We start from the raw sequence: 57671 nt of genomic DNA, 5'->3' as shown, positions 1-57671 counted from the left end.
GCGAACCCGCCGAGGCTGGTCACGAACCCCTGCGCACCGGCCAGGCGTACGTGCTGTTCGACCACGTCGTCGGCCGCCTGGGCGTGGTCGCCGTCGGCGCGTCCGAGGTGGCGTTCGGCGACCGCCCGTGCGCCGGGGAACCGGCCGCGGCCGTCGATGGCTGCGTCCAGGACGTTGCGGAACAGTCCCGCCGCGGCGCGAGGTGTCACCTGGCGGGCCATCGGCCCCAGGCCACGCGCCACCATCTTTCCTACGGCCATGGTCCACCTGTCCATTCGACGAGAGATCTGTAGCAGATCTGTACGGATCCGATCGACGGGAGCGCGGGCGGGGGTCCCCTGGCCCGGCTCCGTCCTGGACGAGCGATCTGACGAAACGATACGTCGTGATGCCGGGTTCCGCGCGGCTGGCCGGATCTCGCCCCTTTCCGTCCCCCGGGGGCGACGGGTGGCGTCGGCCGGGCGATGGACGGCGTCGGCCGGGCGGGGAGCCGTCGGCTTGGGCAGGATGGGGTCGTGCCCACCGAACTGCCGCCCTCCCGCTGGGAGTTCCCCACGCCCGACCTCGCCGGTGACGAGGACCTCGTGGGTCAGGGTGCCGACCTGGATCCGGCGACGATCCTCGCGGCGTACCGCAAGGGGATCTTCCCGATGCCGGTCCGGCGGTCGGCGCCGACCGCGTGGTGGTCACCGGCCCAGCGGGGCATCCTCCCGGTGACCGCCCTGCGGGTGTCGCGGTCGCTGCGGCAGGCGTGCGCGCGGTTCACCGTCCGGGTGGACACGGTGTTTCCCGACGTCATCGAGGCGTGCGCCGACCCCGGCCGGCCGGGCGGCTGGATCACCCCGGAGGTCATCTCCGCGTACCTCCGGCTGCACGAGCTCGGCTGGGCCCACTCGGTGGAGGCGTGGACTCCCGAAGGTCAGCTCGCCGGCGGGTTGTACGGCATGGTGATCGGCGGGTTGTTCGCGGGCGAGTCGATGTTCCACCGGGCCCGGGACGCCTCGAAGGTCGCCCTAGTCGGGCTGGTCGACATCCTCGCCAAGGAGCCGGACGCCGAGCGGCGCCTGCTCGACCTGCAGTGGCGGACGCCGCACCTGGCGTCGCTGGGCGCGATCGAGATTCCCCGCGCGGAGTACCTCGCCCGGCTCGATCAGGCGCTGCGGCTGCCCAGCCCGCCGGCGTTCGGCGGGCGGACCGAGGACCCGCGATGGGTGGGGTACGCCCGCGACAGGTAGGGCGCGTCGTGCCGCCCGCGGTCGGCGGATCCGACCCGCACGATCGTCTGGGTGTCGGCGTCGTCGGCGTCATCGGTGTCGGTGTCATCGGCGTTGCCGTGGCTGCCGTACGAAAGGGACCGCGCACCGCCGGCGAGGATGTCGGACAGCAGGTGCGCGTCGTGCGGCCGCAGCCGGAACGACCCGACGCAGGTGTCGTCCCGCCACAGCGACAGGACGACCAGCCCGTCGGCTCCTACCTGCGGGTGCCGGTTGACCCGGAGGGTGCGGTCGTCTCCGCGTACGTCGAGGAAGACCTCGCCGTGAACCGGCAGCGGCGTGACGTCGGACATGCGTCGATCATGCCGCGAATTCTCCGCGTCGCCTACCCCGGGACGGTCCCGGCCGGCGGTGTCGTGGCGGTGGCGTGGCGGTGTCGTGCGGTGTCGCGGCGGTGGCGTGGAGTGTCGTGGCACGGATCGACTGGTCCGGAGCCGGTGCCCCGGGGCAGGATGTGGGCATGCCCGAGTTGCCCGAGGTGGAGGCGCTGGCCGAGTTCCTGCGCGAGGAGGCCGTCGGCCGCACGGTGACGCGCGTGGACGCGGTGGCGATCAACGCGCTCAAGACGTTCCAGCCGCCCATCACCGACCTCGCCGGGCGGACGATCGCGGCGGTCGGCAGGTACGGCAAGTTCCTCGACCTCACCATGCGCGCACAGGGGAACACCCAGGAGAACGCGCAGGAGAACGCCGAGGGCGCCGGCGACCTGCACCTGATCGTCCATCTGGCCCGGGCCGGCTGGCTGCGGTGGAGCACCTCGCTGGCGGACAAGCCGCCGCGACCGGGCAAGGGCCCGCTGGCGGTACGCGTCCACCTCGGCGACGGCGTGGGGTTCGACCTCACCGAGGCGGGCACCCAGAAGCGGCTGGCGACCTACGTCGTCACCGACCCCGCACTCGTACCCGGCGTCTCCCGCCTCGGTCCGGACCCGCTGGCCGACGAGTTCACCGAACAGGCGCTGGCCGACGTCCTCAAGGCCGCCGGCCGGGCCCAGCTCAAGGGCATCCTGACCGACCAGGCGCGCATCGCCGGCATCGGCAACGCCTACTCCGACGAGATCCTGCACGCCGCGCGGATGTCGCCCTTCAAGCCGGCGAACGGGCTGTCCGAGAGTGAGACTGGCGCGCTGTACGCCGCGATCCGTTCGGTGCTCACCGACGCCGCGGTCCGCGCGCGGGGGCTGGCCGCCAAGGACCTCAAGTCGGAGAAGAAGACCAACCTCGCGGTGCACGGCCGCACCGGACAGGCGTGCCCGGTGTGTGGCGACACGGTGCGCGAGGTGTCGTTCGCCGACTCCAGCCTGCAGTACTGCCCCACCTGCCAGACCGGCGGCAAACCGCTCGCGGACCGAAGGCTGTCCCGCCTGCTCAAGTAGCCGCGCGGCGGTGGGCGCCACGTGGCCGGGACGTCGTGGCCGGGATGTCGTGATCGCGGCGCCGAGGTCGGTGCCGGGCGCGTCGGCGCCGGTGACCGCTTCGGCACGTGTCCGAGCCGTCCGCGAAACCGTACGGACGGCGTCGCCGCGGGACCCGTCGGGAGCGGTACACACGCAGGCCGCCTAGGGTGACCGCGGCAGACGAGGCCGCCGGGCAGGCTACCGGTCGACGTGATCGAGTTGATCGACGCAGTCGGCTAGGTGATGTAGTACTTGCGGTCTCTCACCCCATCACACACTTCGGAGGACGAGCGGTGCGCCACGCCGCACCCCAGCGGGGGAACCTGGGTTCGGCCATGGTCGCGCTGACGGCTGCCCGGCTCGCGTCCGTGGTCGCGCAGTTCCTGGCCGGCGTGGTCGCGGCCAGGCTGCTCGACCCGGCGGTGCTCGGCGTCTCCGGGGTCGGCCTCACCCTCGGCTGGGCGATCGCGATCGTCGCCAACGGCGGCCTGAACATCTCCGCCGTCTACTTCCTCGGCCGCCGTCCCGGCGAGCAGCGCGCCGTCGTCGGTGCCGTCCTCGGGCTCACCCTGGGGGCGCTCGCGGCCGGTGCGGTGCTCACCGCCGCGGCCGGGCTCGTCGTCGGCCCGCTCGTGGTGGGCCGGCAGGTCCCGCTGCTGATCGGCGCCGCCGCGGTGATCGCGCTGGCGACGGTGGGGTACGAGGTGGTCGGTGCGCTGCTGCTCGGTCTGCACCGCCGGGGGGCGTACGTCCTCGCCGACGTCGTCCGTAGCGCCGCGACGTTCGGATGCACGGTGCTCGTCCTCGCCGTGGTCAGCCGGACGGCGGAGGGCTACGTCCTCGCGACCGGGCTCGGCATCGCCGTACCCGCCCTCCTCGCCCTGATCGCGTTGCGCCGCGCGGCCGGGACGATCCGGCCGAGGTTCGACCGGGCGTTCTCCCGGGACGCGATGCGGCTCGGCCTGGCCGGACAGCTCGGCAACGTGCTGACGTTCCTCAACCTGCGGCTGGACCTGCTGCTGGTGCCTGCGCTGCTCCGGCTCGACCTCGCCGGGGTCTACTTCGTCGCCACCAGGGTCGCGGAGGTGGTCGGCCAGCCGTCGACGGCCGCGTCGTCGATGTTGTTCCCCCACGTCTCCGCCCAGACCGACCCGCACGACACCTCCACCACCGAACGCACCTCGCGGCTCACCCTGCTGACCACGCTGATGGCCGCCGCCGTGCTCGCCGCGGTGTCGCCGCTGGTGCTCGGGTTGTTCTTCGGCCCGGTCTACCGCCGGGGCACCACGGCACTGCTCCTCCTGCTCGCCTCGATGCTCCCGCTCGCGCTGGCCCGGATCCTCGCCGCAGACCTGAAGGGACGCGGCCGTCCTGGCCTGGTGTCGGTGGGTACCGGCGTGGGCGCGCTCCTCACGGTGGCCGCCGACGTGGCGCTGATCCCGCTGCTCGGCATCGAGGGCGCGGCGCTGGCGTCGGTGATCGCGTACGCCGGGACCGCCGCGGTCCTGCTCGGCTGCTACCGCCGGATCACCGGTGGCCGGCTGCTCACCCTGATGCCCCGGCCCTCCGACGTCGGCGACGTGGCGCGACTGGTCCGCGGACGGCTGCGCCGGTCCGGTGGCGCGCCGGATCCCGCTCACTCACCGGACGGGGCTCCCGAACCGGCGTACACGCCGAGGCACGCGGCCGGGCCCACGCCGGGACCGACGTCGGACGCCGTACCGCACGAGATGCCCCCGGCGGACATGGCCGAGGAGGCACGCCGGTCCGGCGCCGACCGGGATCCGGTACGAGGTTCCCCGTGAAACCAGCCCGGGTCGCGCTCGGCTGCCTGCTTGCTGTGGCGCTGGTGCTGCCCGTGCTGGGGACGCGGATGCTGGCCGAGCACCGCTCGAACGCGGTGAACGTCGCCGTCGTCGACTCCTCCGTGGGCAACTGGACCGACGGCCGGAGCACCACCGGGACGGCCGACGTGCTGCAACGGGTTCGCGGGAGTGGAGTCGGGTCGCTGGTGGTCGGCATGCGGTCGGTGCGCGACTACGTCGAGACCGGCGACCTCACGCCGGTCGACGTACGCCGGGCCGGTCGGGACGAGGTCCCGGCCGCGCTGGCCCGGCCCGGCCAGGCCGTCGTCATCCGGGGTCGGCCGTACGACCCGGACGGGACGTTCGCGCGGACCGTCGACGCACTCACCACCCGCTTCGGCGCCCGGCTGAGTACGGCGACCACGCCGGGCATGGTGCCCTACCTCCGGGTCGCCGGAGCGCGCGACCTGGACAACTTCCCGGTCGGCTACGACCAGGCCCGGCTGCGGATGCTGTGGGAGGCCGGGTTCCACGTGGTGCTCGCCCTGCCCGCCCGGGTGACGTCCGGCCGGACCTGGCTGGAGTCCGAACTCGACCAGGCGGCGTCGATGGCCGGGTCCCGATCCGTGCTCGCGCTCGGTCCGCTGCCCTTCGCCGAAGGCGGCACCGCCGACCTGGAGCCGTTCATCGAGTTCATGCGCTCCCGGAACTTCGACCTCGCGCTCCCCGACATGTACTCACCGGCCGGCGACGTGGCCTACGCGAGCCGGCTGCCGGGCCAAGTGATCCGCACGCACGTCATCCCCGTTCCGGCGGGCTACGACCGGCACGCCGTCGTCGTGCGCGCGCACCGTGCGGAGAAGGAACGCGGCGTCCGGTTCGTCGTCCTGCGCGCGTCGAGTACCGATCCGCGGGCGCGGCTGCCGCTGAGTTCCGTCCTCGATCTCGCCCCGCCACTGACCCACGACCTTCCCGTCGGCCTGAGCCTCGGCACGCCCGAGGCGGTGCCCGCCGTGGAACCCGCGCTGTGGGCGCGGGCGCTGGTGCTCGCCGGTGGGCTGGTACTGCTCGCGATGGCCGGGTTCTGGTGGCTCGGGTCGATGGCGCGGCGCCGGGTGGCCGCCACGGTCACCGGCATCGGGGTCGCGCTGACCGGCGCCGCCGGTCTCGCGGCGCTGGCCACCCACAGGTTGCTGCCCTGGCAGCTGGTGACGTTCGTGGTGGGATCCGCCGGCGCGGTCCTGTCCGTCCTGGCGGCGATGAGGTCGGCGGCCGGTCCGGTCCGGCTGGTGGAGTTGACAGGGCTGGCGGGGTGGGGGGAGTCGCCGAAAGGGGTCCGGCGTGGGGGCTGGGGCCGGGCGCTCTCGGCGTACGCCCTCGGGCTGTGGGTCGCGGTGACCACCGGCGCCGTGGTCGCCGCCTTCGGCGCCCGGAGCCTCGCCATGGTCGGCCTGGCGCCGTTCGTCGGGGTGAAGGCGTTGCTGGTGGGCCCGCCGCTGCTGGTCGCGGTGTACGCGCTGCTGCTGTACGCCCGTAGGCGCCGAGCCTCTCCGCACGGTGCCGGCGCGGGCGCACCGGCACCGCCACGGGGAAGGCGGCTGACCCGGATGGTCCGGGCGGTGCGGCCGCGGCACATCCTCGCCACCGCGGTGGCGCTTGCGCTGGTCGGCTACCTGCTGTTGCGTTCGGGCAATTCCGGCGCCGCGCCCGGCTTCGAACTCTCGCTCCGTGACACCCTCGACGAGGCGCTGTACATCCGGCCGCGGTTCAAGGAGGCGTTCCTCGGGTTGCCCGCGCTGGTGGTGGCGCTGTTGCTGACGGCACGTGGCGGCAGGTTCGGCCTCGGCTGGGTCGCGGCGGTGGTCGCCGCGGTCGGTACGGCCAGCACGGTGGACACGTTCGGGCACTTCCACACGCCGGTGGCGGCGGCCCTGCTGCGCACGGCGTACGCCGGTGTCTGCGGGCTCGTGCTCGGCGCCGTCGCGGCGGCGGTGCTCGCCTGGCTGACCGCACGGCCGACGTCGGGCGGGCGCCGGGCGACGTCGTCGCGGTCGGGGTCGCGGTCGGGGTCGCGGTCAGGGTCGCGGGCGAGGCGGAGAGGGAAGTCGGGGCAGGCGGGCGCACCCGTTGCGCACACGAGGCAGGAGGACGTACCCGGATGAAGATCGCACTGCTCGGTTACTTCGGGTTCGGCAACGCCGGGGACGAGGCGATCCTCGCGGCCGAGATCGCGGCGCTGCGGGCGGCGTTCGCGGCGGAGGTCCCGGCGGGAGGCTCGCCGGGAGCCTCGGCCAACCAGGCGGAGCCCACGTTCGTGGTGATCTCCGGCGACCCCGACCACACCCGGCGCACGCACGGGGTGGACGCCGTGTCGCGGACCGACGTGCGGGCCGTACTCGCCGTGCTGCGCGAAAGCGCCGCGCTGGTCGCGGGCGGCGGCAGCCTGCTGCAGGACGTCACCAGCGCCCGTCCGGTCGCCTTCTACGCCGGCACCATGCTGGCCGCGCGGGCGGTGGGTACTCCGGTCTTCGTGTACGCACAGGGCCTGGGTCCGGTGCGGCGTCCGGTCAACCGCGCCCTGACCGGGGCCGCGCTCCGTGCGTCGCGGTACGTCGCGCTGCGGGACGCCGACTCCGTGGCCCTGGCCGAACGGCTCGGCGTCCGGCACGTCGACCTCGTACCCGACCCGGTTCTCGGTCTCGACCTGTCGGCCGGGCGCCCGCCGTCGCTCGGCGGCGAGCGGCCCCGGCTGGCGGTCGCGCTCCGGCCGTGGGCGGGCTCGGAGGACTGGCTGCCCGCGGTGCGTTCGGCGCTGGCCGACCTCGCGCCCGAGGCCGACGTCGTCCTCGTGCCGTTCCACGCCGGCCAGGACGCCGACCTGGCCCGCGAACTCGCCGCCGACCTCGGCTCCGGCGCCGAGGTGGTCGACGTCGGGGCGGCGGGCCGCGCCGGGCACCGGGCCGCGCTGGACGCGGTGGCCGGCGCCACCGCCGTACTCGGCATGCGGCTGCACGCGCTGATCGCCGCCGCCGGCGCCGGCCGGCCGTTCGTCGCGTTGTCGTACGACCCGAAGGTGACGGCCTTCGCCGACCGGGTGGGCCAGCCCGTGGCCGCCACCCTGCCGGGTCCCTCCGGCAGCACCGTGGACCGGGCCGAGTTGCGCGAGAACGTGGTGGCGGCCGTGCGCAAGGCGCTCCAGGGGCCGGACCAGTCCTACCTCGACCGGCTCGCCGCCCTGCGCGCCGACGCCGCCCGCCCGGCGACCACGATCGCCCGCTCCCTCCTCGCCCACTGACACTGGCGCCCTCGACGGCAGGATGGCGGGTCTCCCGCATGGTGGAGAAACCTTCGAACGCCCGATAACGGATGACCCGCGTTCGGACATCACAGTCCACACCGGGAGGCATTAGGGGGCCATGGACGCCTATCGTGACTACTACGGGCAAGTAGCCGAGAACAGTAGGGTCATGACAGAACCGAACGAACCGACCACACCGCTGGCGCGGATGCGGTTCTCCTGGCAGCGGGGGACCGACGTCTCCGACGCGCCCGAGGCGGCCGACGACGACGCGCCGGTCGACGACGCTCCCTCCGACGAGGACGCCGCCGAACGGGATGTCGCCGAACGGGATGTCGCCGAGCCGGACGCCGACGATCTTCGTGCTCCGGATACTTCGGCCTCCGCGCCGCGGCCCGAGCCGGCCGGCGCCGAGGATGCCGGCGAGGCCGACGAGCCGCGTGCATCCGCTGCGGCGGAGTCGGTCCACGAGTCCCGACCTGCCCCGGACCTGCCGTCGACCTCCGCGGCTCCCCCGGCCGGTTCGTCCGCGGTGCCGCCGACCGCGTCGGCCACCCCGACCGCATCGGCCACGTCGGCCACGTCGGCCACGCCGACCGCACCGGCCACGCCGAGCACGCCGACAAACGGCCACGCCGTCACCGAGTCCGGCCCTGCCGCCCCCAGCCGCCGGGTGAGCGAGGAGGCTCGCAACCGGCAGGACGAGTCGCGGGCGGACGCGCCGGCCGGACAACCCGAACCCGACGTCGACGACCCGGCCTGGGCCGCCACCGACCTCGGCGAACTCGACGACGAGGCACCCGAAGAGACCGAGAGCAGGCGCAAGCGCAAGCGCCGCGAACGCCAGGAGCGCAAGAGTCAGGCCGCGCAGAAGAGTGCCGCGCAGAAGAGTGCCCAGCGGAGCGCCCGGAAGCCGGCCGCTCGGCAGGCGGCGGCGACCGAGGCCGCTGCGGCCCAGGCGGCCGGTGCCGGACACGCGGCGGTCGACGAGACGGCCCGGCCGGCCTCGCGTACCGTCGCCCGTACGAACGTCGCGGGCACCTCCGGCACGACCACCGCAACGACCGCAACGACCCGGCCCGCCACCCGGCCCAGCGCGCGACCGGTCGCACCGGCACCCACCGCGCCCTCCGCGAAGCGAAGCCGCCGGGACCGCGGCGACTTCGACGTGCCGGCCCCCGGACGCCGCTTCTCCGGTGGCCGGGCCGCGCACGCCGGGCTGCGGGTGGCGCTCGTCGTCACCGCCTGCCTGATGGCGCTCGGCGTCGTCGCCTACGCCGCGTTCGCGCTCGGTATGTCCACCGGACGGGACAACTCCCCTCACCTGAGCGCGGCCGACCTCGCGCGTTACCGGCTCACCGCGTTCCCGACGGCCGAGGCCGGCCAGTTCGCCGCCGACTACGCGCGGCTCTGTTTCACCCACGACCCCACGCCGGGCGCCAACGACGCCCGCGAGCGACGACTCGCGCGGTACGTCTCGGGCGGCACCGACCCCCGCTGCGGATGGAACGGCGAGGGTTCCCAGTCCGTCGTCGACGCGACCTGGACCGGTGACTCCGAGCCCATCGACGTACCCGGCCTGCAGGGCAACGCCAGGATGATGACCGTACGAGTGCTGACGGACTCCGGCAGCAGCCGGATCGTCACCGTCCCCGTCTACGTCGCCGACCTGGCCAACGCCAACGGCATGCGCATCGTCGGCGACATCGGCGAGATGCCCCAGCCCAACCTCGCGGCCGCACCCGAGGTCAAGCCGCCGGCGGCGACGGACTCCCGGCTGAGCGAGGCGCTCACCCAGGGGCAGTTCTTCGAGCAGTTCTTCACCGCGTGGGGCGCTTCGGATCGTCCGGCCCTGCAGCGGCTGGTGACGCCGGACGCCACCGCCCGCACCACCGCCGGCCTCAACCGCGTCCTGGCCTCGCCGACCATCCAGGAAGCCAGGGTGTTCCTGCCGAAGGGCGCCGACCCGTCGGCGCCGTACGACTGGAAGACCAAGCAGACCACCCAGGCCTGGGTGTGGGTGGTCTGGCAGACACCGGGCGAGGGGTCCAAGACGACCGAGACCCGCGGCTACCGGCTCCAGCTGGTGAAGACCACCCAGGCGAGCAGCCCCACCCAGGAATGGGCGGTGCGCGACATCCAGGGAGGGATCCCCGACGTCAAGGGGGGATAGACGTGTTCGCCCAGCGATCGGGTGACGATTTCACTACAGTGCACGCGCCGCGTGCGGTCACCCGGGCAGCCGGAGCGCGACCCGGGACCACCGTGCGTCAACAACGACGGGCGTCACAGACGTACGTCACCAAGTAACGAGGGAGGTGAGCCGAGGTGAGCACAATGTGGATTCTCGCGTCGGGGGGTTCCCAGCTCGACGCGCTCTTCGGCCGAATCGAACGGCTGCTGGCCGGGGTGGCCATCGGTGCCCTGACCGTGGCCATCATCATCATCGGGTTCAAGATCATGTTCGCGATCCGGCGGGGTGACAACTTCCGCGAGGCGATCCAGAACATGGGCGTGGTGGCGTTCGCCGCGCTCCTGATCGGTGGCGCGTCCGGGATCGCCTCACTGCTGAGCGCGATCGGCCGGCAGATCGGCGGTTAGAACGGCACGCCGGCAGCGCCGGGCGTGCCCGGGCGCGCTGGAGCAGGCACCGGGTGCCCGTGCCGTCCACCGTGCCGACGAGCGTCCCCACGAGTGTCCCCACGACGGACACCGAGGAGGTGAGTGATGGCGGACCCGCCTGGACAGTACGTCGCGTACGACCACACCGACCTCGAACGTCGGCGCAAGAAGTTGTGGAACCTCGCCGACGGCGTACCGCTGACCATCCTCGGCGGCATCGACCTGCGTGCCCTGGTCACGGGCGGCATCGCGTTCCTCGGCCTGCTCGGCGGGGTGATGCTGGCCGCGCCGGTGGTGCCCGGGCTGGCGCTGAACGTCTGGACGATCCTCGGCTGCCTCGCCATCGCGGTGACTCTGTACGTACTCTGGCCGCGTCGGTGGCGCAACGGCCTGACCACCGAACAGAACATCCTGGTCGCGGTCGACTACCTCTTCCTGCAGCCGCGCCGCATCCACGGGCTCGCCGAGGACGTCGAGCCGGAGATCGTGCACTGGCGGGTCATCCTGTGGCGGCCGGTGCACCCGCGCTGGCACCAGGCGCTCGCACGGGCCCGGGCGGAGCGGTCGGAGCGGTTGCTGCGGCCCTGCCCCGCCGACCCGTACGACCCGTACTACGTCCACGACCCGGCTGCCGACCCAGCGGTCCCGACGGCACACCCGACAGCAGCAGGTCCAGCAGTCCCAGCAGCAGACCCGGTCCGTGAGTAGGGGTCACCGACGATGAATCCGCTCTACTACCTTCTTCCGCTCCTCGCGCTCGGCGTCGTCGGTCTCGGCGCGGTCGCGATCTTCGTGTTCAACCTCGGCGGCGGTGACGAGGACGCGGCCCGGAAGAAGCCGAAGGAGCCGCGCGCGGAGCGGGAACGCCTTCCGTACCGCTACGGCGACGACGTCATCTTCGTCTGGGGCCGCTCGGTCTGGACGGGGTTCTTCGTCGACACCACCACCGACGAGCACATCTCCAGCGACGAGCTCGTACCCGAGGCGCTGAAGCTGCCCAACCTGATGCACCAGCTCGGCCGTGAGTTCCACCGCCCGCAGTTCCAGGTGATGCTGGTCCCGCGCCGCCCCGACCTCACCGGTTGGGCGCTGGACCTGGTCGAACGCTCCTGGCGGCCCACCGACAACTACCGCAAGCTGATCCGTCGCGAGGCGGCCCGGGCGACGTCGAACGACCGGCTGGGTTCGCAGTACGACGTCGTCTTCTTGATGCGGATCGGCCAGCTCGGCGACGGCCGCGGCTCGGCCTCGGCCGCGGTGACCGCGATCGCCGACCAGGCCACCGGCGTGCACGACGAGTACTTCGACCCGAACGTCGTCGCCGAGTGGCACGAACGCGCCGACGAGGTGTACGCCGTCGCGGTCGACGCCGGGGTGGCCACCCAGCCGCTGATGCGCCGCGACCTGGTGCGCATCGTCCGCACCTGCCTGTTCGGGCACCTGCCGATTCCCGAGGACGGCGTGATCGACCGCCGGCCGTGGGGCGCGCACGAGTTCGAGCTGGCCGCCGACTTCCGGGCACCCAACCACAAGAGCCGGCTCGAGGTGAGCGTCATCGACGACGACACCGGCGAGGACCGCAAGACCTACCTCAGCACCCTGGTCGCCACCGGCTGGCCGGACGCGATCCGGTTCGCGAAGAACCGCGCGTGGGGGCGGACGCTCAAGCGGCTGGACTTCCCGGTGGTGGTGTCCTGGCGCGGCGTGCTGCTGCCGCCGGAGGAGTTCCGCGACCGCGGCAAGAAGATCCGCGACAACCTCGAGGACGAGGCGCGCGACATGGACCGCGCCAGCGCCCGGATCGACTCCCTGCTGGTGGAACAGGTCGAACGCGCCAACCACCTCGTCGACGAGCAGGACAGCCGGCCGTTCCCCGGCATGGAGTCCCAGCTGCTGCTCACCATCGCCGCGTCCACGCCGGAGGAGCTGGAGAACCGCCGCAAGCGGATCGAGCGGCTGTTCGCCAAGACGCTGGACGCGACGGTGCTGCGGCCCAAGCGGCTGCAGTACCGCCTGCTCTACAACATGCTGCCCGGCGACGGCGACCGCTCGCCGGTGGGCCGGATCGCGCCGTTCCGTCGGCTGCAGGAGCTGGACCAGTTGGGCGTCGCGCTGCTCACCACCGCCACCCACGTCGGCGACCGCGCGGTCGTCGGCCGGGACGGGATCGCCAAGGGCTGGGAGGGGATGCTGGTCGGGCGTACCCGCGACGGCCACAACCCCGTGCACTACTCCGCCCACTCCGCGATCGCGCGGGAGAACGGCGCCGGGGTCGTACTGGTCGGCGCGTCCGGCGGCGGCAAGACCACACTGGCGCTGAAGGTCTTCCACTACGAGTCCGAGGCCGGCGTCCGGTGCGTGTTCATCGACCCGAAGATCGACGCGGCCCGGACGGCGTACTTCCTGGCGTTCGGCTCCCAGGTGCTCGACCCGGAGTTCATGCGGCACGCGGGTGAGGGCTGCCTGGGCACGCAGGGGTGCCCGTTCCAGCCGATCAACGAGGAGTACTGGCGGGAGACCGAGATCATCGACCCACTGCGCGGCCGGGCCGGCAACCTCGACCCGCTGCTCACCGCGTCGACGGTCACCGAGGGCCGGATGCACGCCCAGGCGATGCTGGAGATCTTCCTGGGCGAGGTCGCGTGGAGCCGGATCAGCGGGTACGTCGTGGAGGCGTTCTCGCGTACGGTCAACGAGTTCGACCGGGAGGTGGCCGCCTACCGCGCCGCCCACCCGGGCGCCGCCCGGTCCGAGGTCGAGCGCGCGGTTCCCCGCCCGACCACGTGGAACGTCCTGCAGCTGGTCGTCGACGAGTTCGACCGGGTGAAGGACGCGGGCGTCGCCGACACCGAGGTGCGCGACCTGCGGTTCGCGGCGGCGGTGCTGGAGGACCTGCGCAAGAACCCCTACGCCCGGGTCGCGTTCGCCCGCGAGGCCAGCGCCGTGGTCGACGACAGCGGCAAGCGGCGCACGATCATCACCCTGCGCGGACTGCCCCGGGCGCACGGCAACAGCTCCTCGGCCAACATCGCCCGCGGCATCATCTACCTCGTCACCCGGCTCGGCTTCCAGATGCTGGAGGAGACCACCGAACGCCACCCGGTCAAGGGCTGGCGGCCGCAGCTGCTGTTCGTGGACGAGGCGTACAGCGTGGCGAGCACCGGTGAGGGCCGCGACCTGATCAGCTTCGTGCTCAAGCAGGGCCGCGCCTTCAACATCGGGATCGTGCTCATCACCCAGCAGGCGGGCGACCTGGCCCGGATCGAGTCCGAGGACCTGGACGCCAAGGCCGCGGGGACGAACCAGATCCACACCGTGTTCGCGTTCCGGCACCACTCCGACGCCGACGCGGCGCAGACGCTGCCGCTGCTGAACCGAGCGCCGGCGGAGCGGTCGATGATCGAGACGCTGAAGTCGCTGCGGGACGGCGAGTGCGTGATGCGCGACGTGGACGCGGAGCTGGCCAGCGTCGAGGTGGACCGGGCGTTCTTCGAGTTCGCCGCGGCGATCCAGTCCAACCCGCACCTGGAGGCGCGGTTCAAGGCGATCGACCCCTCGCCCGACGTGGACGAGTGGCGCTGGGTGGACGAGGCGTCGGTGCTGGTGGACGAGGCCGGCTTCGCGTCGACCCGGCTCGTGGTCGGCGCGCGCGACGACGACGCTACCGAGGACGAGGAGTACCTCACCGACCTCAGCCGGGCCGACTCCTAGCGTCCACCTCGGTCCCGGGCTCGAGTGCCGCGGATTCTTCCGCGGAAGAATCGACTCGGGCCTGTGCGTGCTCGGTCCGGTCCGGCGCTCCGCGTCCGCAGGTGACGCGATCAACGCCCGCGTCGCCGCGGGCGAGGCCGGCCGGCAGCGTCCGACAGTGAGAAAACTCGAGGTGGTCAGGGCCACCCGTACTCTTCACGCTTCGGTCCTGGGCCGGCCGGTCGGGTCAGAGCGTGAAGACCCGAGAGGGTCAGGGCCACCCGCTGGTTTCACGCTTCGGGTTGGCAGACCGGCTTCTTCGCCGCAGGCACGAATTCTTCCGCGGAAGAATCGCTGGGGCCGGAGCGCCGGACTCTCACGCCTCGGGCAGCGGAGTGGTCCCGGCGAGCTGGCGGCGCTCGGCGCGGCGGACGCGGGCGAGCTCGGGATCCAGGACGGGTACGGCGGCCAGCAACGCGCGGGTGTACTCGTGCCGCGGGTCCTCGTACAGCACCTCGGCGTCGGCGAGCTCGACCACCTCGCCCCGGCGCATCACCGCCACCCGGTCGCTGACCTGGCGGACGACGGCGAGGTCGTGGCTGACGAACACCACCGCGAAGCCGTATTCCGCCCGTAGCTCGTCGATCAGCTCCAGCACCTGCGCCTGTGTCGTGACGTCCAGCGCGGACACCGGCTCGTCGCAGACCAGTACCGACGGACGACCGGCGAGTGCCCGGGCGATCCCGATCCGCTGTCGCTGACCGCCGGAGAACTCATGCGGGTAGTCGTCGGCGCGGTGCGGGTCCAGGCCCACCCGGGCGAGCAGGTCCGCGACCGTCGTGCCGATCTCCGCCCGCCCGACGCCCCGGACCCGCAGCGGCTCGGCGATGCTGTCGCCGACCGTACGCCGGGGGTTGAGCGAGGACGCCGGGTCCTGGAACACCATCGCCACCTCGCGGCGCCGCTCCCGCAGCCGCCGGCCGGACAGCCTCGCCAGGTCGGTGCCGCCCAGCCGCACGTCACCGGCGGAGGGCCGCAACAGGCCGACCATCATCCGGGCCAGCGTCGTCTTCCCGCTGCCGCTCTCCCCGACCACGCCGAGCACCTCGCCGCGGCGCAGGTCCAGGTCGACGCCGGCGACGGCGTGCACGACCTCCCGCCGCCCGGCCCGGCCGCGCCGACCGGGGAAGTCGCGGCGTACGCCGCGCAGCGTCATCACCACGTCCTCGGAGCCAGAGCCGGAGCCGGAGTCGGAGTCCTCGGCGCGGTCGCGTTCGTCCTCGGCCGCCGTGGGTTCGCTCCGGGTACGGTCGGGCGCCACGTCCACCCGGGGCACGGCCGCCAGCAGCGCGCGGGTGTACGCCGCGGAGGGCGCGCCCAGCACCTGTGCGGTCGGCCCGCGTTCGACCTCCCGACCAGCGCTCATCACCAGCACGTCGTCGACGCTGCCGGCCACCACGCCGAGGTCGTGCGTCACCAGAATCAGCGCCATCCCGGTGTCGGCCCGGAGTTCGGCGAGCAGGTCGAGGATCTGCGCCTGGACGGTGACGTCTAGCGCGGTGGTGGGTTCGTCGGCGACCAGCACCCGCGGCTCGCAGGCCAGCGCCATCGCGATCAGCGCGCGTTGCCGCATGCCGCCGGAGAGCTCGTGGGGGTACGCGTCGACGCGCCGGTGCGGGTCGGGGATGTGCACCCGGTCGAGCACCTCGACCGCGCGTTCGCGGGCGGCCCGGCGGCCGGCGCCGGTGTGCAGCCGGTAGACCTCGCCGATCTGGTCGCCGACGCGGTAGTACGGGTCGAACGCCGACAGCGGGTCCTGGAAGATCATCGCGACCTCCGCGCCCCGCATCCGGCGTACCTGCTCGTCCGGCGCGGTGAGCACCGGAACCCCGGCGACCTCGACCTCGCCGGACACCCGCGCGTCGGTGCCCCGGTGCAGCCCGAGCAGGGTCAGCGCGGTCACGGTCTTGCCCGAGCCGGACTCGCCGACCAGGCCGAGCCCGCCGCCGGGCGGCAGGTCGAACGACAGCCCGTCGACGGCAGGCGGAGCACCGGAAGCGGCGGCACCCGGGAACGCGATCCGCAGGTCGCGTACGGACACCACCGGCCGGACGCGGTTGTCCACCGGCTGAACGAGGTTGTCGGTCATGCGCCCCTCCGGCCCAGCCGGTCCTCGCCCAGGCTGACCCGCGGGTCGGCCACCGCGTACAACAGGTCGGCGACCGCGTTGGCCAGCACGATGAAGAAGCCGGACAGCAGCGTCAGCCCCACCACCACCGGCAGGTCGACGACCCGCACCGAGTCGACCAGCAGCTGGCCGAGCCCGGGCAGCCCGAACACGCTCTCGGTGATCGCCGCGCCGCCGAGCAGGGCGCCCAGGTCGAGCGCGACCAGCGTCACCAGCGGGGTGAGCGCACTGCGCAGGGCGTGCCGGCCGACGATCGAGCGTTCGGTCAGGCCGTACGCCCGGCCGGTGCGGATGTGGTCCTCGGCCAGCGTCTCCAGGATCGCGGTGCGGGTGATCCGGGTGTAGACCGCGGCCTGCACGATCGCCAGCGTCACCCACGGCAGCACCAGGTTGGTCGCCCAGGCAGCGGGGTCCTCGTGCAGTGGGACGTACGACGGGAACGGCAGCCAGCGCAGGTAGGCGCACAGCAGCATCAGCAGCAGGATGCCGACCAGGAACGTCGGCGCGGACATCCCGGCGAGCGTGGTCACCGTCACCAGCCGGTCGGCGGTGCGGCCCCGGCGCAGCGCGGACACCACCCCGGCGGCGACGCCGACGACCAGCCAGATCACCAGCGAGCCGAGGGTGAGCGACAGCGTCACCGGCAGCCGGTCCAGCAGCAGCGCCAGCACCGGCTCGTCGGTCTGGAACGAGTAGCCCAGGCAGGGCGCCGGGCAGTGGTCGACGGTGGGCCCGGCGCTGAAGTCGCGGCCCGTCAGCATGCCCTGCAGGAAGTGCCAGTACTGCACCCAGACCGGCTGGTCGATGCCCATCTGGGCCTCGACGACCTTCAGGTGCTCCGGCGTACATCCCTTGCCGCAGGCCAGCAGCGCCGGGTTGCCCGGCGTGAGGTAGAAGATCGTGTAGACGACGGCCGACAGCACGAGCAGCACCACCAGGGCGCCCACCAGCCGGCGCAGCAGGTAGCCGGTCACGAGGCCCGCTCCCGTCCGCGCCGCTGCCGCCGGCCCTGCACGCGTGCCGTCGCCCGCGGGTCGAGCCCGGTCCGCAGGCCGTCGCCGGCGAGGGTGAACGCCAGCACGGTGACGAACAGCAGTGCGGCCGGGATCAGCACGTACGTCGGGTCGCCGCGAAACCAGGTCGTCGCGGTGGACAGCATCTGCCCCCACGAGGAGGTCGGCGGGCGTACGCCGATGCCGAGGAACGACAGCGCCGCCTCGGCCACGACGTTGCCGGGCAGCAGCAGCGCGGCGTACGTCAGCACCGGTGCGGCCAGGCCGGGCAGGATCTCCCGCCGCGCCACCCGCACCGGGTGCACACCCGCCAACCGGGCGGCCGCCACGTAGTCGGTCTCCCGCAACGTCAGCGTCTGGCCGCGCACGATCCGGGCCACGCCGGCCCAGCCGAGGACGCCGAGCACGACCACCAGCAGCACCGGCCGCGGGAACGACGACGGCACGATCGCCAGCAGCGCGATGGAGAACACCAGCCCGGGGAACGCCAGGATCAGGTCGATGAAGCGGCCGAGCAGGCTGTCCAGCAGCCGTCCGCCGACACCCGCGGCCAGTCCGACGGTGACGCCGATCAGCACCTGCAGCACGGTCGCGCCGATCGCGACGCCGAGGGAGACCCGGGCGCCGAAGACGACCCGGGCGAACAGGTCGCGACCGGTGGTGGGTTCCACGCCGAGCCAGTGGTCGGCGCTGATCCCGCCGAACGAGCCGAGCGGTACGCCGCCCCGCCCGGAGTCGATCAGCGAGTCGTGGAAGGTCGTCGGGTCCTGCCCCTCCAGGGCGGCCAGCAGCGGCGCGAGGATCGCGACCAGGACGAGCAGCCCGACCACGGCCGCCGCGACGACCGCGGCCCGGTTCGACGTGAAACGTCGCCGGACCACCCGGCCGCCGTGCCCGCGACTGGTGCCGCGGCCGGCGCCCGCCGCCGCGCCCGCGTCCGGTTCGGGACCGGACGCGGGCGGCGGGGTGGAGACGGTGGCGCTCACCTGTTACTCATCGGACTGCTCACTTCACCGACAGCATCGTGACGTCGTACTTGCCGGTCCAGTCGCTGACGAAGGCGTTCCTGACGTTCTTGCCGTACATCACCAGGTCCTTGGTGGTGTAGAGCGGGACCGTCAGCGCCTGCTTGCCCAGCTGGGCGTCGAGCTGGCCGTAGCGCTTCGCCGCCTGCGCCGGGTCGGTGATCTTCGCGATCGCGTCGAACTCCGCGTTCACCTTCGGGTCGTCGAACTGCGCGAGGTTGTAGTTGCCCTGCTGCTGGATCTGCCGGCCGTCGAAGATCGGCTGCAGGAACGGGAACCCGGACGGCCAGTCGGCACCCCAGCCGAACAGCATCATCCCGGGCTCCTTGGTCGGGTCGCCGGTCTGCTCGTAGAACGCGTCGGACTCCAGGCCCTGCGGCTTGACGGTGATGCCGGCCTTCTTCAGCGCGTCCTGGATCGCGGTGGCCGCACCGGGTCCGGTGCCGTCCTTGGAGTCGGAGGCGTAGGTGAGCGGCACGGTGAGACCGTTCGGGTGACCGGCCTGCGCGAGCAGTTGCTTGGCCTTGGCCGGGTCGCCGGCCTTGCCCGCCGGGAAGTAGTCGTACTTCTGGAAGCCCATCGACTTCTGCGCCGGCAGGAAGGTCGTCGCCGGGTCGGCGAGCGCGGTGCCGCCGACCGCGTTGATCACCGACGTACGGCTCACCGCGTAGGAGATCGCCTGCCGCACCAACGGGTCGTCGAACGGCTTCACCTTGACGTTGAACGCGACGTAGTACAGGAACGGAAAGTGGCCCTTGGCGACCCGCTTGTCCAGCTCGGGGTCGTTGCCGAGGCGGGCGAGCTCGGACGGGCCGAGGTCGGTGTCGGTGGTGACGGCGTTCGCGTCCTTGCCGGCGCCGGTGAAGATCCGCTGGTTGATCACCGCGGCGTCCAGGCCGGAGGTGACCTCCACCCGGTCCGGGCAGGCGAGCCGGTTCTTGTCCACCGAACGCGACCAGTGCGGGTTGCGGGTGAGGACCAGCTTCTTGTTCTTCTGGTACGACTCCACCTGGTACGGCCCGCTGGACACCGGCTTGTTCTCGTACTTCACGCCGGTGTCCTTGGCCTTCGGCACCGGGGCGAACTGCGTCGCGGTGGCGAGGAACGGGAAGTCGCCCTCCGGCTTGCGCAGGTGGAACACGATCGTCTTGTCGTCCGGGGTCTCGATCGCCTTGAGCCCGGCCGGGTCCTTGTAGACGCCCTGGTACTTCGCGGCGCCTTCCAGCCAGTCGCTGAGGTACGGCGCGCCGCCGGGCAGCTCGGGCGCGAACGACCGCTCGATGCCGTACTTCACGTCCTTGGAGGTGATCGGCGTCCCGTCGCTGAACTTCAGGTTGTCCCGCAGCGTGTAGGTCCAGGTCTTCGCGTCGTCGCTGGCCACACCGGTGTTCGTGGCCAGGTCGGGGACGACCTTCGCGCCCTCGGCCCCGCCCGCACGGTTGCGGGTGGTGAGCGTACGGAACAGCAGCGACGGGATGTTGCCGCCGCCGGAGGTGTAGAGGCGGGCCGGGTCGAGGTGGGTGATGTCCTTCTGGTTCAGCACCGACAGCGTGCCGCCCTGGCACTTCGCGGGGTCGAACTTCCCGCCGCTGGCGCTGCCGCCGGTGTTGTCGTCACCGCCGCCCGAACCGCAGGCGGCCGCGACGGTGAGGGTGGCCAGGGCAACGCCGACAGCCGCGGCCCGGGTGAGGAGGGGTGGAACGTGACGCATGGAGAGCCCTTCGGAAGGCACCGGAGGCCGGCCGGCTCAGCGGTCGGAGCGGGCGGAGCGGGCGGCCTGGTGAGGACACGAGCACCCGGGACGGCGTACGGCCTTGTACGACGGTGGTGTGACGTCGGCGCACGGCGCCGGTCCCTGGTGCTCCGGGGAGGTCGGAGGCAGGAGTCAGCGACACAGCACGTCGGCGACGTCGTGTGCGTGGACGGCCAGCAACGCGAGCACGTACCGGCGCGCCGGGGAAAGGTCCCGGTGGGCGGCGACGCTCGCGGATCTCGACACACTGCACGACACGAACGCAGATCGTACGTCCGCTCCGGAAGAGGCGGCAATCGGGTTCCGACGCGCGCGGCAGTCGGTGTCAGGGCGTGATGAACCGGTCGCGGTAGGCCCGCACCACGGCCTGGGTGCGGTCGCGTACCTCCAGCTTGGTGAGCACCGCGGCGACGTGCGTCTTCACCGTCTCCACGCTGACGTAGAGCCGGCGGGCGATCTCGGCGTTGGACAGCCCCTCCGCGACGAGGGTGAGGATCTCCGCCTCCCGCGCGGTGAGCCGGCCGAACCCCGGGTGCGCTTCGTGGGCCGCGCCGGCCGACCCGAACATCGCCCGGACCTTCGCCGGGAACAGCAGCGACTCACCGCCGTGCACCGTGCGGATGGCCTGGGTGATCTCCTCGCCGGACGCCCGCTTGAGCAGGAAGCCGGAGGCGCCGGCCAGCATCGCCCGGGTCACGTAGTCGTCGTCGGCGAACGTCGTGAGCACCAGCACCTTCACCCGGTCGGGCCAGCGGGTGGTGATCGTGCGGGTCGCCTCGATGCCGTCCACCCGGGGCATCCGTACGTCCATCAGGACGACGTTCGGCAGGTGCCGGCCGGTCGCGGAGACCGCCTCCGCGCCGTCGCCGGCCTCGCCGACGACGGCGATGTCCTGCTCGGGGGCGAGGATCGCCGTCAGGCCGTGCCGGATCATCGGCTCGTCGTCGGCCACGAGAACGCTGATGGTCGGGTTCATCTGGTCTGCTCCGGTGCCGGTGGGATGGGTGGAGTGGGCGAGGTGGGCGAGGTGGATGCGGCGGGGCGGGAACGGGGACGGGCCGCCGCTCCGGGGAGTTCGGCGCGCAGCCGCCACCATCCAGCGGCGGCGTCGTCGGGCCCGACGGCGAGGGTGCCGCCGAGCAGGTGCACGCGTTCCCGGATGCCGACCAGGCCGCGTCCGCCGTCCCGGCGCCCGCGACCGGAGGAGCCCACCCGGTTGGCGACCTCGATCGTGAGCCGGTCCCCGGCGAGGGTGAGCGTGAGGTCGGTGGGGTCGTCGGTGCCGTAGCGGGCGGCGTTGGTCAGCGCCTCGGCGACGATGCGGTAGCCCTCGCGGCTCACCGGCTCCGGCACCGAGACCACGTCCGCGGGCACGATCCCGTCGATCCGCCGCCCGGCCGAACGCAGCCGCTGCAGCAACGTGTCCAGGTCGGCGAGGGTACGGGCGTCGGTGTCCCCGCCGCCGGCGCCGGACCCGCCGCTCGGGCCGGAGCCGCGGTCCGGGTCGGCGTCGGCGCGCAGGACGCGCAGCGCCTCGTCGAGGTCGGTGAGCGCGGACCGGGCGACCCCGGCGATGTCCTCGCAGTACGCGCGGACCGTGCCCTCCTCCGGTGTGCGTACCGCGGCCGTGGCCAGCACCGAGATGATGCTCAGGTTGTGGCCCACCGAGTCGTGCAGGTCGCGGGCCACCCGGTTGCGCTCCGCGGCCCGGGCCGCCTGCGTCGCGGTGATCGCCATCAGCTCCCGCGGTGACGGGCCGAGCATCACCTCCGCCGGCCAGGTCGCCACCAGGGGCAGGACGACCACGATCGCCGCGGCGATCACGACCAGGGCCGCGCCGACGGCGACCACGAGCCAGTCCGACCCCGTGCCGAGGAGCGGTAGCACGGGGATGCCGAGCGGACGGGTGCCCGTCGTGCCCGTCCACGGCGCGCCGGCCAGGCCGGCTCCGACCGGAAGCGCCACCGTCGCGGCGAGGAGTACGACCGCGCCGCCCAGCAGGTGCGCGGTGAACCACAGCGACGTACGGACACGCTCGAACCACCCGGCCTGCTGCTGCCGGTGCCAGCCGTCGGGGAACCGCGCGCCGAGCAGCGCCTCGGCCAGGACCACCTCGGTACGCCGGGCCGGAATGAGCAGGCCCATCGCCAGCGCGAGGACCAGCGCCGCCGCGACGACCAGGGCGGCGCGGAACCAGTTCGGGTCGAGGTTCAGTGTGACCGGCAGGGTGAGGAACCACGCGCACAGCCCGACCGAGCAGGCGCCGCCGGTACCCACGAGCAGGAACAGGACCGCCCGCCCCCACGCCCGCAGCCGGGCCGTCGTACCGGCCGTGACCGTCGTCCTCACCGCAGCCCCCTCCTCACGGTGCTACCCCTCGCCGGCCGACTCGACGGCGAGTCCGGCGAGGATCTTCGCCGCCTGCCGGGGACGGATCAGCACGCCGACGTGGCTGCTGTCCAGCGTGTGCACCTGGAACGGGTTTTCCGGGGTGAGGGCGTCCGCCTCGGCGACGAACCGGTCCTGCAGCGCGACCGGGATCGAGCGGTCCCCGGTGAGCCGGACGTACGTACGCGGGATCCGGCCCCACGTCGCCGCCCGGGCACGGTCGTCCGGGCCGCCGGCGTCCAGGCTCTCGTCCGGCTCCAGGGTGTTCAGGAACGAGCGGAACTCGTCCTCGCTGCCGTCGGCCAGCATCGCCGTGCGCAGCGCCGCCAGCAGGTCCGGGTCGGCCGTACGCCAGTTCATCCGGATCGCGCCCAGCGCCGCCGGGTCTCCCACGAGCAGGCCCATCGTGTCGCCGAGCGCGCTGGTGGCGTACTCCGGGCCCTGCATGTACTCAGCGGGGGTCGAGTCGACGCAGCACCACGCGGAGACGTAGACGAGCCGGTCGACGAGGTCCGGCGCGGCGTTCCCGACCGCGGTCAGGGTGATCCCGCCCCGGCTGTGCCCGACCAGGACCACCGGCCCGTGCTCGGCGGCCCGCCGCAGGACGCCGGTGACGTGCTCCACGTTGTCGGCCAGCGTCACGCCCGCCATCGCCGACGGCGCCGCGGCCAGCGCGGCCAGGTCCTGCGGCGCCTGGTAGGCCGCCGGGAACGTCGCGCCGGAGCCGTGCCCGGGCAGGTCCACCGCCAGGCTGCGGTGCCCGAGCAGGGCGAGCTCGCGCTGCAGGGCGGACCAGTTGGAGGCGTTGCCGTTGGAACCGTGCACGAGGACGAACGTCGTGGTGGTCGTCGTGGAGGTCATGGGCGTCATCCTGACATTCGCCCGCAGTGCCGGCACCGGCCACGGGTTCGGTAGTTGTAGGCGACCACGGCCGCCAGCACCGCCGTACTCCACAGCAGCAGCGCGAACGCCGGCACCTCCGACGCCAGGGTCATGCGTACGTCCGTGTCGTCGAACATCACCGGCCGGCCGGCCAGGAACCGCACCAGGTCCGGCACCAGCATGGTGGCGTACCCGAACAGCCCCGCGCCGCACGCCCCGGCCAGGCCGACCGGGAACCACCGCGGGACCGGCCGGCCGGCCAGCCCGAGCACCCACCACGGCCAGACCTCGCCCCACCGCTGGATGAGCCCGAGACACAGCACGCCGCCGGTGACCGCCATCGCCGCCAGGCTGAGCTCCATGATCGCGGTGCCGTGACCGGGGTTCGCGGCGTTGATCCTCTCGAGGAACTCAGGCGTCGTGCCGACCGGGATGCCGGCCGCCCACAGCACCCGCGGAACGGCGTACCCGAACGGCGCGGCGAACGCGGTCAGTGCGGCCGCCCGGCTGATCCGGGTCCAGCGGGTCTGGGACCAGCCCGGCCGCCGGTCGTCGCGTCCGCAGTGCGGGCACGCGTCCCGGGTCACCCGCTGGTAGCCGAGGGTGGCCACGGCCAGCGCGACGCCCGCGTACGCCAGCACCAGCAGGTGCACCGTCGGCCAGGCCAGCCGGAAGAGCGTGAGCAGGTTGAACACCGGAATGCCGGCCAGCGCCTCCGATCCCGGCAGGACGAGGGCGAGGAACGCCGACACGGTCCAGCCGACCGCCAGCAGCACCGGCCGTCCGGCGGTCACCCGGAACCGCATCAGCAGCAGGGTCGCGACCACCACTGCGCCCGCGCCGGCGGTGACCCCCTCGACCACGGCCGGGTCGGCGGCCGCCAGCCAGTGGTCGGGGAAGTTGCTCTCCGGGTTGGCCGGCCGGGCGAACGGATAGGGCCCGCCGACGAACCACGCCAGCGCCGCCGCGGTGTAGGCGGCGAAGGGGACCAGCGCCACCGTCGGCGCGTGCCGCGGCCAGTCGAACGCCGGCCGGCGTCGCCGGCGCGGGATCCGTCCCGAGGAGGTGAGAACGCTCATGCTTCCTTCTCCGTTCACGAGTCTCCGTTCACAGGTTTCAGGTCACGAGTCGCAGAGCGCGGCGCGTTCGAGTGCCCGGACCGCCTGCTGGACCTTCTCCGCACCCGGGATGTACGGCAGGGCCGCCAGGTCGCTGTTCACCGCGTACACGACCTGCCGGTCGCCGCCCTCGCGGACCAGCGCCTGGGTGAAGTACCCCGGGAACGCGCCGTCGTGGCCCCAGACCGGTGCACCGCACTGCTCGCTCCGGCCAACGCCCAGGCCGTTGGCGAGACCTTCGATCGGCGTGGGCACCACGGTGGTCAGCTCGCGCACCTGCGCGGGCCGCAGCAGCCGCCCGTCGAACAGCGCCCGGAAGAACTCCGCCACGTCGTCGGTGGTGGAGACCATGCCCCCGGCGGCGTCCGCCCACGACGGGCTGAAGTACGTCACGTCCTGGTAGTGGTAGTAGAAGTTGGCCAGGTAGCCGTGCAGGTGCCGGCCGCGCAGCCGCGGGTCGGTGCGCGGGAACGCCGTACTCCGCAGGCCCAGCGGCTCGATGACGCGCCGGGTGACCTCCTGCTGCGGGCTGTGCCCGGTGACCGCCCGGATCACCATCCCGGCGAGGACGTAGTTGGTGTTGGAGTAGGTCGCCTTCGTGCCGGGCGGGAAGTCGGGTCGCTGGGCGACCGCGAGCCGCACCAGCCGGGCCGGCGTCCACACGTGGTCGAAGTCGTTCGCGGTGAAGTACGACGCGAACACCCGGCTGTCTCTGAGGTAGTCCTTCAGCCCGCTGGAGTGGTTCAGCAACTGGCGCACCGTGATCCGGGTGCCGTCGTTCCCGTGACCTGCGACGACGCCGGGCAGCCAGCGGTCCACGGTGTCGTCGAGGGACAGCCGCCCCTCGCCCTCGAGTTGCAGCAGCACCGCGGCCACGAACGACTTCGTGACGCTGCCGATCCGTACCCGGTCGCCGGGGCGGGCCGCGCGGCCGGTGAGCAGGTCGGCCTTACCGGACGCCAGTCGCCAGATGTGCCCGTCCCGGCGTACGTACGCCACCGCGCCCGGCGCTCCGGCCGCGACGATGTCGTCCAGCGCCGCCCGCACTCCGGCCCGCGGGGAGGGCGTGGTGGACGTGGTGGACGAGGCTGCGGCAGGCGTTCGTACGGCGGACGGGCGGGCGGAGGCGGTCGGGCGGGCGGAGGCGGTCGGGCGGGCGGAGGCGGTCGGGGCGGCGACCGCGAGGGTCAGGGCGCCGACGCCGAGCACGGCCGCGGCCCGGCGGATCGTCGGAGGGCGGGGCATCGCGGGGGTCCCTTCTCGGGAGTACGGAGATCTCGGGAGTACTCGTTCGCACTCGGAACTCTCGTCGCGGCCGCACCCGGGGCCATCCCTCCCGGGAGGCATCCACGCTCCCGCCGAGGGGTGAGCCGGGGTCGCCGGTGGCTGTCCGGGGCAGTCGGAACCGAATGTCCACATCCGGGGGTCTCCACACGCACAAAGCCGACGAGGACGCCTATCGTGACTAGGGCGCACCAAGGTGCCACCAACCGTCCACAACCTGAACACACCGGCGGTGAGGACAGCCGGGCACTCGGGGATCGATGACAGTGCCGACAGCGGGTCCAGCAGGGTCGGCAGGACCAGGGCCAGTAGGGACGACACCAGGCAGATGAGAGTCCGCAAGGAATCGGTCACGCCACCGGCGCCCCCTCGGGCGTCGGCCCCCAGTCGGCGTGCCCGAACCCGTGTAGCCGCTGTCAGCCCTGCCGCCCCGGTCGACCGCGGCGAGTTCCTGCTCGCCGTCCCGGCCGCCTCGGCCGGCTCGGCTACCTCGGCTACCTCGGCTACCTCAGCCGCCTCGGCCGAGCCCACCGGCGACCTCGCCGCCGGGGCACGTCGCCGGCTCCGGCGCGCGCGGTGGCTGCGCGCAGGCCGGCTGCTCGCCGCGTTCGGCGTGCTGGCCGGAACCATCTTCGGCGTCACGGTCGCGACCCGGCCGGCGAGTGCCGCGCCGTGGGACTGCCCGTTCGGCAGCGGCAACATCACCAACGCCGGTCCCGAACACGGCGGCTCCGGGATGACCGCGTGGATCCCCGTCATCGCCAAGGAGGACGTCGAACCCGGCGCCGACCCGGACAAGCAGAAGCGCGGCCGCCAGGCCAACCCCTCCGACCACACGCTGCTGGAGGTCGCCGGCCCGCGCGGGCTGCTGTGGTCCTACACCCCCAAGGCGCTCAACACCGACGTCCGCGACGGCAAGCAGAAGTTCGCCACCTCCGACCCGGAGAGCAACTTCGAGACGCAGTGCTCGGTGATGGACGCCTCGGCCACCGGCATCGCGCAGATGCTGTTCTCCTTCGGCGGCTTCTTCGGCGGGCTCACCATCGGGATGAAGCAGCTGGCCAGCAACGAAGCGCCGTTCGAGACGTTCTACGACGCCCAGCAGAGCCTGCTCACCAACCTCAACGACAAGATCGGCGTACCCGCGATCGCCCTCGCGGTGGCGGTCGCCGGCCTGTGGGTGCTGACCCGCATCCACCGCCGCGCCGACTCCCGGGAGACCTACGCGGGCGTGATCAGCTCGGCCCTGATCGTGGTGGCCATCACCGCCATCCTCACCGGCAACAACTACGTCAAGCTGACCGGAGCGGTGGACAAGTACACCTCGGAGTTCAACTCCGCGGTGATGGACCTCGCCATCATCAACCGCAACACCGACGCGTCCAGCGCGTGCTACCTGCCCACCGTGGCCACACCGAACCAGGCCAACCCCCAGGCGGACGCCCAGGGCGCGCGACCGCCGCAGGACTCCCCGCGCGCGCTGACGTACAACCTCGGCAAGCGGGTGTCGTCCTGCATGCTCTACGAGGTGCTGTTGTTCCAGCCCTGGGTCAACGGCCAGTTCGGCACCGAACGTCAGCTCAAGGTGGACGACCTGAAGGTCGGTTCGCAGAACTACTGCCCGAACAGCCAGGCCCCGGCCTACCAGCGCCCCAAGGGCGTCACCAGCATCGAGTACCGCTGCGACAACCGCCCGGTCGCACCCGGCCAGGACCGACCGAAGATCAACCTCGCCGTCCAGCAGGTGGTGGCGCAGTCGCTGTCGCGCGACCAGACCATCGACGAGGCCGACGGCAAACGCGTCGACACCGGCCAGAACTACTTCCTGTGGAAGGGCGTGCAGTACAAGATCGCGCAGGTCTACCCGCAGAACTACGAGTTCTGGGAGGGCACCCAGCCGACCGGGCGGATGGCCACCGCGATCGCCGCGCTGTTCGTCAACCTGATCGCGTTCGTCTTCGTCGGCCTGCTGGCGCTGCTCACCATCTTCTGGCACGCGGTGTTCCTGATGGCCTGGATCTTCCTGCCGGTGATCGGGGCGATCGCAGCGTTCCCACCGGCCCGGCGGATCGTGCGGATGATGGCCGGAGTCATGGTGCAGGCGGTGTTCCTGCGCTGCGTGTTCGGGCTGGTGCTGGCGCTGCTGCTCGCGGTGCTGAACATCCTGCAGGTCGCCCAGGGCGGCATGGTGATCAAGATCTTCCTGATGCTGGTGGCCACCGCCGCGATCTGGAAGATCCTGTCCGCGCTGCGCACCGGTGCGCTCGCGCCCCAGGTCGTGCAGGAGGCCGCGCAGGCAGGGGTGGTGCCGGCCGACACCGGTGCGAGTGCCCGCACCCGTGCCGCGGTCGGCGGTGCCTACCTCATGCAGCGCGGCGTACGCAGCGGTGCCCGCTCCGGCGCGATGGCCGGTGCGGAGGCGGCGGAGGGGCTGGGTTACGAACGCGGCTCGCGGCAGTGGCGTACGGAGGTACGCCGGGGCCGGATGCAGGGTGCGGTCGCCGGTGGCCGGATGACGACGCAGGCCGGCCGGGCGCAGACGTTCGCCGGTGACCAGGGCCGGATGACGGTGACCAGGACGCAGGCACCGGCGTTGCGCCGGCGACGGGACGAGGCCGCGGAGCAGCGCCGGATCGAGGACTGGAACCAGGCCGAGGGCCGGCACGAGGAAGTCATCGAGGCGCTGAAGAACCCCGGTGGTGGCAAGCCATCGCCGGGTGGTGGAGACGCCTGAGGTGCCGGTACGCCGCCTGTTCCGTGGCGTCGCGATCACGGTCGGACTGTTCCTCGTGGTCGTTCTGGCGCTCGGCGACGGTGCCACGATTGCGGTCGCTTCGGCAGGGCTTGTGGCGGCGGGGTTCGTCTGGTGGGTACGCCGAAGCCGCGACGGTGCGCTGACCATCCTGTCCCTGCTGTTCGCATGCCTGGTCACCTCCTGGGTGACCCAGGTCGCCGGCGCGGCGCTGGGTGCGGATGCACCGCTGTGGCTGGGCACGGTGTTCTGGACGTTCCTAGGCGTGCTGACACTGATGGTCTGGCTGCCGCCGCACTCCGGCATGGGCCGATCGAGGGGCCGATTGCCCACCGTGGTGGGTGCCCACGCGCTCCTCGTCGTGACGAGCCTGCTGAGCGCCCTCGCGCCGTCCGTGGTTCCGGTTGCCGGGTTCGCGGTGGCCGTCGTCTTCGTCGTCCTCCGCTCACGGGGCCGGTTGACCCTCCGCCGTCCGACTGTCCGGCAGGTGCCGCTCGACACACGTACGGTCGCACTCGCCGCCCGCGGGGCGGACCGGACGGCGACGACGCTGGCCTCGCTGCCCGGCGACTGGACAGCGGCCGGCGGACTCGCCCTGCCCGGTGGACTCGTCGCCGAACATCTCGTCGCCGGGCCGGGTGGGGTGTACGTCGTGGAGTCCCGTAGCTGGGAGGGCTCACTCGCGCTCACCTCCGTCGACCAGGACTCAGGTCCGGTCGAAGCCTATGGACTGGACGGTGATGCCGCCGAACTGGCGGCTCGACTGCGCCCCGTGGGTGAACTCCTCGAAGCGGCCGAGGACGTGCCCTGGCTGAGGGATGCGGATCTCGCAGTGGTGCTGGCGGTGTGGGGAACGGCCCGCCCCGGCGCGCCGCTGGAGATCGCCCTGGTCGGCCGACGTGACCACGCCACCCGGGCGGTGGTGCATCTGGTCGCGGGCGACCAGGTCGCAGACTGGTTGCGTGCCCGCCCGCAGACCGCCTACCCCGGAGCAGTGACCCGGGTCGCCGCGCACCTGAGTCGCCTGCGAGCCCGAGGGCACCAGGAAGCTCCGGATCGTCTGGCACCTGGTGGCCTGCGAGGCCTACAGCGGTGAGATCGCCCGGATCCGATCGGTCGCCGCGGCGACCCGCTCGGCGTTCGGGTTGAGCACGTGCTCGATCTCGAAGGTGCCGACCAGTTCACCGGTGGTCAGGTCGCGCACCTGGACGAAGATGATCTGGTTCTCGTCATAGGCGAGCGTGGTCTCGAAAGGGAAACCCTTCGGATAAGGCCCTATCGAAAGAACCTCCTTACCCAGAACGCGAACGTGCGCGAGGTCGGTCTCGTCTCCCTCGGTGATGCTGATCTCGAGTTCGTCCTGCCGGTTGTAGCGGGTGTAGAAGAGGCACGGCTCCTGCGCCGGGATCGGCGTGTTCCGCGCAATGATCACCCGGTTGAAGCGGATCTCGGTGCCCCGCCTGTAGAGGATCTGACCCAGACCGTGTGACGTCACGTCGTGCACGGCGAGTCGCATGCCGGCAGAACTTGCCGTGGACTCCTCCTCGGACTCCTCGGTGCGTTCCCGCCGCCGCAGCCCAAACCGGGCCTTGGTGGACCGGAGCCCGGAGGAACGCCCCCGCGGTTCCGGCTCCGGCGGACGTTCGGCCCGCTCCAGCAGGTGCGCCATCCGGGCGGCGCCGAGGGCCACCACCTCGTCGGGGTTGGCGGTCGCGTCCGGTGCCCGGCCGGAGATCTCGGTCAGCATCCGGCGCACCATCGGCATCCGGGTCGAGCCGCCGGCCAGCACGATCCGGTCCACCTCCGCCCAGGTCAGCCCGGCTTCCTCGACCACCTGCTCGGCGGTGTCGCGGGTACGGCTGAGCAGGGCGGAGGTGAGGTGTTCGAAGTCGTCCCGCGTCACGGTGACCGAACGCGCGACACCGTCCGCGGCCAGGTGGGCGACCGCCTTCTCGACGCTTGTCAACGTGTGCTTGACAAGCTCGGCGCGCTCGCGAAGGTCCACCTCGGTGGCGTCGTCGGCGAGCAGGCTCGGCCCACCCGCCGCACGGAAGCGTTCGTCCAGCAGGTGCATGAGCGCGTTGTCGAAGTCGAAGCCGCCGAGGTTGCGGTCGCCCGCGGTGGCGAGCACGTGCACCGCACCTGGCTCGACCCGCAGCGCGGTGACGTCGAAGGTTCCGCCGCCGAGGTCGTACACCAGCAGCGACCCGGCCCAGCCGCCCACGTCCACACCGGCGTCCACACCGCCGCCCACCCCGGGATCGGTGACCAGCCCGGCGGCGAGGGCGGCCGCGGTCGGTTCGTTGACGACCCGGCGTACGGTCAGCCCGGCGATCGTTCCCGCGGCGATCGTGGCCCGCCGGGCCGCGTCGTCGAAGTACGCCGGCACCGTGATCACCGCGTCGGTCACCTCACTCGACAGTGCGCGTTCGGCGTCCTCCTTCAGGCGTTTGAGGATCAGCGCGGAGATCTCCTCCGGGCCGTAGCCGGTGCCCCGCGAGGTCTCGAACCGCCAGGCCGGATCGCCCATCGCCCGCTTGACGAAGCGCACCGCGTCCAGCGGCGACGTCGCCACCGACCGCCGCGCCATCGTCCCGACGAGCGGTTGCTCCCCGTCGAAGAACACCACCGAGGGCGTGGTGCGTTCACCGTCCCGGTTGGGGAGTACGAGGGCCCGGCCGAACGCGTCGACACTCGCCACCGCCGAGAACGTCGTACCCAGGTCGATGCCGACCCAGCGGCCGGCCCCGGGCTCTCGCTGGCCACCCATCGGAGGTCAGGACACGAGGTCGTCGATGAGGATGGCGGCCAGCCGGCGGACGGCCTCCCGGGTCTGCGGGCGCAACATCTTGTTGACGGCGTTCGGGTCGCGGAACGGGATCTTTCCGCCGCCGTCCAGCGCGGGGTCGTACGGCACGACGACGAGTTCGCGCACGTGGTCGGCGAACGCCCGCTCGATCGCGCGTACCTTCACCGGGCTCGCGGTCTCCTTCGCGACCACCGCGAGCACCACCCGCCGCCGCATGTCCGGGAAGCCGTTGTCGCTGAGGAACTGCAGCGTCTTGCGGGCGAGGTTGGCGCCGTCCTTGGTGTTGTCGGTGACGAGCACCATTCCGTGCGCGACGCGCAGCGTGCCGAGCATCGCCTCGTGGGTGATGTGCGTGCCGTTGTCGAGGATCGCGAACGAGAAGAACGGCGCGAACAACTCGGCGAGGAGTTCGACGTCGGCCATGCTCAGCTGGTGCCGGATCTTACGGTCGGTGGAGGCGGCCAGCACCCGGACGTTCATCTCCGGGACCTTCTCCATGAAGTCGTGCACGTGGTAGCGCCACGGAATCTCTTCCACATGGGCGAGCAGGTCGCGGATCGAATGGGTGGGGCGGACACCCAACCGGTCCGGCAGCGTTCCGAGGTCGGGGTTGAGGTCGGCCACGCCGACCGACTCCCGGCGCCCCTCGGCGATCTCGGCGGCCAGCAGTGCCGCCAGCGTGGTCTTGCCGACACCGCCCTTCTCCGAGGCGATGCCGATGTAGCCGCAGTAGCCGCGGGTGCGCCGGAGCTGGCGGTTGAGGCGCTCGCGGAGGTCCATGTCCTGGCGGTCCCGCCGGCTCGGGCCGAGGTTGATCCGGGTGAGGCGGTACAACGCGCCCTGCCACCCGAAGCGCGGCACCGGCCGGCGGCGCTGCGTGGACAGGTCACGGGTGAACGCCTCGTCCTCGTCGTCGATGATCGGCGGCACGTCGAGAACGAGTTCCTTCCCGCGCGCCGGGGTGTCGCCGCCGCGGCCGGGACGGCCGAACCTGCTGACTCCCCGAACCGTGGCGGCCGAACCGCCGTCCGGTCCGCCGCGCGCGTGGTCACCCGTCCGCTGCTCGGCGGAACGGAGCTCCCCGGGGCGGCGTTCGCTGGTGAGGCGCTCGGTGCCGTGGCGTTCGTTGGTGAGGCGTTCGGCTCCGCCCTGGTCGGCTTCGGCGCTGTGCCGCGGCTGGCTCCAGCCCTGGTCGACCGGGGTGCGCTGGGCAGTGCCGTTGGTGGTCAGGGACTCCTCGCCCCGGCGCCTGGCGGCCGGCGAGGGAGGTGCGGTCGAGGCGGAGGTCGACCGTGCGGGCTCGTACGGCGATCCGGGCCGTGCGGTCCGCCCCTGGGTCGCGGCCGGTCGCGGCGAGCCTTCGGGGCGGGTCTGCCCGGTGGCGGTCGGCTCGGTTCCGGTCGGCTCGGCTGCGGTCTGTTCGGCTGCGGTCTGTTCGGTTCCGGTCTGCTCGGCCGGGCCGCGTCCGGCGCCCTGGCTCCTGGCCGGCGGTGACCAGCGCGACGGCGGCTGGGAGGAGATCGGCCCGAAGCCGAGGCTGAAGCCGGGGTCGTCGCCCCGTGCGGGCGCACTCGCCGCGGCCTCGCCCGGGTACGCCTGCCGCGAGGTGCCGGGACCGGTGCCGGCCCCGGTTTCCGAACCGGCGTCGTCGGCCGGGCCGGTGGTGGCCGCCCGGCCGGAAGTCGCCGGGTCCGTGGTCACCGGGCTCGTCGTCGCCGACCCGGTGGCCGACGGTTCGGCCGTCGTCCCGGCGTCGGCCGGGTCAGCGGAGCCGGTGGCGTCGGCCGGGTCGGTCGTATCCGCGGTGGGGGCGTACCCGCCGGCGGTTTCCTCGGCGTGCTCCGCGGTTCCGGAACCGTGGGGATCTTCGGCGTGCTCCGCGTCGTCGGCGCGGTCGAGCCTGCCGGTGCCGGACGTGGACGTCGAGGTCAGGTCGGCGTTCTGGTTGCCGTTCCCGTTGCCGCCCCTGGTGTCGTACGCCGGCGCGTCGTCCGGGTCGTCTGCTCGTGCCCCGCCGCCCGCGAACCCGCCCGCGGCGCCCTCGGTGTCAACGGCGTCACTGGTGTCATTGACGTCACCGGGGTCGTCGCCCGCCGGGTACTCGTCTCGCCTCTCGTCAAGGCGTTCCTGCGACGACGAGGGCACCGAGCTGAAGAACCACTGCGACGGTGACTCTTCCCGTACTGGTTCGAAGCCGGATCCGAAGCCCGATCCGTAGCCCGAACCCGAGTCCGGCTCCCAGTCCGACCCGGACTGGTCGTCGTCGGGCTCGGACCGCGGTGGCTGCTGGTAGGGACGTCCGACCCCGATGTGTTCCTCGTAGGCGCCGGGGTCGACGTCGAACACGCTCTCCGGACGTTGCTCGCCCGGGCGCTCCCCCGCCCGCCCCGAACCGGTGCCGGCATCGTCGGTGCCGTTTCCGGAGCCGCTTGCCGAGCCGTTTCCGGCTCCGTTCCCAGTGCCGTTCCCGGAGCCGTTGTGCGGCCCGTGGAACGACGCCGGTCGCTCGCCCGACGTGGCGTCGCCGGTGGGCATGTCGTCGTGGGGCTGCTGGTCACTCACAACTTTCTCCCTGCGGTGGGGGCTTGCTCCCGGCGGGGCCTTGGCACGCTCTGAGCACGCTAACGAGTGAAGAGGGACGCGAGGAATCCGATCAGGACGAACAACACGGCACCTCCGATGATCACCATCCTGCCTCGGCCGGCGTCGTTCCACATGCGGGCGACCGAGGCGCTGCCGGTCGCGAGCCTGGCGGCGTTCCCGACCTGGCGCAGTGCACCCGGGCGCTCGCCGCGGAGTTCGTCGGAGGTGGCGCCGGTCTCGTCGTCGAGGACCGGCGCGGGCTCGGCGCCGAGGGCGGCGCGTTGCGCCTCGCGGACGGCGATCAGCCCCGCGAGCAGGTGGTCCAGGCTCCTCGGGGTCAGTGGAAGGACGGTCGCCACGGTCTCGTTCTCCACGCACAGGACGGCGTTCCACGGATCGGCGGGGTCGTAACCCTCCACGCCGAACGCGGTCGCCGGCTCCAGCCGGAGGTCCGCGGGCCGGTCGGCTCCGTCGACGGCCGGCGAGGCCGGGGAGTTCGACGTGGTGGTGTCCGCGTCGGCGAACTCCGCTCCGCCGGGGAGTGGCATCCCGGCGTAGTCGTCGGCCCCGTGGTCGTTGCCCCCGTGGTCGTTGCCGTCATAGTCGAGACCGCTGTAGTCGAGACCGCAGTCGGCGCCGCTGTGGTTCGCGCCGCGCGCACCGACCGACTCGGCGTCGGGGAACTCCGACCCGGCGAACTCCACGTCCGGCACGTCGGGGGTGTCGGCGCCCGAGCGGTCGGGCCGGTCAGGTGCGGACGAGCCCGCACCGGAGCCTGTCGTCACCTGGCTGCCCCCTCCCCGAAGCGCTCGCCACTCCATCGTGACGCTCGCGCCGTCGGCCTCGCACCCGTGGACGCGGGTGCGACGCCCGTGGTGTGTCCTTCGCGAACAGTAGTTCCTCGGCGCGGATGTGCAACCTCGCCGGATCCACTGCCGGACTCCCGGCGGGATGTTCTGACGGATGTCCTGGCGGATCACGGCGAGACCCCGTGTGCGTCCAGCCAGACCTCCGGGTCCTGGAGTTGGCCGTTGACGCGGACCTCGAAGTGCAGGTGGGGTCCGGTGGTGTTCCCGGTCGAGCCGACCTCGCCGATCATCTGACCCGGGATCACCTTCGACCCCAGCACGTTGGGGGCGAACCTGCTCTGGTGGGCGTACATCGTCTGGACGCCGTTGCCGTTGTCGATCTTGATCATGTTGCCGTACGCGCCCTTGCGCCCGGCGAAGATGACCGTTCCCGCGGCTGCGGCCCGGACCGGTGTGCCCGTCGGCGCGGCGAAGTCGAGTCCGGTGTGGCAGTTCTCCCAGTGGCTGCTGCACTGGCCGAACCGTGCGGTGAGGGTGTACGACCCCGGCGGGACCGGGAGCACCCACGCCCCGGTGGCGGGCAGGGTCGCGGCGTTGCCGAACACCGAGACGTGGATGTGGTCGTAGTGCAGGCAGGTGTCGCTCGTACATCCGGCGTAGTGGGTGTAGTCGCGCCAGCCCTCCTTGTCGCGGTTGATCGACCAGATCTTCTTGTCGAAGATGACGTAGTGCACGCCCAGGCGGGCCTGGTTGGCCCGCACCCAGTTGGCGACCTGCCAGCCGAAGGCCTTCGCAGGCTGGGACTTGTAGTCGCGGAACGGCAGCATCGCGTCGACCGCGCGGCCGGCGGCGTGGTCGCCGTCGCCGCCGGCCGGGCGCTCGCCCACGCCGTACACCGTCGTGAACTGCGGGAACTGCTGGTGCACGCAGCGGATCACCTTCAGCGCGTCCGGGGTGAGTCCTGCCTCCGACGCCGGCCACGGGGTGGGCGGGCAGGTGGTGCCGGGCGGGAAGCCGCAGTCACCGGGCACGTCGCCACCGCCGCCGTACTTCGCCACCAGCGCGCGGGCGAGGGGTTCGTCGTCGGCGTACGCGCTGGGGAACGCCGACACCTGCACGGCCTGGGCGGCGTCGGCGACCGTCATGTTCTGCCAGCCGCGGATGTCCAGCAGGCCCGGCTGGCCGCCGTGCCCGCCGGTGTAGAACATCGTCGCAGCGATGGAGGGTGTGGTGCGTTCGGTGGGCGAGCCCCATCCCGCGCGCTGCTGGAACAGGCCGAGGGAGTCCCGGTCGCCGTAGTCGAGGTTGCGCAGCCCCGACTCCTGCAGCGCGGTGGCGAGGGCGACCACCCAGCCGTACTCCGGCACCCGGGACTGCTTGCCCGCGGCGATGATCGACCTGGTGTTGTCGATCTGGTCCGGGTCGAGCTCGGAGGGGTCGCCGGCCACCACGCCGACGTGCGAACCCGAACCCGAGCCCGCGCCGGAGGTGTCCGCCGCCAGCACGCCGGTCGGCCCGCACTGCATGGTGGTGTCGGTGTCGGTCGAGCCCAGCGGCGCGAACAACGCCAGGCCGAGCGACCCGACCAGGCCGACCATCAGCACCGGCAGCAGCAGGACGGCCAGGCCGAGCCCGACGTAGAGCGTGCGACGGTGCGGTGCGTGCCCGACCCGCCCACCGGTGCCGCGGCGTACGGCGGAGTCGGCTGCGCGGCGACCGACCCTGGTGGCCGCGGCCCGGGCGAGCCGGCGGCCGGCTGTGCGGGCGGCGACGACGACCGGTGCCGGCATCAGGGCGCTCCGGCGCGTTTCGTCGTGCTCGGGCTGGGCTCGGGGCTGGCCGTGGCGGCCGGCTTCCCGGGCCTGGCCGCCGGCGTCTTCGACGGTGAGGTGGACGGCTCGACGGTCGGGCTCGGCACGGGGGTGTCGGAGTCGGGCAGGACCTCCGAGACCCGCCAGCCGGTGGTGTCGAGGACGAGGTTGCAGCGGATGCGGATGCCGTCGTCGAAGAGCGTGCTGGTGGCCGCGGCGTAGGGCGTGGCGGCGACGATCGCGGGCCTGCCCTTGACCGACGCGGTGGGCAGGTCGGCCGGGTCGACCCTGGCCAGCCTGGTGGTGAGCCACTCGGTGGCGTACGGCCGCAGTCGGGTGGTGCGCTCGGCCGGGGTGCCCGGCCGCTTCCACTCGGCGAGGAACCGCGTGCTGACCCGGATCAGCGTGGCCTTGGTCCTGGCGTCCGGCGTGTAGGGGTCGTCGGCGTGGTCCGAGCCCTCGTTCGGGGCGGTCGGGGTCGGCGTCGGGAGCTCCGGACCCGCGGGAGCGGGCGGTCCGTCGACCTCGCCGGTCGTCGCGGTCGGCTCGGCGGCGGCAGGCGTGCGGCTGTCACCGCCGAGATAGGTGCTCACCATCAACGCCACGACCGACAGCACGGCCACCACTGCCGCGATGACCGCCGCGATGCGGGCGTTGCGGTTGTCCACCGGTCGCTCCCGAACGTGCCTGCCCGGGCGACCGTCGCGCGGGCTGTTGCCGAAACTGCTGGTAGATGCGTCGACTACCGTACGCGAGCACGTGGTGCCGCGGTTGTCGCGAATCGTCGACCTGTGGACAACGCGTGGTCCGGTCGTCCGGTGGTCGAGGTTGTCGAGTATCGAGGGTGGCCGTCGTCGATCATGGATGCAACCTTGCGCGGGATATATCCCGAACGGTCAGACCCGGCGGTCAGAAGAGCCGGCGGACCACCGGCACCTGCCGCAGGAGGAGCGTGACCAGTCCGCAGCCGACCACCAGCGCCGCCACGACTCCCACGTGGAACGCCATGTCGGCGTAGTCGGAGGTGAACGCGGGCTGCCGCCGGCGGACCAGCAGCTCCAGCGGGATCGGGTGCAGCAGGAAGACGCCGAACGTCAGGTCGGCGAGCCGGCGCACCAGCCGGGCGCGTGCCGGGTTCGGTGCCCGGTCGCCGAACACCGCGCGCAGCCCGTACGCCATCGCCACCGACGCCACCAGCACGGTCGGCGCGTAGTAGTCGTACAACGGCCTGCCGTCCTGCGGTCCCACCAGGCCGAACAGCCACCAGGTGCCGGCCGCGGTCACCAGCACCGCCGCGGCGTACGCGCCCGCCGCCCACGCGAGCACGGTCCGCCGGGGCCGGCGGGGGCGCGCGGTGGCCACGACGTACCCGAGCAGGTAGTAGCCGAGGAACGGCACGAAGTAGGAGAACGCGTTGAACCCGCCGCCGCCCATCAGCAGGTGCTGCGCCTTGTCGGCGACGGCCAGGCCGAGACACACGGCGGTGCCGGCGACCAGCAGCCGGCGGTCCGCGGTGGCGACGAACGCCCGCAGGAACGGCGTGACGAGGTACAGCCCGGCGACGACGTACAGGAAGTAGAGGTGGTAGTACGGCCGGCCCCAGGCGAACCCCTGCACGAAGGTGTACGACGTGATCGCCCGGTCGTTCAGCCAGGCGTCGAGGACGAGGTACCCGGCGGTCCAGCCGACCAGCGGGACCGCGATCCGGGCGGACCGGCGGCGGTAGAAGTCGCGCAGCCGCTCACCGGGTCGCGGCGGCAGCAGGGTGGCGCCGGACACCATGACGAACAGGGGTACGGCGAATCGGCCGGCCGACTCGGCGAGGTTGCCGAAGTGCCACAGCTTCGCGCCGATCGTTCCCCACTCCAGGGTGAGGTGGGCGCACACGTGGACGGTGACGACGGCGACGATCGCCACGATCCGCGCCCACGACAGCCAGTGGATGTGACCGGGCCGGGTGGGCGCGGCGCCGGTGGTGGACGCGGCGTCGACGGTGGGCTCGGCGCCCGCGTCGGCGGGCAGGTCTGCTTCGGCGGAGGTCGGCACGTCGGTGGTCGAGGTGTGTGGCGCGCTCAGTGCGCGGAGTGGCGTGGCCGGGCGGGCCGGTCGGGGCGCTCGGTCCGCCGGGGACCCCGGCGCAGCCGGTCGGCGGCGTCCCGGACCACCATCGCCACGAACCGCAGATTTCCCTCGGCGTAGCGCCGGACCAGCCGCCGTGGCTCCTGCCGCATCCGGTGCACCCACTCCAGGCCGGTCCGCTGCATCCATTCCGGCGCGCGGGTCACCTCTCCGGCCACCACGTCGAACGAGCCGCCGACGCCGACGGCCAGCGGGGTGCGCAGCCCGTCCAGGTGGCGGTGCAGGAACTCCTCCTTGCGCGGCGTGGGCAGACCGACGAACAGCAGGTCGGGCTGGGAGCCGGCGACCTCGGCCACCACGGCGGACTCCTCGGCCGGCGTCCAGTACCCGCTGCGGGCGCCGACCACCGTGACACCCTGCGCGCGGGCGGCGTCGGCGGCCTTCTGCACCGTCGACGGCTTGGCGCCCAGCAGGTAGACGCGGTAGCCGCGGTCGGCGGCGACCCCCCACATCCGCAGCATGAAGTCGATGCCGGCGACGCGTTCGGGCAGCCGGGGCCGCAGCAGCCGGCTGGCCCAGACGATGGACTGGCCGTCGGCGTTGGCGAGCGCGCAGGACTCGATGATCTGCCGCAGTCGCGGGTCGCGCCGGGCGGCCACCACCTTCGCGGCGTTGATCGCGACGTGCTGGTGCGGCCGTCCGGAGTCGATGAGTTCGCTGGCCGCGACGAGCGTCTCCTCCATGGTGAGGACGTCGACGGGCACGCCGCAGATGTGCGTACGCCGGGACCGGTCGGCTGAGTCGGCCGGGTCGCCTGAGTCGACTGAAACGGCGGAGTCGACCTCGGGAAGGACGTGAACGGGCGCGACCCGAGCCTGGACGTGCCGCGGTGTCGCCACATTCCCTCCCGTGCCGGAGCCACCGACCAATGTGCGCCGATCAGGATGCCAGTCGGATGATCTTGCCGTCGAGTGCCGGGCATCCCTGTGCGAACGGGCGACGCGCGCCCCGGCGGGTTCCGCGGTCAGCGCCGAGTGGTGGCCGCACGCAGTTCCCGGACGCGTCGAACCGTACCGGCAAGCTCGGAGGCGTTGAGCAGCCCGAACGCCAGAAGGAACCCGGTAGCGCACACGGCTATCACACCGGGACGGGGAGTGAGCACCGCGACCGTGGCCGCGGCGATTCCGGCGGCCAGCCCGGCGGCGTAGCGCGGCAGGCGGCTGCCCCAGCGCAGCCGGAGCCGGCTGAACGCGACCACCAGCGGCACGCCGGCCTGCACCAGCATCCCGGCGAGGTATCCGGCGGCCACGCCGACCGCGCCCCACCGCGTGCCGACGGCCAGCCAGGTCGCCACCCCGACGACGACACCGGCGGCCGACGCGAGCGGGGGAATCCGGGCCAGCGTGAGGTTCTGCGCGGACAGCACGTTGACCGAGGGCACCGCCACGACGTACCAGAACACCGCCAGGACGAGCACCGCGAAGGCCGGGCCGCCGTCGGCGTACGCCGGTCCGAAGACCAGCCCGAGCACCGGGCCGCCGAGCATCGCCGTCAGCCCGAACAGCGGGACCGTGGTCAGCACCAGCAGCCGGGTGACCAGGTCGGTGTGCCGGGCCAGCGCGGCCTGGTCGCCGCGCCCGACGGCCTCCGCCGCGGCCGGGAAGAACGCCATCCCCATCGCCCGCGGCAGGAAGAACGCCGGGCCGACGAGGCTCATGGCGGCGGCGTAGGCGCCCGCCTCGGAACCGCCGGTCGCGTGCCGGGCCACGATCATGGACACCTGGAAGAAGCCCTGTCCCGCGGCGATGCCGAGCGCGGTGTACGCCACGAAGCCGCCGAGCTCACCGCGCAGGGCGGGCAGCTCGCCCGGCCGGACCCGCGGCGCCGACCGGGTCGCCGCCACCGCGAACGCGGCGTACCCCGCCACCAGCGGCGCCAGCAGCAGGCCCGGTGCGTCGCCCGCCAACCGGGTCGGCACCCACCACACCACCACGACCGTGAGGACGAGGATCACCACGTCCGCGGCCACCTCGAGGACGGCGTAGCGGTGCGGCAGGTGGTGGCCGTACAGCACCGACTTCGTGTAGGAGTACGCGCCGTACGCCGTGACCAGCGCGCACACCCACACCACGTCGGTCCAGTCCGCGTCCGGCAGGAACACCCGCCCGAACGCGGCCAGCGCCATCACCACCGCCACGGTCGCCGCGACCGTCCACCGGGTGAGCCGGCGGTGGACGGCGGCGGCCGCCGCGGGTCCGGACCGCGCGGCGGTGAGCGGAAGGAACTTCGCCGCACCCGCACCGGTCGCGGCGGCGGTGGCGAACGTCGCGAGGAACGCCAGGGACACCTGGGAGTTGACCGCCGCCAGCCGGGCCGGGTCGCCGGTGCGGCCGATCAGCGCGGTGTAGACCAGCCGGGTGACGCCGAGCGCCGCGATCCCGAGCATCGACCACAGCGTGCCGCGGACCAGTCGGCCGGTGAGGCGGTCACGGGCCGCCGCCTGCTGCTCGTCCTCGCGCTCGGGACCGGCACCGGAACCGTCGTCCACAGGGGAACCGGCTGTCGGGTCGGCGTCCGGGTTCGGCAGGGTATCGTTCGGCACCGTCGTGTCCTAGGGTCTTGATCCGCAGGGACCGACCCTAGAGCCTCGCGGATCCGGCGGTTGAGGTCGCCGGTCGCATCGGCCCGAGCGGTCCGGCGCACCCCGCACAGGTACACACCCGAGCGAGGAGCCACCGCTGCACGTCGTCGTCGTCACCAATCTCTGGCCGAGCCCGCGCCGGCCCGCCTGGGGGTCCTTCGTGGCCAACCGGGTGGACGCGCTGGAGCGGCTGGGGCACGACGTCGAGGTCGTCGCGGTCCGCGACCACCCGTCGGCGACGGTCCGGTACGCCGGCCTGCTCACCGCCGTTGCCCGGGCCGCCCGCGCCGACCGCACCGGGCGCACCGTGCTCGCCGACCGCACTGGCCGTACCGACCGCGTGGAGGCGGCCGAGCCCGGCACCGTCGTCGAGGCACACATCGCGCACCCGTCCGGCGCGTTCGCCTGGCCGCTCGCGGCCCGGCTGCGCGCCCCGCTGGTGTTGTTCGCGCACGGGTCGGACGTGCTGCGGCTGCCCGGGCGCTCGTGGGTCGACGCCCGGCTGTGCCGGTTCGTGTTCGAGCGCGCGGACCTCGTGGTGGCCAACAGCCGCTACCTCGCCGGGGAGGTCGCCCGCCGGTTCCACCGTCCGGCCGAACGCACCGCCGTGGTGTCGCCGGGGATCAGGTACGCCGACCTGGCCGCGGCCCGGGTCGCCTCGGAAACCGGCTCGGAAACCGGCGCCGGCGGGCGTGGTTCGCGGCCGTACGAACTCCTCTTCGTCGGCAACCTCGTGCACCGCAAGGGTCTCGACGTGCTGCTCGCCGCGCTGGCCGACCTCGACCGGCGGGGCGTCCCCGTGCCGAGGCTGCGGGTCGTCGGTGCCGGGCCCGAACTCCCGAAGCTGCGGCGGCAGGCCGACGCCGCCCGGCTGCGGGTCGACTTCGCAGGCGCGCTGCCGCAGCGCGCCGTGGTCGGTGAGCTCGCCCGCGCCGAACTCCTCGCCGTCCCCTCGCGGGAGGAGGCGCTCGGCCTCGCGCCGCTGGAGGGGATGGCGGCCGGCAGTGTGCCCGTCGCCTCCGCCGTGGGCGGGCTGGCCGAGTCGGTGACCGACGGCGTGACCGGCTTCACCTGCCCGGCGGAGGACCCGTCCGCGCTGGCGTCGGCGCTGGTCCGCGCGCGGGACGCGGTCCGTGACCCGGCCCGCCGCGCCGCGCTCGTGGCCGCGGGCGACGCCGTTGCGCGTACGCACTCGGTGGACGCGGCGGCGGCCGCGACGATCGAACGGTACGCCGGCCTGCTGGCCACGTCGTCGCCGCTGGCCGCGGGGGCGAGGAGCTGAGGCGCCCATGCTGACCCGCCGTACCCTCCTCCGTCTCGTCGTCGCCGCGGTCGCGGTGCTCGTGGTGAGCCTGGTCGCCGACCGTGCGCTCCCGCCGGCGAGCGCCGGAGCGCCGCACACGCTGTACGTCGACTCCCGGATCGGTGACGACGGCCTGCCCGGCACGCTGCCCGACCAGCCGCTGGCTTCGTTGTCCGAGGCGCTGCGCCGTGTCCGCCCAGGCACCCAGATCCTGATGGCCGGGTACGGCGACCAGCTTCCGTACCTCGGCACCGGCGTGCACTGCCCGACCGTCCAGGGCACCGCGGAGCGGCCCGTGGTGATCCGGCGCAACGTCTACACCAACATCCTGCGTCCGGTGGTGCTCACGACCGCCACGCCTGTCACCGGGCCGTGGACGCTGCGGGAGACCACATCCGAGTACCGCACCTGGAGCGCGCCCTGGCCGGACCGGATCCGGCTGGCCGGCGACCCGGACTACGGGTTCGTCAAGATCGGCGCGATCGCGCTCACCGGCTACGCCAAGCCGCCCCGGGACTACGCCCACGAGGCCGCCTGGTGGTCCGGCGGCCGGCTCTACCTCCGCAGCGGGCGGGCGTCCCCCCACGACTACGGCGTGACCGTGAAGAACGGCGACGCCCTCTGCCTGTCCGGACGGTCGCGGCACGTCCAGATCGACGACCTGATGGTGGTCGGCGCCGTGCACGCGATCCGGGTGGAGCCGGGTGCACAAGACATCCGCGTCGACCACTTCGTCCGGCACAACGTGCTCGACAAGGACCTGATCCCGGTCGGCGCGCTGCCCGGTTTCAGTCCGCCGATCAGCCGGTTCGGCCCGGACTGCCCGTGTCTGGTCGGCCAACGGTGAGGGCGGTGACGGCGCTCGCGTTCGGAGCGGCCTCGGTGCTGACGGCGGTTCTGGTGTGGCGACGGGTGCCCCGGCTACGTGCCTGGCCGCCGGCACTGGGACTGCTGGTCGCGGTGTTCACGGTCGTGCCCCCGCACCAGACGATCGCGGCCGGGGTCGGCGTCGACGACCTGCTCTTCCTGCTCGGGCTGGCGTTGCTGGTGCCGTCCGCCTGGCGGCACGGCCCGCTCGGCAGGGTGCCGTACGGCCGCGGCCTGGTGCTCGGGGCGGGGCTGCTCGCGGCCGGTGCGACGGTGTCCGCGTTCGTCAACGCCGACGCTCTGCCGGACACCGTCGACCTGTTGTTCCGCGGGCCGGGGCGGCTGCTGCTGTACGTCGCGATGGTGCTGGTGGTGCTCGCCCAGTCGCCGCCGGAGCGCACCCGCTGGGTGGTGGCCCGGGCGCTCGCCGGAGTGGGCGCGTTCGAGTCGGCGTTCAGCGTCGTGGCGTACTTCGTCGGCCTGCCGGGAGGGTTCGGCCTGCAGCCTGCGGAGGGCAACACCAGCCTGGTGGGTGAGATCCCGGGCCGGGTGACCGGGACGCTGGACCTGTCCCCGAACTTCCTCGGCGCCCTGCTGGTGCTGTCCATCCCGGTGGCGCTCGGGATCGCCCTGGACGCATCGGAGCGCCGGACCCGGCTGTGGTGGTCGGCCGCGGTCCTGGTGCAGATGGTGGCGCTGGTCCTCACCTACACCCGCAGCTCGCTCGCGGTCACCGTGCTCGCCGCGGCGGCCCTGGTGGCGCTGCGCGGACGGCTGCGCTGGCTGGTCGGCGGCGCCGCGGTCCTGGTCGGCGTACTGGTCCTCGTGCCGCCGGCGTTCGAGCGGATCGCGCACGACCGCACCGACCGGATGGCGCTCTACACCTCCGGGCTCCGGGTCTTCCTCCACTACCCGCTGGCCGGGGTCGGGCCGGGCGAACAGGCCGCGTTCACCGCGGCCGACCCCGCCACCTACCGGACGACGACGTTCGGGGTGGCCGGCAACAACGCGCACAACACCGTGCTGCTGGCCGGCGCGGAGAACGGCATCCTCGGCCTGCTCGGCGCGCTGGTGCTGAACGTCGTCCTGGCAGCCGTGGCGGTGGCGGTCATCCGGCGGGCGCGGAAGCTCTCCGCCGCGGGCCGCCCGGCCGCCGGTGAGCCGCTCGGCATCGGGGTGGCGGTGCTGGCGTTCCTCTTCCAGGGGATGGCCAACAACCTGTTCACCGTGACGCTGACCGCGAGTGCCCTGGTGATGCTGGTGGCGGGGTGTGCGCTGCCGTGGCTGGCCGCGGACGGTCCTCCGCGGCAGGTCGGCGCGGAGGAGTCGCCGGGCGTCGAGCCGGAGCCGGAGCCTGAGCTGGACGCGGAGTCGGAGTCGGAGCCACAGTCGGAGCTGGAGCCGCAGGCTGAGCCGGAGGCGCGCTGACCCGGCCGAGCAGCCTCCGGCCGCGCCAGGCGACCACGGCGGCGACAGCCAGCAACAGCGTCGCGGCGCCGGAGCCGGCGAGCACGTGCGCGGGCCGGAACACGCTGGTGAGCGGGCCGCCGATGGCCGTACCCACCGGCGCCGCGGTGAGCAGGACCGCCGACCGGGCGGCCAGCACCGAGGACAGCGCGGCGGCCGGCGTACGGGACTGCAGCAGGGTGTACGACACGGCGGGAAACGGTCCGTAGATCATCCCGCCGAGGCCGAAGCAGACCAGCTCGACCGCGGTCGGCGGGCCGAACCCGAACGGCAGCAGGACCAGCCCCCAGCAGGCGACGACGGCCAGCAGCACCGGCGCGGGCGAGAGCCGCCGCAACGCGCCGACCGCGAGTCCTCCGGCCACCGCCCCGATCCCGAACGCCGTCCAGTACGCGCCGAGCAGGGTGGTGTGGCCGCGGTCGCCGCCGGTCACGTGCAGTGGCAGCGCCACCTCGACCGGGCCGAACAGGAAGTTGAACGCCCAGGTCAGCACGAGCAGGCCGAGCAGCAGGGGCCGGCCGCGCAGGAACCGCAGCCCGGACGTGGAGCCGCCCGCGCCGGCCGACTCGGCGGTCCGGGCGCCTCGTGCGTCACCGCGTACCTCCCGGTGGACCGACCACACCACCAACCCCAGCAGGGCGAACGACAACCCGTCGGCGCCGATCACCCAGCCGGGTCCGGCCACCGCCGCGCCGACACCCGCGACCGCGGGCCCCACGACCATCGCCAGTGAGCTCGTCGAGCCCGCCAGCGAGTTGCCCGCCAGCCGCTGGTCCGGCGGCAGCAGCTCCGCGAGCAGGGTGTACTTCCCCGCCGAGCCCCAGGCGTGCAGCAGCGAGGAGAGCCCGAGCAGGACGACCAGCCCCACCGGCTGCAGGACGCCGAACGCCCAGGTGAGCGCCACGGCCGACAGGCAGGCCGCCCGCAGCACGGAGTCGGCGAGCAGCAGGCGCGCGGCCGGCAGCCGCCGCAGCCACCGGCCGAAGACGAGGGCGCCGACGACACCGGGCAGGGCGTACGCCGCGACCGACGCGCCGACCAGCATCCCCGCCCGGCCCGGTGCGGCGATCCCGATGGCGAGCAGGGGTACCGCGACGACGCTCATCCCGTCGCCGAGGTCGCTCACGCCGAACGCGCCGAGCAGGCGGCGCAGCCTCGGTTCGGCCAGCAGGGGCCGGTACGCGGAGAGCAAGGACACGGTGCCCAGCCTCGGGCCTCAACCGTGGTTCAGCTCAAGCCGGCCGCGCCTCCTTCTTCGGCTCTCTCACCCGATCTAGGCAAATCTAGATTCTCTGCTAGCAATGGCTAGACGACCCGATAGGCGCCGAGACGGTGCGATCGGCCGATGGCTGAACTCTCGCCCGCCCGGCGTTCGGTCGAAGGCGGCCGACCCCCATCGAAAGTCCGTGAGGGATCGGGTTGACGCCACCCGGCGCTTTGTTCTATAACTTCTATAACAGAGCGCCGGGAGATGACATGATCGTGACTCTGGACCTCACCAGCGAGGTCCCGATCTACCAGCAGATCCGGGACCGGGTCGTCGAGGCCATCGCCGCCGGCGACCTGCGCGAAGGCAGTCCGCTGCCGTCCACCCGTCAGCTCGGGGTCGACCTCGGCATCAACTTCCACACCGTCAACAAGGCGTACGACCTGCTCCGCCACGAAGGGCTGCTCCGGCTCAACCGCAAGAGCGGCGCGGTCGTCGTTCGCGACCCGGGGTCCGGCCCGCCGGGAGCCGGCTTCGTCGGCGACTGGGAAGCCCGGCTGCGCACGTTGCTCGCCGAGGCGGTCGCCCAGGGAGTGCGGAGCCCGGAGGCGCTCACGCACTGCCGGTCGGTGCTCACGTCGTTCAGGCCCGACCCCGGAACAGACCCCGGAAGAGACTCCGGAACAGGCTCCGGAACCAAGCAGGAACCCAGGCAGAAGGGGGCGCAGTGATGGCCGAGTTGATGGTGGTGAACCTGTTCGGGCCGGTGGTCGGCCTGGTGGTGCTGTGGCTGCTGCCCACGATGAACCTCCGGACGCTGCCGTTCGGGATCCGGGTGCCGGCCGCGCACGCCGACGCCCCGGTCATCGCGGCGCAGCTGCGAACGTACCGGCGGTGGATCCTCGGCGCCGGGCTCGTCGTGGTGGCGGCCACCGTCGCGCTGACGTACCTCCTCCCGCTCCCGGTCGCGCAGGGCGTCGCGCTGCTCGCGATCGTCGCGATGTGGCTGCCGGCGTTCCTGCGAGCCCGCCGGGAGATCGGCGCAGCGAAGGAACGCGAGGGCTGGTACGACGGCCTGCGGCAGGGCGTCGTCGCGGACACCTCGCTGCGCACGGAACCGGTCCGCTTCCCCTGGCTGTGGGCGGTGCCCGCCGTGCTCCTGACCGCGGTGACCGCGGTCCTCGGAATCGTGCGCTACCCCGACCTGCCGCCGACCCTCGTCACCCACTGGGACCTCGACGGCACACCCGACCGGACCATGGCCACCACGGTGGGCACCGCGTTCGCCGTAGTGTTCGTCCAGGTGCTGATGACCGCGCTCCTGGTGGGGCTGATGTGGGCCTCGATCCGGTTCCGGCCCGACCTGGACGCGGCCGCACCGAAGGTCTCCGCCCGCCAGTACCGCGGCTTCCTCGTCGCCACCGCCAAGGCGGTGCTCGTACTCGCCGCGCTCGTCGACGTGTCCATGCTGGTGATCAGCTGGCAGATGTGGGGTGGCGGGGCGCGACTGCCGGCCGGGGTGGTGGTGCTGCCGGTCCTGGTGGGCACCGCGGTGGTGATCGGTTCGGCGCTCCGGACCGGTCAGAGTGGCAGCCGGCTCCCGGCGGACGGCGAGCCCGGTGCGGGAACGGCCGAGGAGAACACCGGTGTGGTGCAGCGCGACGACGACAGGTACTGGCCCGTCGCCAGCTTCTACGTCAACCGCGCCGACCCGGCGATGTTCGTGCCCAAGCGGCTCGGGGTGGGCTGGACGGTCAACATCGGCAACCCGAAGGGCATCGCGCTGCTCGCGGCGATCCTCCTCGCCCCGATCGTCCTGACGGTGGTACTCCGCTGACCGCGACACGCCGCTAGCTACGTCTAACGAAATCTAGAGTCACGGCTAGACGAGCCCATACAGTCTGAGCGTGGACCCCGTGCGCAATCCCTACGCACCCGGCGCCGGCCAGCGTCCTCCCGAGCTGGCCGGCCGCGACCGTGAGGTACGCCAGTTCGAGGTGGTGCTCGAACGCGTCGCCGCGGGCCGGCCCGAACGCAGCCTCGTCCTGTCCGGGCTGCGCGGCGTGGGCAAGACCGTCCTGCTGAACGCGCTTCGGTCGCTGGCCCTGAGTCGGGCGTGGGGCACCGGAAAGGTCGAGGCCCGTCCCGACCGGTCGATCCGGCTGCCGATCGCGCAGGCGCTGCACGCGGCCAGCCGCGAGCTCACCCCGCGCCACCGCGACCCCGAACGCGCGGACGACTTCCTCGGCGTCCTCAAGGCGTTCGCGCTGGAGACGTCGGTGAAGGACCGCAAGGGGGTTCGCTGGCGGCCGCCGTACGACGTGCCCGCCACCCGCGGCCGGGCCGACTCCGGCGACCTCGAGCTCGACCTCACCGAACTCTTCACCGCCGCCGGTGAGCTCGCCCGCGACCTCGGCGTGGGCGTCGCGGTCTTCGTCGACGAGATGCAGGACATCCAGCCCGCCGAGCTCGCCGCGCTGTGCGGCGCCTGCCACGAGATCAGCCAGCGCGGCGTGGCGTTCGTGGTGGTCGGCGCCGGTCTGCCGCACCTGCCGACCGCGCTGTCGGCGAGCAAGTCCTACGCCGAACGCCTGTTCCGCTACGTCTCGGTGGACCGGCTGGGCCGCGACGCCGCCGACCGGGCGCTGACCGTTCCCGCGCAGACCGAGGACGTGGAGTTCGAGCCGGCGGCGCTGGACGCGCTGCACGACGTCACCGACGGCTATCCGTACTTCGTCCAGGCGTTCGGCAAGGCCACCTGGGACGTCGCGCCGCGTAGCCCGATCTGCGCCGACGACGTCAAGGTCGCGGCGCCGGAGGCGGAGGCGGAGCTCGCGGTCGGCTTCTTCGGTTCGCGGTACGAACGCGCCACCCCGGCCGAACGGGAGTACATGCGGGCGATGGCCGAGCTCGGTGCCGAACGCGCCGACCGGCCGGTGCCCACCGCGGACGTCGCCGCGCTGCTCGGCCGCAGGCCGCAGAGCCTGTCACCGGCGCGGGACGGGCTGATCAAGAAGGGCCTGGTGTACGCCGCGGAGCGTGGTTCGGTCGCGTTCACCGTCCCGCACTTCGGCGCATTCCTGCGTTCCCAGCACAGCTGAGGCGGGACTCCGATCCGCGGGGCGGGCCCTTGGGGGTGGTGCCCGGCAGACTGGCGTCGCGAACCCAACCCGGCACCCGGAGGTCGGCCGCCATGCTGCAGACGAATTTCTCCCGCTTCCTCGGCCTGAGCTATCCCATCGTCGGTGCGCCGATGGCCGGCCCCGGCAGTGGCCGGCTCGCCTCCGTCATCAGTGGCGCCGGGGCCCTCGGCATGGTCGGCGTGGGCAGCCGCGCGACACGGAAGTGGGTGCGCGGCCAGCTCGACGCCGCGTCCTCGATGGGCCAGCGGCGGTGGGGCGTCGGCGTGCAGGTGTGGGCTCTGCCGGACCAGCCCGGCGTGATGGACGAGATCGAGATCGCCCGGCCCGCGATCGTCTCGCTGTCGTTCGGCGACCCCGCTCCCTACATCGACCAGGTCCATCGAGCCGGCGCGCTGGCCGCCTCCCAGGTCAACTCGGTCGCCGACGCGCGGAAGGCGGTCGACGCGGGCGTCGACGTGGTGGTGGTCCAGGGTGCGGAGGCCGGCGGCCATCACGCCGGTCAGGTGGCGACGCTTCCCCTGCTGCAGGGCGTGTTGGAGGCCGTCGAGTACGACGACGTCTACGTCCTCGCCGGCGGTGGGATCGGCACGGGTCGCGGGCTGGCGGCGGTGCTCGCCGCGGGTGCGCAGGCGGGCTGGATCGGTACGGCGTTTCTCGCCACACCCGAGGCGGAGAGCCCGCTGCTGGCCAAGATGGCGGTGCTCTCGGCCAAGGAGACCGACACGATCCACACCAGGGTGTTCGACTTGGTCGGCGGAGTCGGCTGGCCCGAACGCTATCCGGGCCGGGCCCTGAGCAACCCCTTCGCCCGCACCTGGGATCCACGGGAGGCCGAGCTCGCCGAGTGGGCGCAGTCGGCCGACCCGGAGTCCGCCGGCAAGCTGGCTGCTGTCAAGGAGGAGTTGACAAAGGCCACGAAGGCGGAGGACTACCACGTCGCGGTGGTCTACGCCGGGCAGGCGGCCGGCCTGGTGCACGACGAACGCCGGGCCGCCGAGGTGGTGCGTTCCATCGGCGACGACGCCGAACGCCACATGCGGGCCGCCGCCGAGCTGTGTGTCCCCGACGAGCGATACCTCGGGTGACGCCAGGTTGCGCAGGCGTCGGTGAGAAGACGTACGGCGGTGAGAAGACGTACGGCGGTGAGACGAAACCCGGTGTGCGCCGGATGAGGGCTTGGCGATCCTCGGCCTGTCGCGGGTGCCGATCCGGGTAGGCTCGCGGCCGTCCGGCAAGACGGCGGCACGACGATGATGACGAGGCTCCCGTAGATGCGCTGTGCACGTTGCGGCTACGACAACCCCGACAACCCTCGTACGTGTGCGCGGTGTGGGTTGGCACTGGCCGATTCGTCCGACCCGGCAGGTGACCGGACAGGCGACCCGACAGGCGATCCTGCGGCCGACCTCCGGGGCCGCGACGTGTCCGACCCGGCGGAGGGGACCCGTCCGTCTCCCATCCAGCCGTCGTGGCGGCGACCGGCCGAAGCGCCGGCCGAATCGCCACCGTGGTCGGGATCCGTCGATGCCGCACCCTGGCAGACTCCGCCGCGGCGCGGGACCCCGCCGAGCCGTCCCGCCACCGACCCACCGGCGGCGTCGCCCGCGACCGGAGGTTCACCCGTCGCGGCGGATCCGCCGAGAGCGGCGTCCGGCCAGCAGCCGAATACGCTCGGCCGGGTGCTCGTCGTCCTGCTCATTGTCGAGGTCGTGCTCGCGGTGGTCTACGCGATCTTCTCGCTCGGTCCTCGCCGGGGAGTCTTCGCGGCACTCGCCGCCGATCCGGCCGGGGTGGGCCGCGCGGAGGCTACGGCCAGCGACCGGACCAACCTCGTGCTGTTCACCGCCCTCGGACTCTGCACCGTCGCGGCGGTGGCGCTGGGTGCCTGGTGGGCGAGCCGGGCCGCCCGGGCGAGCCGATCGGGACCGGTGCGCTGGGGTCCGGCCTGGTGGGTCGTCACGATCGTGGCCGCCGTCCTGATCGCCGCCGCGCTGGTCCTGCACGCCGGCGGGGACACCGGCCGGATAGCCACCGGCTATGTGCTCCTCGGTCTGGGGTGCGTACTCGTCGCCGGTTCAGCCGCGTGGGCACTGCGGGTCGTACGCCGGAACAGTCGGCACAGCACGTCCCACCCCGGCGGAACCGGCGGAACCGGCGCGGTCGGTGCGGCCGGGGGAAACGAGCAGGTGGGTTCAGGCTCCGAGCGGGGCCGGACCGGCCCGGACAGCGAAGGTCCCGGCCACCTGGTGCGGTGACCGGGACCATCGCCGTTGCCGTACTGCGGACGACACGAGCGACCTACTGAAAGATCGTGGTGTTGCTGCGCTCGGTCGCGGTGTAGTTGTCGTGGACGTTCTGGACGGCCACGTGCAGCTGGTCGAGAACGCCGTTGAGCTCCCGGATCGCCTTCTCCCACTGGGCCTTCGCGTCCCAGTAGGCGGTCTTCGCGTCGCCGTCCCACTCCTGGAGCTTGGCCTCGAGGGCCTTCTCCAGGTCGTTGGTCTCGTCCTCGACACCGCGGTAGGCGAGCCGCAGGTTGGACTGGAGGTCGAGCAGCGCCTGGCTGTTCCACCTGGTCAAATCACTCATGAACGTGAACCTCCCGTGCAGGTAGGGCGTGCTGAACTTCTCGGACGTGCATCAGGTCGGGCCGTGATCAGGTCGGACAGTGATCAGGTCAGGCCGTTGAGGAGCTGGTCGATCTTGTTGACGCCCTCCTCCTGCTGCTGCTCCGTCGCCTCGTAGCTCATGCGCGCGGCGCCCATCTTCTCCCGCAGGTCGTTCAGGGCGTCGCAGACCGTCAGGAACTTCTCGTCGAAGGTGCCCATCACCCGGGTGAAGGTGGTGGCGGCGTTGCCTTCCCACTGGCCGGCGGCTTCCCTGCTGTAGTCCTGCAGCTTGCCCTTGATGCCGACAATGACGTCGAACGAGTCGCCCACACGCTGGGCGGCCTCGGCCATCGCAGCTCTGTCTTGCGACGCTGCTCCTCCCACACCTACCTCCTCCGTCAGCCCGGTCCTGCCGGGCGGTGTCGACCGGCGCCTCGTGGCGCCGATCCGCGATGTCGCGTGCGTTCCGCTCGACCGCGGTCCCCGTGTCAACCGCGGTGCTGGGAGATCGTCGGCTGGTTGGAACCCGACGCGAGAACACGCTAACGCGAAACGAGGTTTGGCCGGGAGCGGGAAATCTTCGACTGTGGATAACTCCTCCCGCGGACCACTTCACGAAGGCAGCCGGGCGGCATCGGCGGCGGGATTCTTCCGCGGAAGAATCCCGCATCGGCCCGGCCCGCGTCGTGCACGCGGGTGGGCGGACTCCCGCTACCTGACGGCTCCCCTACTTGCCGGGCTCCGGTGCGAAACGTTCGGCGCGGTAGGCGGCCTGCTGGGAGAGCGCGGGTCCGGTCGGGATGAGGTTCAGCAGCGTCGGGGGCACCGGCAGCGGGTGCGCGTCGGCATAGCCGAGCCGGGTCAGGGTGTCGGTGTCGGGCACCGGGAACTTCACTCCGGACTCGGTGACGAGGTAGTAGCCGGACGGCCGTACGCCCGGAGCCGGGAGCAACGCGGCGAGCGCACCACCACCGGGCGGCACGAGCACCCGTGGCGTGGACGGGTCCGACCCGTTCGGCCCGCTCGACCCCGTCGACCCGTCCGGCCCGGCACCCGCCGGGAGGGTCCCGCCGGTGGTGAGGTGCATCCGGGCGCGGTCGCCGGCCCGGTCGTTGTCGTACCACAGGCACAGCGGGGCGTCCGGTCTCGACGGGGCGGCCAGCCGTGGCGGTGTCGGCGGGAGGTCCTTCACCTGCAGGTCGTCGTCGGTGGGCGAGGTGTGCGCGAGGACGACGCTGAACGCGATCTCGGTGAAGGTGCTCTGCGCCTGGCCGCTTCCGTCGGTGGCCGCGCCGGTGCCGAGCAGGATCTTCGCCTGTACGGCACTGAGCCGGGCGAACCCGTCGGCGGTCATCACGTAGTAGCGGTCGGGGTCCGGGGTGTGGAAGAGCTGGCCGATCGTGGTGGACCCGCCGCCGGTGGACACCGGGCTGGACTCCCCGCGGCGGGGTACGACGGGACCGGCGAGATCCTGCCCGGCCGGCAGTGCCCGCAGCCACGCCGAGCTGACGGGTACGGCGGCCGAGGTGGAGTAGCCCAGGCTCGCCAGCGGGCGTTCACCGACGGCGAGCCGCCGCCCGTGCCAGACGAGGTGGTCGCCGCCGTCCGGGCCGCGCACCAGCAGGGCGGCCTCACCGACCCGGCGGCCGCCGACCGACTTCTCCGGCGTACCGATCAGCACCGTGACCCTCGGCGTTCCTGCCGCGTCGCCACTCTCGCCGGCGACCGCCGTCGCGCACATCGCCCACGGCGCGGACCGGATGCTGGAGGCGAGGGGCACCGACGTGGGCGCCTGCGCGATCCCGATCTCCGGGCCGCGGGGGATCCCGGCGAGCGACTCCCGGCTCACCGACACCTTCTTCATCCCGCTGCCGCGGATCAGCAGCGCGGACGTGGTGTTGCGTACCGGCACCAGGATCATGTTCGCGTCGTCCCCGCCGCCCTGCCCGCCCTGGCCGCCCTGCCCCGGCGCCTGCGGCGTCTGCGGTGTCTGGCCCGGCTGTTGCGCGGTGGACCCGCCGGAGTCGAGGACCGAGCGCGGCAGGTAGAGGTAGAGCGCGCCGGTCTCCTTCTCCACGATCACCGAGGACGACGCGTCGTTCTTCCAGCGGGTGGACGAGCTGTTGCCCAGCCAGGCGTACAACGCCACTCCCGCGCACGCCAGCGCGCCGACCATGATGCCCGCGAACGTCGAGGTGGTGACCCGGCGCATCGGATGCTCGATCGCCTCCGGGTCGTTGCCGAGCATGGCCGCGAGCACCCTGCGTCCGAGGTAGCGGTACGCCTGGAGCTGGTCGCGTCGGGTCTGCATCGTGGTGGGGTTCCTCGCGGACGGCGCTGCGCGGTCACTGCCGGGATACTTCCGAAAAACTTCTGAGGGCACATCAGGGGGCGTCACGGTCGCAGGTCGATCGGCCTCGCCGCCCCCGGCGGTTCCCGAGTCCGCGACACTACGATATTCCGGCGAGCCGCGACCACCGCGGCGCAGCCCGCGCGGGCCGCACCCCACGGGTGTGCCTGACGTCCACGGGAGGAGGGGTCCGGTGTCCGCTGTCCGCACCCCGCAACCAGCCGCTCGCACCGGTTCGTCCCCGGCGAACGGCCGCAGGCGCGACCGCCGGGACCGCCGCGACGACCGGCGAGCCGACTCGCCGGGAGGTCCGCGGCGACGGGTCCGGCTGCGGCGTTCCTACCCCGGGCGCCACCTGGGTGCCCTCCCCGTCGCCACGCTCGTGGCGTGGCAGGTCGCGGTGGGTCTGCTCGCCGCCGGGGTGGCCGTGGGCGGCGTGCTGCTGGTGCTCGGCGCAGTGGTGTTCCTCGCGGTCGTGCTCGGCACCGCGGTGTGGTGGAACGGCCGCCCGCTGTGGCGCTGGCTGGCGGTGTGGACGCGGTTTCGCCGGCGCAACGCCCAGGCCGCACCGGGCCCACCCCACGATCCGGGCCTCGCACCGCTGCGGGAATGGCTGCCGGCGTTCGAGCTGTCCGCGGTCGCCGGCCGCCGTGGCGAACGCCCGGCCGGGGTCGCCCACGACGGCACCGGCTACGTCGTCGTCCTCGGCCCGCGCGGTGACGACCTGATCGCCTCCGCCGACCCCGTCCGTGTCCCGTTGGGCGCGCTGGCCAACGTCGGCGACGCCGAGGGGGTCCGGCTCGCCTCCGCGCAACTGCTCGTCCGCACCCTGCCGGCGCCCGCGCCGACGTTGGGTGCCTACGCCGCCCAGCTCGGCGCGTCGTACGCCGAGATCAGCGGCCGGTCCACCCCGGCGGCGACGTCCTGGTGGGTCGCCCTCCGGCTGGAGCCGAGCCGGGACGGCACGTCGGTGACGCTGGACGGAACCGACGTGGACGCGGTGAGCAGGGCGCTGCGTACCACCGTCGGCTGGGCAACCAAGGTGCTGTCCTCCTCCGGGCTGCCCTGCCGTCCGCTGGACGAGTCGGAGCTACGCGAGGTCCTCGACCTCACCCTCGGCGTCGACGCCCAGCGCGCGACCGGCGCCCCCCGCGAGCGGCGTACGACCGAGTCCTGGCGCGGCTGGAGCTGCGACGGTGCCGCCCACGTCAGCGGCTGGCTGCGGAGCTGGCCGCGGACGGGGATTCCGTCGCTGTCCCGCGTGCTGGCGGCGATGGCCGGGCTGCCGGTCCAGTCCGCCGTCGCCTCGCTCGCCCTCACCTGGGCGCCGGACCGGACCGTGCGGACCACCACGTTCGTACGGGTGGTGGCCGACGACGCCAAGCTCGCGCGTACGGCGTTCCGTCAGCTCACCAAGGCAGGTGCCCGGTCCCGGATCGGGATCGTCCGGCTGGACGGCGAGCAGACCCCCGGCCTGATCGCCACGATCCCGATGGGAGGCGGCGCCCGGTGACCCGCCGAACACACCAGCCGCACCCGACCCACCTCCCCCAGGTGCAGGCGCACGAGACCCGGGTGGACGACCTCGACGACACCACGCTCACGCTGCCGCCGGCCGGGCTGGTGCTGGGTTCGGGGAAGGCCGGCGCGCTGGTCGTCCGGCTGTTCCGCAGCGACCCGGTGCGCATCTGCGTGGTGTCCCGCGGCCGGCTGGCCCAGCTCGTCGCCTACCGCGCGATCGCGGTCGGCGCCCACGTCACCGTGGTCACCGACGCGGTGGCCGCCTGGGGTCGGCTGGTGGCGGCGGTTCCGCGCGGGCCGTCCTGGCTGACGGTGCTGCCGACGGGTGCGCGGGTGAGCGCCACCGGCAGCCTCGCCCGGCCGTCGCTGGTCATCGACGCCACCCGCGACCACCAGGCGCTGCCGCGGTGGGAGCAGGGCGACTGGCAGACGTTCATCTCGGTGCAGACCGACCTCGAGCCCACCGACGAGCAGCGGCTGCGGTCCTCGGACCTGCTGATCGCGCAGCGGGTGGAGCCGCCCGCCGCCGACGTGGCCCGGCGTGGCTTCGGCCTGGCCAGGGACCGCGCCGGCTGGCTCACCCAGATGCCGCCGGACGTCGTCGCCGTGGCGGCCGCCGGCCAGCTGGCGTTCGGGCAGCTCGGGCTGAGCGGCACGGAGCAACGGTTGTTTGGCGGCCACTGACCGCGCCGAGGGCCGAGGGCCGACGGCCGCCGGGCCGAAGACTCAGGAACTCAGGACAGCAGGGCGATGATCGCGTCGTACACGCCCATCGCACCGAACGCCAGCGGCACGACCGTGAGCAGGACCAGCACCTCGAACAGGTCGGTGTAGCGGGCCCAGTACGGCGACAGCCGCCGGCCCGGGGCGTTGACCGCCCAGGCGCCGAGTGCGGCGGCGACGAGCAGGCACGGGACGCCCACCGCGAGGACCGTGCCGGCTCCCGCCCCTCCGGTCGCCAGCCGCCAGACCAGCAGCGCGGCGCAGGCCACCCCGCCGCACACCAGCCACCGCCGGTGCGTACGGCCCCGGAAGTGCCGCGACCGAAGGACCAACGCCAGCCCGGTGACACCGACCAGCGCCGGGCCGAACCAGCCCGGCTGCCGGGTGAGGTAGACCGCGCCGACCGCGCACACCGTGGTGGTGGCGGCGATCAGCGCGGCCACCAGCCGGTCGGCGACGACGGCCTGCTGCAGGACGGTCGGCCCCGGCAGCACGCCGGACTGCCGGCGCAGGTCCTCCGAACTGGTCGGCAGCTGGGGCAGCGGTAGCTGGGCGAGCCGGGCGCAGATCGTCGGCAGGAACGGCATCAGGCCCAGGGCGAGCGCCACCGTGGCGGCGGCGACCACCCCGGCGGAGGCGGACAGGACCAGCACCGCCGCCGCGGCGAGTGCGCCGACCAGCGCGATCGCCGCGACTCCGAGGAAGCCGTCCCATCCGGCCGCCACCGCGAACGCCGAGACCGTCGCCAGCACCAGCACCAGCGCGCACCCGACCAGTGCCTGCGGTGCGCCGAAGTCGCCGAGCCGGTGGTCGCCGCCGAGAACGAGCAGGCCGCCGACGCCGGCGTAGCCGACCCCCGCCGCGGCCAGCAGCACGCCGGCGTCCGGCTGACCGAAGGCCCGCGACATCGCCGTACCGCCGCCGACCAGGCCGACCGCGGCGACCACCGCCACCACCGACTGGAGCACCCAGGAGGGTCCGGTGGTCAGCGCCACCAGCGCGCCCAGCGCGAAGAACGTGCCGGCCACCGCCAGGGCGGTCGTCCGTGCGTCGGACGGCTGCCAGGCGGCCCGCCGCTCCCGGGTGGCCACCGCGACCGCGTCGGCCACGTCGTCGAACGCGAACTCCGGGATGGCCCCCTCGCGGTGGCGCAGGTGGAGCACGTCGCCGTCGCGTACGCCCAGGCCGGACAGGTGCAGCGACGGGTCGAAGGAGGACTCGCCGAGCCGCTGCAGCACCCACCCGCCGCGCAGGAAGGCCG

At 73.2% G+C, this 57671-nt stretch carries 44 protein-coding genes and 1 pseudogene (2 of these 45 cut by a window edge); 21 read left to right on the top strand and 24 right to left on the bottom strand.

The window, feature by feature from the left end:
- A protein-coding gene (locus FHR37_RS26500) for an EcsC family protein (RefSeq protein ID WP_237768836.1) crosses the window boundary here: on the bottom strand, positions 1–260 show its beginning. The gene continues 421 nt to the left of window position 1, outside the view; the window shows 260 of its 681 coding nt (coding positions 1–260); the start codon lies at positions 258–260; its stop codon lies off the left edge, out of view.
- A 255-nt stretch (positions 261–515) separates the two neighbouring features.
- Between FHR37_RS26500 and aat the strand changes: the two genes are divergently transcribed.
- Entirely contained in the window at positions 516–1235 is a 720-nt protein-coding gene (gene aat, locus FHR37_RS26495; RefSeq protein ID WP_092883897.1) for a leucyl/phenylalanyl-tRNA--protein transferase, read from the top strand.
- Here the strand turns inward: aat and FHR37_RS26490 are convergent.
- On the bottom strand, positions 1151–1567 hold the full coding sequence (locus tag FHR37_RS26490; protein WP_092883896.1) for a hypothetical protein: 417 nt from the start codon (positions 1565–1567) through the stop codon (positions 1151–1153). The genes aat and FHR37_RS26490 overlap by 85 nt on opposite strands.
- 167 nt (positions 1568–1734) lie before the next feature.
- Here FHR37_RS26490 and FHR37_RS26485 point away from each other — a divergent pair, with 167 nt between their 5' ends.
- From FHR37_RS26485 to FHR37_RS26450, 8 genes are all read left to right on the top strand, one after another.
- Complete coding sequence (locus FHR37_RS26485) at positions 1735–2649, top strand: Fpg/Nei family DNA glycosylase (protein ID WP_092884079.1); 915 nt, start codon at positions 1735–1737, stop codon at positions 2647–2649.
- A gap of 314 nt (positions 2650–2963) precedes the next feature.
- The gene (locus FHR37_RS26480) at positions 2964–4475 is read left to right on the top strand and encodes a lipopolysaccharide biosynthesis protein (protein WP_092883895.1); all 1512 of its coding nucleotides are present in this window, start codon (positions 2964–2966) and stop codon (positions 4473–4475) included.
- A complete protein-coding gene (locus tag FHR37_RS26475; protein WP_092883894.1) occupies positions 4472–6637 on the top strand; it encodes a DUF5693 family protein in 2166 nt (721 codons plus the stop codon). The genes FHR37_RS26480 and FHR37_RS26475 overlap by 4 nt, the downstream gene beginning before the upstream one ends.
- On the top strand, positions 6634–7770 hold the full coding sequence (gene csaB, locus FHR37_RS26470) for a polysaccharide pyruvyl transferase CsaB (RefSeq protein WP_092883893.1): 1137 nt from the start codon (positions 6634–6636) through the stop codon (positions 7768–7770). Before FHR37_RS26475 ends, csaB begins: the two co-directional genes overlap by 4 nt.
- 172 nt (positions 7771–7942) lie before the next feature.
- The gene (locus FHR37_RS26465) at positions 7943–9946 is read left to right on the top strand and encodes a conjugal transfer protein (RefSeq protein ID WP_092883892.1); all 2004 of its coding nucleotides are present in this window, start codon (positions 7943–7945) and stop codon (positions 9944–9946) included.
- 164 nt (positions 9947–10110) lie between these two features.
- Positions 10111–10374: a hypothetical protein gene (locus FHR37_RS26460; protein WP_202884566.1), complete on the top strand. Its 264-nt coding sequence runs from the start codon at positions 10111–10113 to the stop codon at positions 10372–10374.
- 126 nt (positions 10375–10500) lie between these two features.
- Positions 10501–11103 (top strand): hypothetical protein, encoded by a 603-nt coding sequence (locus FHR37_RS26455; RefSeq protein WP_092883890.1) that lies wholly within the window; start codon positions 10501–10503, stop codon positions 11101–11103.
- Between the two features lie 12 nt (positions 11104–11115).
- On the top strand, positions 11116–14106 hold the full coding sequence (locus FHR37_RS26450) for an ATP-binding protein (RefSeq protein WP_092883889.1): 2991 nt from the start codon (positions 11116–11118) through the stop codon (positions 14104–14106).
- Between the two features lie 355 nt (positions 14107–14461).
- On the opposite strand, the gene FHR37_RS26445 is transcribed toward FHR37_RS26450, so the two are convergent.
- The 9 genes from FHR37_RS26445 to FHR37_RS26405 form a co-directional block, all read right to left on the bottom strand.
- A complete protein-coding gene (locus FHR37_RS26445; protein ID WP_092883888.1) occupies positions 14462–16234 on the bottom strand; it encodes a dipeptide ABC transporter ATP-binding protein in 1773 nt (590 codons plus the stop codon).
- Positions 16231–17247 (bottom strand): ABC transporter permease, encoded by a 1017-nt coding sequence (locus FHR37_RS26440; RefSeq protein ID WP_092883887.1) that lies wholly within the window; start codon positions 17245–17247, stop codon positions 16231–16233. The genes FHR37_RS26445 and FHR37_RS26440 overlap by 4 nt, the downstream gene beginning before the upstream one ends.
- Positions 17244–18272 (bottom strand): ABC transporter permease, encoded by a 1029-nt coding sequence (locus FHR37_RS33340; RefSeq protein WP_202818124.1) that lies wholly within the window; start codon positions 18270–18272, stop codon positions 17244–17246. The genes FHR37_RS26440 and FHR37_RS33340 overlap by 4 nt, the downstream gene beginning before the upstream one ends.
- A gap of 19 nt (positions 18273–18291) precedes the next feature.
- Positions 18292–20022 carry an ABC transporter substrate-binding protein gene (locus FHR37_RS26430; RefSeq protein WP_092883886.1) on the bottom strand — a complete coding sequence of 577 codons (1731 nt, stop codon included), beginning with the start codon at positions 20020–20022 and terminating at the stop codon, positions 18292–18294.
- 367 nt (positions 20023–20389) lie between these two features.
- Positions 20390–21040 carry a response regulator transcription factor gene (locus FHR37_RS26425; protein ID WP_092883885.1) on the bottom strand — a complete coding sequence of 217 codons (651 nt, stop codon included), beginning with the start codon at positions 21038–21040 and terminating at the stop codon, positions 20390–20392.
- The gene (locus FHR37_RS33335; RefSeq protein WP_092883884.1) at positions 21037–22413 is read right to left on the bottom strand and encodes a sensor histidine kinase; all 1377 of its coding nucleotides are present in this window, start codon (positions 22411–22413) and stop codon (positions 21037–21039) included. Before FHR37_RS33335 ends, FHR37_RS26425 begins: the two co-directional genes overlap by 4 nt.
- A 21-nt stretch (positions 22414–22434) precedes the next feature.
- Positions 22435–23313, bottom strand: a complete 879-nt coding sequence (locus FHR37_RS26415) for an alpha/beta fold hydrolase (protein WP_092883883.1) — start codon at positions 23311–23313, stop codon at positions 22435–22437.
- Between the two features lie 5 nt (positions 23314–23318).
- Positions 23319–24413 (bottom strand): hypothetical protein, encoded by a 1095-nt coding sequence (locus FHR37_RS26410; protein ID WP_092883882.1) that lies wholly within the window; start codon positions 24411–24413, stop codon positions 23319–23321.
- 42 nt (positions 24414–24455) lie between these two features.
- Complete coding sequence (locus FHR37_RS26405) at positions 24456–25697, bottom strand: serine hydrolase domain-containing protein (protein ID WP_175542548.1); 1242 nt, start codon at positions 25695–25697, stop codon at positions 24456–24458.
- A gap of 367 nt (positions 25698–26064) precedes the next feature.
- Here FHR37_RS26405 and FHR37_RS26400 point away from each other — a divergent pair, with 367 nt between their 5' ends.
- Together FHR37_RS26400 and FHR37_RS26395 are read left to right on the top strand one after the other, a co-directional pair.
- Complete coding sequence (locus FHR37_RS26400; protein WP_175542547.1) at positions 26065–28470, top strand: hypothetical protein; 2406 nt, start codon at positions 26065–26067, stop codon at positions 28468–28470.
- Positions 28436–29584, top strand: coding sequence for an NERD domain-containing protein (locus FHR37_RS26395; RefSeq protein WP_139238989.1), 1149 nt, complete (start codon positions 28436–28438; stop codon positions 29582–29584). The genes FHR37_RS26400 and FHR37_RS26395 overlap by 35 nt, the downstream gene beginning before the upstream one ends.
- On the opposite strand, the gene FHR37_RS26390 is transcribed toward FHR37_RS26395, so the two are convergent.
- From FHR37_RS26390 to FHR37_RS26355, 8 genes are all read right to left on the bottom strand, one after another.
- Positions 29573–31258 carry an Hsp70 family protein gene (locus tag FHR37_RS26390; protein WP_092883878.1) on the bottom strand — a complete coding sequence of 562 codons (1686 nt, stop codon included), beginning with the start codon at positions 31256–31258 and terminating at the stop codon, positions 29573–29575. The two genes, FHR37_RS26395 and FHR37_RS26390, sit on opposite strands and share 12 nt — an antisense overlap.
- A 6-nt stretch (positions 31259–31264) precedes the next feature.
- Positions 31265–33859: a MinD/ParA family ATP-binding protein gene (locus tag FHR37_RS33330; RefSeq protein ID WP_175542546.1), complete on the bottom strand. Its 2595-nt coding sequence runs from the start codon at positions 33857–33859 to the stop codon at positions 31265–31267.
- 59 nt (positions 33860–33918) lie between these two features.
- Positions 33919–34665 carry a hypothetical protein gene (locus tag FHR37_RS26380; protein ID WP_092883876.1) on the bottom strand — a complete coding sequence of 249 codons (747 nt, stop codon included), beginning with the start codon at positions 34663–34665 and terminating at the stop codon, positions 33919–33921.
- Positions 34666–34856: 191 nt separating this feature from the next.
- Entirely contained in the window at positions 34857–36479 is a 1623-nt protein-coding gene (locus FHR37_RS31060; RefSeq protein WP_202818123.1) for a M23 family metallopeptidase, read from the bottom strand.
- Positions 36479–37168, bottom strand: a complete 690-nt coding sequence (locus tag FHR37_RS26370) for a hypothetical protein (protein WP_092883875.1) — start codon at positions 37166–37168, stop codon at positions 36479–36481. The genes FHR37_RS31060 and FHR37_RS26370 overlap by 1 nt, the downstream gene beginning before the upstream one ends.
- 241 nt (positions 37169–37409) lie before the next feature.
- Positions 37410–38546 (bottom strand): acyltransferase, encoded by a 1137-nt coding sequence (locus tag FHR37_RS26365; RefSeq protein WP_092883874.1) that lies wholly within the window; start codon positions 38544–38546, stop codon positions 37410–37412.
- Between the two features lie 26 nt (positions 38547–38572).
- Positions 38573–39478: a WecB/TagA/CpsF family glycosyltransferase gene (locus FHR37_RS26360; RefSeq protein ID WP_202818122.1), complete on the bottom strand. Its 906-nt coding sequence runs from the start codon at positions 39476–39478 to the stop codon at positions 38573–38575.
- 125 nt (positions 39479–39603) lie between these two features.
- On the bottom strand, positions 39604–41181 hold the full coding sequence (locus FHR37_RS26355) for a lipopolysaccharide biosynthesis protein (protein WP_139238987.1): 1578 nt from the start codon (positions 41179–41181) through the stop codon (positions 39604–39606).
- A 199-nt stretch (positions 41182–41380) separates the two neighbouring features.
- Between FHR37_RS26355 and FHR37_RS26350 the strand changes: the two genes are divergently transcribed.
- The 3 genes and pseudogenes from FHR37_RS26350 to FHR37_RS32735 form a co-directional block, all read left to right on the top strand.
- Positions 41381–42502 carry a glycosyltransferase family 4 protein gene (locus FHR37_RS26350; RefSeq protein WP_092883872.1) on the top strand — a complete coding sequence of 374 codons (1122 nt, stop codon included), beginning with the start codon at positions 41381–41383 and terminating at the stop codon, positions 42500–42502.
- A 7-nt stretch (positions 42503–42509) separates the two neighbouring features.
- The gene (locus tag FHR37_RS26345; RefSeq protein WP_092883871.1) at positions 42510–43370 is read left to right on the top strand and encodes a hypothetical protein; all 861 of its coding nucleotides are present in this window, start codon (positions 42510–42512) and stop codon (positions 43368–43370) included.
- Positions 43371–43750: 380 nt separating this feature from the next.
- Positions 43751–44443: pseudogene (locus FHR37_RS32735) on the top strand (O-antigen ligase family protein); the annotation flags it as partial.
- A gap of 169 nt (positions 44444–44612) precedes the next feature.
- Here the strand turns inward: FHR37_RS32735 and FHR37_RS26340 are convergent.
- A complete protein-coding gene (locus FHR37_RS26340; RefSeq protein WP_237768835.1) occupies positions 44613–46055 on the bottom strand; it encodes an MFS transporter in 1443 nt (480 codons plus the stop codon).
- 278 nt (positions 46056–46333) lie between these two features.
- Between FHR37_RS26340 and FHR37_RS26335 the strand changes: the two genes are divergently transcribed.
- From FHR37_RS26335 to FHR37_RS26315, 5 genes are all read left to right on the top strand, one after another.
- Complete coding sequence (locus FHR37_RS26335) at positions 46334–46795, top strand: GntR family transcriptional regulator (protein WP_092883868.1); 462 nt, start codon at positions 46334–46336, stop codon at positions 46793–46795.
- The gene (locus tag FHR37_RS26330; protein ID WP_092883867.1) at positions 46795–47901 is read left to right on the top strand and encodes a DUF1648 domain-containing protein; all 1107 of its coding nucleotides are present in this window, start codon (positions 46795–46797) and stop codon (positions 47899–47901) included. The genes FHR37_RS26335 and FHR37_RS26330 overlap by 1 nt, the downstream gene beginning before the upstream one ends.
- Positions 47902–47971: 70 nt before the next feature.
- Positions 47972–49165, top strand: coding sequence for an ATP-binding protein (locus FHR37_RS26325; protein ID WP_092883866.1), 1194 nt, complete (start codon positions 47972–47974; stop codon positions 49163–49165).
- A gap of 92 nt (positions 49166–49257) precedes the next feature.
- Positions 49258–50292 (top strand): NAD(P)H-dependent flavin oxidoreductase, encoded by a 1035-nt coding sequence (locus FHR37_RS26320; protein ID WP_092883865.1) that lies wholly within the window; start codon positions 49258–49260, stop codon positions 50290–50292.
- A gap of 594 nt (positions 50293–50886) precedes the next feature.
- A complete protein-coding gene (locus tag FHR37_RS26315) occupies positions 50887–51462 on the top strand; it encodes a hypothetical protein (protein ID WP_092883864.1) in 576 nt (191 codons plus the stop codon).
- Between the two features lie 43 nt (positions 51463–51505).
- Here FHR37_RS26315 and FHR37_RS26310 read toward each other — a convergent pair whose 3' ends face one another.
- From FHR37_RS26310 to eccB, 3 genes are all read right to left on the bottom strand, one after another.
- Entirely contained in the window at positions 51506–51796 is a 291-nt protein-coding gene (locus tag FHR37_RS26310; RefSeq protein ID WP_092883863.1) for a WXG100 family type VII secretion target, read from the bottom strand.
- A gap of 83 nt (positions 51797–51879) precedes the next feature.
- Positions 51880–52167: a WXG100 family type VII secretion target gene (locus FHR37_RS26305; RefSeq protein ID WP_092651384.1), complete on the bottom strand. Its 288-nt coding sequence runs from the start codon at positions 52165–52167 to the stop codon at positions 51880–51882.
- A 376-nt stretch (positions 52168–52543) separates the two neighbouring features.
- The gene (gene eccB, locus FHR37_RS26300; RefSeq protein WP_092883862.1) at positions 52544–54127 is read right to left on the bottom strand and encodes a type VII secretion protein EccB; all 1584 of its coding nucleotides are present in this window, start codon (positions 54125–54127) and stop codon (positions 52544–52546) included.
- A gap of 232 nt (positions 54128–54359) precedes the next feature.
- Between eccB and FHR37_RS33325 the strand changes: the two genes are divergently transcribed.
- Both FHR37_RS33325 and FHR37_RS26290 read left to right on the top strand, forming a co-directional pair.
- Positions 54360–55679 carry a type VII secretion protein EccE gene (locus FHR37_RS33325; RefSeq protein ID WP_139238984.1) on the top strand — a complete coding sequence of 440 codons (1320 nt, stop codon included), beginning with the start codon at positions 54360–54362 and terminating at the stop codon, positions 55677–55679.
- Entirely contained in the window at positions 55676–56371 is a 696-nt protein-coding gene (locus FHR37_RS26290; protein ID WP_092883860.1) for a hypothetical protein, read from the top strand. The genes FHR37_RS33325 and FHR37_RS26290 overlap by 4 nt, the downstream gene beginning before the upstream one ends.
- Before the next feature lie 50 nt (positions 56372–56421).
- Here FHR37_RS26290 and eccD read toward each other — a convergent pair whose 3' ends face one another.
- Positions 56422–57671, bottom strand: partial view of a type VII secretion integral membrane protein EccD gene (gene eccD, locus FHR37_RS26285; protein ID WP_175542545.1) — the 3' portion only. It continues 145 nt past the right edge of the window; the window shows 1250 of its 1395 coding nt (coding positions 146–1395); the start codon falls outside the window, past its right edge — the gene reads right to left on this strand; its stop codon occupies positions 56422–56424.

Origin of the sequence: Actinopolymorpha cephalotaxi (assembly GCF_013408535.1) — a bacterium.
GTDB classification, from domain to species: domain Bacteria; phylum Actinomycetota; class Actinomycetes; order Propionibacteriales; family Actinopolymorphaceae; genus Actinopolymorpha; species Actinopolymorpha cephalotaxi.
This window is presented reverse-complemented; position numbering and strand designations above follow the sequence as displayed.

What these genes read in the sequence shown, in the direction of transcription:
- FHR37_RS26490 (WP_092883896.1), bottom strand. Translation starts at nt 1,567, where the DNA reads ATGTCCGACGTCACGCCGCTGCCGGTTCACGGCGAGGTCTTCCTCGAC.
- FHR37_RS26485 (WP_092884079.1), top strand. Translation starts at nt 1,735, where the DNA reads ATGCCCGAGTTGCCCGAGGTGGAGGCGCTGGCCGAGTTCCTGCGCGAG.
- FHR37_RS26330 (WP_092883867.1), top strand. Translation starts at nt 46,795, where the DNA reads ATGGCCGAGTTGATGGTGGTGAACCTGTTCGGGCCGGTGGTCGGCCTG.
- FHR37_RS26405 (WP_175542548.1), bottom strand. Translation starts at nt 25,697, where the DNA reads ATGCCCCGCCCTCCGACGATCCGCCGGGCCGCGGCCGTGCTCGGCGTC.
- FHR37_RS31060 (WP_202818123.1), bottom strand. Translation starts at nt 36,479, where the DNA reads ATGCCGGCACCGGTCGTCGTCGCCGCCCGCACAGCCGGCCGCCGGCTC.
- FHR37_RS26345 (WP_092883871.1), top strand. Translation starts at nt 42,510, where the DNA reads ATGCTGACCCGCCGTACCCTCCTCCGTCTCGTCGTCGCCGCGGTCGCG.
- FHR37_RS26410 (WP_092883882.1), bottom strand. Translation starts at nt 24,413, where the DNA reads ATGAGCGTTCTCACCTCCTCGGGACGGATCCCGCGCCGGCGACGCCGG.
- FHR37_RS26455 (WP_092883890.1), top strand. Translation starts at nt 10,501, where the DNA reads ATGGCGGACCCGCCTGGACAGTACGTCGCGTACGACCACACCGACCTC.
- FHR37_RS26400 (WP_175542547.1), top strand. Translation starts at nt 26,065, where the DNA reads ATGAGAGTCCGCAAGGAATCGGTCACGCCACCGGCGCCCCCTCGGGCG.
- FHR37_RS26425 (WP_092883885.1), bottom strand. Translation starts at nt 21,040, where the DNA reads ATGAACCCGACCATCAGCGTTCTCGTGGCCGACGACGAGCCGATGATC.
- FHR37_RS26390 (WP_092883878.1), bottom strand. Translation starts at nt 31,258, where the DNA reads ATGGGTGGCCAGCGAGAGCCCGGGGCCGGCCGCTGGGTCGGCATCGAC.
- FHR37_RS26310 (WP_092883863.1), bottom strand. Translation starts at nt 51,796, where the DNA reads ATGAGTGATTTGACCAGGTGGAACAGCCAGGCGCTGCTCGACCTCCAG.
- FHR37_RS26415 (WP_092883883.1), bottom strand. Translation starts at nt 23,313, where the DNA reads ATGACCTCCACGACGACCACCACGACGTTCGTCCTCGTGCACGGTTCC.
- FHR37_RS26335 (WP_092883868.1), top strand. Translation starts at nt 46,334, where the DNA reads ATGATCGTGACTCTGGACCTCACCAGCGAGGTCCCGATCTACCAGCAG.
- FHR37_RS26305 (WP_092651384.1), bottom strand. Translation starts at nt 52,167, where the DNA reads ATGGCCGAGGCCGCCCAGCGTGTGGGCGACTCGTTCGACGTCATTGTC.
- FHR37_RS26430 (WP_092883886.1), bottom strand. Translation starts at nt 20,022, where the DNA reads ATGCGTCACGTTCCACCCCTCCTCACCCGGGCCGCGGCTGTCGGCGTT.
- csaB (WP_092883893.1), top strand. Translation starts at nt 6,634, where the DNA reads ATGAAGATCGCACTGCTCGGTTACTTCGGGTTCGGCAACGCCGGGGAC.
- FHR37_RS26460 (WP_202884566.1), top strand. Translation starts at nt 10,111, where the DNA reads ATGTGGATTCTCGCGTCGGGGGGTTCCCAGCTCGACGCGCTCTTCGGC.
- FHR37_RS26465 (WP_092883892.1), top strand. Translation starts at nt 7,943, where the DNA reads ATGACAGAACCGAACGAACCGACCACACCGCTGGCGCGGATGCGGTTC.
- FHR37_RS26445 (WP_092883888.1), bottom strand. Translation starts at nt 16,234, where the DNA reads ATGACCGACAACCTCGTTCAGCCGGTGGACAACCGCGTCCGGCCGGTG.
- eccB (WP_092883862.1), bottom strand. Translation starts at nt 54,127, where the DNA reads ATGCAGACCCGACGCGACCAGCTCCAGGCGTACCGCTACCTCGGACGC.
- FHR37_RS26450 (WP_092883889.1), top strand. Translation starts at nt 11,116, where the DNA reads ATGAATCCGCTCTACTACCTTCTTCCGCTCCTCGCGCTCGGCGTCGTC.
- FHR37_RS26320 (WP_092883865.1), top strand. Translation starts at nt 49,258, where the DNA reads ATGCTGCAGACGAATTTCTCCCGCTTCCTCGGCCTGAGCTATCCCATC.